Consider the following 55,698-nt stretch of genomic DNA (forward strand, 5'->3'; position numbering starts at 1 on the left):
CCATTGGAACTACCTGTTGATTCATACGCCTGTGGCCACGGGAGCGGCATTGAAGGCCGGGTTAAAGAGGTTTGATGCGCCAGATACCGAACGGCTGCTGCGAGGGATCAAGCCGCGTCCACTGATGTTTGCCGTACCAGGTCCAGCGATGCCCCGTCATCAGGTCTTCGCCAGCGGTGGGGGCGTCATCGGCCAGGCCCATCTCCCACAGGGGCAATTCAAAGTGCGCCTCTTGGGCGTTATGCGGATCGAGATTGATCACAACCAACACAAAATTGCTGCCATCGGCAGTGCGTTTGCCGAAATACAGCAGGTGATCATTCCAGGCGTTGTACAGCCTCAAGCCCAAGTGGCTATGCAAGGCCGGGTTTTGCCGACGAATCCGGTTGAGCTGGGCAATTTCAGCCACGATGTCGCCCGGCGCGTTGAGGTCGCAAGGCTCGGTCGGGGACTTCCCGCTGCCCGGACACTCGTTCTTGCCCGATAAGGCTTGGGCTTCGCACCGTTCAAACCCCGAGTACATGCCCCACAGGCCAGACCCCATCGTTGCCAGCGCGGCGCGAATAAGGAACCCCGTTCGGCCAGCCCCCTGAGCACACTGCGGATGGATGTCCGGGGTATTAACGAAAAAATGCGGGCGAAAGCATTCACGCCACGGGCTTTGGTTGAGTTCGGTGAAGTATTCGCACAGCTCGGCCTTGGTATGACGCCAGCACAAATAAGTGTCGCTCTGCGAATAGCCGACCTTGCCCAGCCGCGCCATCATCGCGGGGGTGGTGCACGCCTGCGCTAAAAAGATCACGTTGTTATGCAGCCCTCTGACCTCGGCGATCAACCACTGCCAGAACGGCAGGGGCTGGGTGTGCGGGTTGGCCACCCGAAACAGCGTGACCCCCTCATCGACCCAGCCCAGCACCCTTGCGCGCAATTCAAGCCAGAGCCCGGGGATCGCGTGCGGAGCATAGAAATCAACGTTGACGCTGTCCGGATATTTTCGCGACGGGTTCTGGGCATCACCGATCGTGCCGTCGGGGCGCCAGTTGAACCAGCCAGGGTGCTGCGTGAGCCAGGGGTGGTCTGGGGAGCATTGCACGGCGAAGTCCAGGGCAACTTCAAGCCCCTGAGCCGCAGCGGCCGCGACCATGCGGCGAAAATCATCCCGCGTACCCCATTGCGGGTGAATCGCCGCCTGCCTGCCCTCCTCGCTGCCATTGGCAGACGGGCTGCCCGGTTCATCAGGACCTGCTTGCAGCGTATTGTTCGGCCCTGCGGGGTGGTGCTGATCAATGCGATGAATGGCCGGCAAAACCACCACGTCAAAACCCATGTCGTGAATCATGGGCAAGCGGGCATGCACATCATTGAACGTGCCGTGACCGGCCGGGTCATCGGTGACTGAGCACGCAAACAGTTCGTACCAACTGGCAAACGCAGCCAAGTGCCGTTCCACCTCTACCGGGTACTCAGGGCTGAGGCTGACATAGGCGTGATATTGCGCCTGCGCCATCAACTGAGCGCTGCTTTCATGAAGGAACAAGGCCACTTGTTCGGTCTCAAGCAACCCTGAGAGTTCGCGCAGCAATACCTGCAACTGTTGCTGAAGCTCGTCCGTGCTGCGCTCGATCGCATGCTGCACCAGCACCCGCCCGTGTTGAAGCTCAAGACTCATCGGCACGCCCGCTTGATGTTTTTTATCCAGCTCATGGCAAAAACTGGCGAAGCGATCGACCCAGGCTTCAATACAAAACACATAGCGGCCAGGCTCGGGCACCTCGAAATGCCCGGCCCAGCTGTCGTTGCCCAGGCACTGCATGGTCGCGGTCCGCCATGTGTCGTGAGCGGCTTTGCGCCAGTGCAGCCTCACGGCCAGTTGATCGTGACCATCGACAAACACAGTACTGCTGACGTTGACCTGCTGGCCGACGGTCGCCTTGACCGCAAACTGACCGCCCTCCAGCACCGGGGATGTGCTCTCAATAGCGATGCGCGGCAGTAACAGCGCATGGGTCAACGGCAAAACAGCCGTGGAATCAGAATCCGGTAAATCAGCAGTCATCGAGCATCACTCCTCACGCCCTTGGACGCTCACGTGTGTCGTTTCACAGCACATTCCGGCGGTGGCACCGGTCACCTAGGTTGGGAGGCAACGACGGTTTAAAAGTTCAGACTGATTTGCACCACTCCGTTGGTCGCGGCGCGGGATTTTTTTGGCCGGTGTGAAGGTCAACCTCAAGAAGCCTGGCGCTTATTGCGCCTTGTTCATAACAACTACGAGGTCTTGGCGATGAGCATCCCTATCCCTGCCGAAACTCCCGACCCGAACATCGACGACCCGGTTTTACCGCCCGGCGAGCCGCAACCGGTCCCCGAAGAAGACCCGCCACTCAAACCCCCGGTTCCTCAGGGTGATCCACCCAGCGAAACACCGCCGATCAAAGCAAATCGGTCAATTTAGCCCGCAGCGGCCCCACTCCGCCGTGACCCTCACACAAGGAAACCGCCCATGAGCATTGAAATCGACACGCAGCACCAGACCTGTACGCTCACCTCTGCTGAAGGCTCACACCAGGCGCCACTGAGTCGCATTGAAGTGTTTAACGATGACCCGTCGCACCTGTCCCAAGCGTTAGTCGCAGGCAGGCGCATAGCCATAACCGAAGAAGAGGCCCAAGCGCTGGTGAGTGCGGGCGCCATCGACCAAAGAGACATGTTGCATGCCACCACGGACGGCTCACCGATTTGAATCAGACCTTTGCCTGAGTCCGTGAGCACCCGGCCAGGGGTGCTCACGGCGATGCTCAGTTGGTCACGTACAACGGGTATTCAGGACTTAATACCAGGCACGTTCGTTGCTGAACGTCACGCATCTGCACCTGGGTGCTTTCATCCATCAACAGCGCGATTTGCTCGTGCCCAGCCAGACCGGCCAGTTGCTCATAAAGCTGGATCAAAGGCTGCTGGCGCTCAATGTCACAAAATTCCAGGGTCTGCAAAATCTGTGATAACGCGTCCTCGATCAGGCCCTCGGGTGAATCGCCTCTGTGCATGGCCCTTTCCAGGGCCAGGCACAGTCCTGCGTATCGATCAATCCAGGCATCAATGCAAAAGACGTGCAAACCCGGTTTTTCTATACGGATTTGCCCATTCCAGACCCGGTCTCCCAGCGTGTGCATGTAGAGACTTTCGCCGTCACTGCTGTCCACATGCCGCCAACGAACAATCACCGCCAAGGGCCCGCTAGTCAGGCAAAAAACGCGACTGCTGATATTGAGCAACTGTCCTGCAACCACCTTGACCGGCTTATGGCCCTGGCCAATCACCGGCATCGTGCCTTCAATCACAATCAAAGGCAGCTCATGACTTAATGCTGGCTTTCCTCCATCTGAATCTGGCTCAAACCTCGCTCCAGCAGCCATTAAACGCCTCTCCCAACCAACTTATTTGAATGCGTACACACCTGTTTTAAAACTGGAGCTCCATTCTCAAGTGAGTCGCTTATTTCCTTGATCCCGATCAGGATCTTCCATGCTTGGATAAGTTACAAGCCAAGCCCCAACAATTCCGTGGTCATCACGGGGTGCAGCAAGTTGTCGCAGGCTCCTCAAAAAAGCATCTGATACGGTTTTTAATCGGATAGCTGAGTCTGTTATGCAAACAGTTCGCTGGTCATAGTGCACAGGCCTGATGGAGGCTGATGAGCGAAAGACCATGAGCGAACAAATACCTGTCCAGATACTTGAATCCTTTGAGGCTTCTCGACCTAGAGCCGCAAAACATAAAAACAAGTCCAGCGACAACCTAATCCACACCCGCAGTTTTACCGGGCTGTTCCGCACGCTTCGATTAGTCGGCGCAGGCTTTCTGTTCTTGCTGTTCTTCGGCACAGTCTGGCTTAACTGGGACGGTCGCCAAGCAGTTTTATGGGACTTGTCTGAAAGTAAGTTCCATATTTTTGGTGCCACATTCTGGCCACAGGATTTCATCCTGCTTTCGGCCTTGTTGATCATCGCAGCCTTCGGCCTGTTCGCAATCACGGTATTTGCGGGGCGGGTGTGGTGCGGTTATACGTGCCCACAAAGCACATGGACTTGGCTGTTTATGTGGTGCGAAAAAATAACAGAAGGCGACAGAAATCAGCGAATCAAGCTGCAAGCAGCCCCGTGGCGCTTGAACAAAATTGCGCGTCGCACCGCTAAACACGCGCTGTGGATGGCCATCAGTGTCATGACCGCGCTGACTTTTGTCGGCTACTTTACCCCGATCCGGCCCCTGGCAACGGAGCTGCTGACCTTGGAGATGGCTGGCGTCAGTTTGTTCTGGGTGCTGTTTTTCACCGGTGCCACATACATCAATGCCGGGTGGCTGCGCGAAGCCGTGTGCATGCACATGTGCCCTTATGCGCGGTTCCAGAGCGTGATGTTTGATAAAGACACCCTCGCCATCTCCTATGACGTGGCGCGTGGCGAAAGCCGTGGGCCGCGTAAACGCGGGATTGAGCCAAAACAGGCAGGGCTGGGTGACTGCATCGATTGCCATATGTGCGTGCAAGTGTGCCCAACCGGCATCGACATCCGCGACGGCTTGCAGATGGAGTGCATCGGCTGCGCGGCGTGTATCGACGCCTGTGATTCGGTGATGGACAAAATGGGCTATGCCCGTGGGCTGGTGCGCTATACCTCCGAGCATGAATTGCAAGGTGGTAAGACGCATCTGCTGCGTCCACGCCTGATCGGCTACGCCATCGTCCTGGTGGTGATGATCGGCGCACTGGTCTTTGCACTGAATCAGCGCAGCATGGTCTCAATGGATGTGATCAAGGACCGGGGCCTGTTTCGCGAAAACAGCCAGGGCCAGATCGAAAACATCTACAGCCTTAAAATCATCAACAAGACTCAGCAGGCGCAGCACTATCGGGTGTCACTCAAAGACGGCGAAGGCTATCAGTTGCAAGGTAAAACCGAACTGACGCTGGCCCCCGGTGAAATGACTGACGTACCCGTGTCCGTCGCATTGCTGGCAGATCGCCCGACCAGCAGTTCGCAAACCATCACGTTTGTGATCACGGATACGGACGAACCTGGCATCCGCGCGGTAGCCGATAGCCGCTTTGTGGCACCGCTCAATCGTTGACCCGAGTGCCGAGGATGTGTCCGCTCGCGCAGGGTTGCGCAATCGGACGCAGCCTTCGCCAGCCGCTACGGGTACAGTGCCCCTTCTGAATTTCCCTGAATAACGCCGGACCGAGCATTGCCTACATGAAACGCTACGAAAAATTTGCCGACGATATTGCTGAGCTGATCCGCTGCGGGGTGCTCGGCCCCGGACAACGCGTCCCCTCAGTGCGCTATGCCAGCCAAACCTACGGCGTCAGCCCTTCGACGGTTTTTCAAGCCTATTACCTGCTCGAACGCCGGGGCCTGATCCGTGCCAAACCGCGTTCGGGGTATTTCGTCAACGCGCACACGCCCAGCCCGTTCAGCGAACCGGTCTTTAGCAGCCACGTCACCGAGTCCACCGAGGTCGATGTCAGCGCGCTGGTGTTCTCCGTGCTGGACTCGATCAAAGACCCGCACACGGTGCCCTTCGGCTCAGCGTTCCCCAGCCCGACACTCTTTCCGTTGCAACGTCTGGCCCGCTCGATGGCCACCGCCAGCCGCGAGATGGACCCACGCATGGTGGTGACCGACATGTCGCCGGGCAACCCGCAACTCCGGCGCCAAATAGCCCTGCGCTATATGGTCGGCGGGCTGATGTTGCCAATGGAAGAACTGCTGATCACCAATGGCGCGCTGGAAGCCTTGAACCTGTGCTTGCAAGCTGTCACCGAGCCAGGGGACCTGGTGGCCATTGAAGCCCCGGCGTTTTATGCCTGCTTGCAAGTGCTTGAGCGGCTCAAACTCAAAGCGGTGGAAATCCCTGTGCACCCGCGTGATGGCATTGATCTGGGGGTGCTGGCGCAAACCCTTGAGCGGCACCCGATCAAAGCCGTGTGGTGCATGACCAACTTCCAGAACCCGATTGGCGCCAGCATGCCCGAAGCTAAAAAGCAGGCATTGGTCGAACTGCTGCGCACCCATCAAGTGCCGCTGATTGAAGACGACGTGTACGCCGAACTGTATTACGGCCAACACGCGCCGAAACCGGCCAAAGCCTTTGATACCGAAGGTCTGGTGATGCACTGCGGCTCGTTTGCCAAAAGCCTGGCACCGGGTTATCGCGTGGGTTGGGTGGCAGCGGGCCGGTACGCGCAAAAAGTGGAGCGCCTGAAACTGATGACGTCACTGTGCGCCTCGATGCCCGCGCAAGCCGCCATCGCCGATTACCTGCAACACGGCGGTTATGACCGTCACCTGCGCAAATTGCGCGATGCACTGGAAGGCCAGCAAAACGCCATGCTGGCCGCGATTGCACGCTACTTCCCGGCCCAAACCCGGGTCAGCCATCCCAGCGGCGGCTACTTTCTGTGGCTGGAGCTGCCTGAGCAAATGGACTCGCTCAAGCTGTTTCAAATGGCCTTGGCGCAAGGTATCAGCATCGCGCCAGGGCCGATTTTCTCGGCCACCCAGCGCTTTCGAAACTGCATCCGCCTCAACTACGGCAGCCCGTGGGATGAAGTGAGCGAAAAAGCCATGGAAACCTTGGGCAAAATCGTGCGCTCGTTTTAATCCCATACGCCAGACACGCCGTAGCAGCCGCCGAGGCTGTGTATTACCCCGGCATGCAGGTGAAGTCGGCTGTATGGGCGACTTCCTTGCCGGATGAGTCCATCAGCGTCGCACTGATTTCAGGCCCCAGGCTCGATTCGATCAGCTGGTAATGCTCCCCCGCCTTGAACGCCGGGTATTTCACATCGCCTTGGCAATCCACCTGATTCTGGTCGCCGGTCGCGCCTTCGTACAGGGTCACGTCCAGCCGATGGGCGCCTGGCGTGACTTCAAAATAACGGCCGTCACGGGTGTTTTTCCCGTCCACCCGTTCGGCCATCAGGTCGCTGGTGCCTTCTTCTTTCAGGCCGATCCAGGCTTGAGCCGGGTCTTGCTTGGGCATCGGCCCCGCGCAGGCCGATAGCAACAGAACCAGACTCAGGGAGGGAATCAAAAGCAGCGGTTTAACAGTCATCGCAGACGAGCCTCGCAAAGAGCATTCAAAAGGTGCGACAGGCTCAACCCCGACCCGTCGAATAGGTCGTAAGCTTGGCGGCCATCGCGTACCGCGCCAAATGAATGAAAGTGAAGGGATTTTCAGCCCTTACCTAAAGGATCCTTCACGTTACTGAAAGCTGATCGTTAGGTGCCAACAGCAAGACTGCCGGGGTTTGCAATTCCACTCCTCGGAGGTTCAGGCATGCTCGGGCTGGTAAAGACCGCACTGCACAAGCCCTACACGTTTATCGTGTTGGCGATTTTCATCTGCATCATTGGGCCGTTGGCCGCCGTGCGTACGCCCACGGATGTGTTCCCGGACATTGGCATTCCCGTGGTCGCTGTGGTGTGGCAGTACACCGGCCTGGCGCCCGCCGACATGGCGGGCCGGGTGATTTACACCTATGAGCGCTCGCTCAGCACCACGGTCAATGACATCGAGCACATCGAATCGCAGTCGTTGCCCGGCATGGGCATCGTGAAAATTTTCTTTCAGCCTGGGGTCGATATTCGTACCGCCAACGCGCAAGTGACAGCCGTGTCACAAACCGTACTCAAACAAATGCCGCCCGGCATTACGCCCCCGCTGATTCTCAATTACAGCGCCTCGACCGTCCCGATATTACAGTTGGCCTTCTCCAGCCCTACGCTCTCCGAAGCGCATATTCGCGATTTGGTGCAGAACAACATCCGCTTGCCCCTGAGCGCCCTGCCCGGCCTCGCCATGCCGACGCCGATGGGGGGCAAGCAGCGCCAGATCACCCTTGACCTTGATCCGCAAGCGCTGGCAGCCAAGGGGCTGTCGGCACAAGACGTGGGCAATGCGCTGGCGGCGCAAAACCAGATCATTCCGGTAGGGACCGTCAAGCTCGGCACCTATGAATACACGGTGATGCTCAACAACAGCCCCAAAGCCATCGACGAACTCAACGCGTTGCCGATCAAAACGGTAAATGGCGCACTGATCACCATTGGCCAAGTGGCGCACGTGCGTGATGGTTCGCCGCCACAAACCAATATCGTGCGCGTGGATGGTCATCGCGCCGTGCTGATGCCGGCCTTGAAAAACGGCAATATTTCGACACTTTCCATTGTCGATGGCATTCGCGCGATGTTGCCGCGCATCAATGAAACCCTACCGCCCTCGCTCAAGACCACGCTGTTGGGCGACGCTTCGGTGTTCGTTAAACAGTCGGTGGGCAGCGTGGCGCAAGAAGGCATCATTGCCGCGTTATTGACCAGCGCAATGATTCTGCTGTTTCTCGGCAGTTGGCGTTCGACGCTGATTATTGCGGTGTCGATCCCGTTGGCGGTGCTCTCGGCGATTGCCCTGCTGGCCCTCAGTGGCCAGACCCTGAACGTCATGACCCTCGGCGGGCTGGCATTGGCGGTGGGGATATTGGTCGATGATGCGACGGTGACTATCGAGAACATCAACTGGCATCTGGAGCAAGGCAAGTCGGTGCGCGATGCGATTCTCGATGGGGCCGCGCAGATTGTCGGCCCGGCGTTTGTGTCGCTGCTGTGTATCTGCATCGTGTTTGTGCCGATGTTCATGTTGCAGGGGATTGCCGGGTATCTGTTCCGGCCGATGGCCCTGGCGGTCATTTTCGCGATGGGCAGCTCTTTTATTCTGTCGCGCACGCTGGTGCCGACGCTGGCGATGTTTCTGCTCAAGCCCCATGCGCCGCAGCCAGGGGCGGGGCAGCACCCGGAAGACGGCTACATCAATCACCACGAAGGTGAGCAGCACAGCAAAAAGCATTCGGCACCGGTGCAGGCGCTGTTGAATTTCCAGCAAGGTTTCGAGCGCCGTTTTTCGGCGGTGCGTGATGCTTATTACGCTGTGCTGGAGCTGACACTGGCCCATCGCAAACGCTTTTTGCTGGGGTTCATGGCTTGTGTGCTGTCCTCGTTTGCGCTGCTGCCAAGCTTGGGTCAGGACTTTTTCCCCGCCACCGATGCGGGCGCATTGGCCTTGCATGTGCGCTTGCCGCTGGGTACGCGCATCGAAGAAAGCGCTGCCGCCTTCGACCGGATCGAATCGCGGATTCGCGAAATCATCCCGGCTGATCAACTGGACAGCATCATCGATAACATCGGGATTCCGTTGAGCGGTATCGACATGGCCTACAGCAGCAGCGGCACCATCGGCCCGCAGGATGGCGATATTCAGGTCACCCTCAAGGCCGATCACAGCCCGACAGCCGATTACGTGAAGCGCTTGCGTGAAGCCCTGCCCGAAAGCTTCCCCGGCAGCCAGTTCGCCTTTATCCCTGCGGATATCAGTAGCCAGATTCTTAACTTTGGCTCACCCGCCCCGCTTGACGTGAAAATTTCCGGGCGCGATGACGCCGCCAACCGGGCGTATGCGCTGGCGTTGCAGCGCCGCTTGCAACATGTGCCGGGAATTGCCGACCTGCGTATCCAACAGTCGGTGGGTTACCCGTCGTTGCAGGTCAATGTGGATCGTCAGCGCGCCAATGGCCTGGGCATTACCGAGCGTGATGTGACCAATAGCATGGTCGCGTCGCTGGCCGGCAGCTCTCAAGTTGCGCCAACCTTCTGGCTCAACCCGCAAAACGGCGTGTCTTACGGCGTAGTGGCAGCCACGCCGCAATATCGTCTGGACAGCATGCCTGCCCTGGAAGCACTACCGGTGACGGGCAGTAACGGCCAGTCACAAATTCTCGGCGGGCTGGCCACGATCAGCCGCGTGCAAAGCCCGGCGGTGATCACCCACTACAACATTCAGCCGACGCTGGACCTGTACGCCAACATTCAGGGCCGCGACCTGGGATCAGTGGCCGCTGATGTGCAAAAGGTCATTGATGGCGCCGCCGACCTGCGCCCCAAAGGCGCGATCATCAGTTTGCATGGGCAAATCGATGCCTTGCACGAGGCGTTCAGCGGCCTGAGCTTTGGTTTGCTTGGCGCTGTGGTGCTGATTTACCTGCTGATCGTGGTCAACTTCCAGTCCTGGGTCGACCCGTTTGTGATCATCACGGCGCTGCCTGCCGCCCTGGCCGGGATTGTGTGGATGCTGTTCTTGAGTGGCACCTCGCTGTCGGTCCCGGCCTTGACCGGTGCCATCTTGTGCATGGGGGTGGCCACGGCCAACTCGATTCTGGTGGTGAGCTTCTGTCGCGAACGTCTGGCCGAGCATGGCGACGCGCTCAAGGCCGCGCTTGAAGCGGGCTACACACGCTTTCGGCCGGTGTGCATGACCGCATTGGCAATGATGATCGGGATGTTGCCGCTGGCCCTCTCCGAAGAACAAAATGCCCCGCTCGGACGCGCCGTGATTGGCGGTCTGATGCTGGCCACCGTCGCCACCCTGCTGTTCGTGCCCGTGGTGTTCAGCCTGGTGCACGGGCGCAACGAACCCCGCGCTGCTGCTGGAGAAACACCCCATGTCTAATCAAACACCGTCACGCAAGCGCTTAATGGTACTGGGTATCGGCGGCCTCTCGCTGGCCGCCTTGCTGGTGGCTAACGGGCTGGCTGCTCGCAGCCGCCATGAACAGGCGGTGGTTCACTGGACTGAAGCGGCCGCGTTGCCCGTGGTAAGTGTGTTTGAACCGCTGCAAAACGCGCACGGCGACACGCTGCGTTTGCCCGCTCATTTGGAGGCGTGGAGCAAGGCGCCGATTCATGCACGGGTGAGCGGCTATCTGCAAAGCTGGCAAACCGACATTGGCAGCAAGGTGCAAGCCGGTCAGGTATTGGCCCTGATCGACAGCCCTGATCTGGACCAGCAACTGGCGCAGGCCCGCGCCCATAAGGCGCAGGAGCAAGCCAACGCCTCACTGGCGGCGACCACCGCCACACGCTGGCAAAACCTGTTGGCTTCGCACTCGGTGTCGCGTCAGGAGGCCGACGAGAAACTATCGAATGCCGCCGCGGCCAAAGCCAATGCGCAGGCAGCCCAGGCCGATTACGCACGTCTTTTGACACTGGAAGCCTACAAAACCATCCGTGCGCCTTTCGCTGGCACCATCACCGCGCGCAATACCGACATTGGCCAGTTGATCAAAGCTGACACCGACAGCGACACGCAGTTGTTTGACATCGCCGACACCCACCAACTGCGCCTTTACGTGCCGGTGCCGCAAAACTACGCCAGTGTGATCCGCCAGGGGATGCATGTGCAGCTCAGTGTCCCGGAGCACCCGGGCCAAACCTTCAGCGCCAGGTTGATCGGTAACTCAACCTCGATTGATCGGCGTTCGGGCACGCTGATGGCACAGTTTGTCGTGCTCAATCCTGATGATGCGCTGATGCCCGGCGATTACGCCGAAGCCGTGTTATCGATCCCGGCCGATACCCACGGCGTCAGTATTGCGGCCAGCGCCCTGATCTTTCGCGCCCAAGGCACTCAGGTCGCCCTCCTCGACAGCGCCCACCATGTGCATTTGCAAAGCATCCACATTGGCCTGGATTTAGGCGATCGGCTGGTCATTGATCAAGGGCTCAAACCTGCTGACACCGTCATCGACAACCCGCCTGACGCCCTGCGCGAGGGTGATGCGGTGAAACTCGCGGACACAGGAGCCTCCCATGCAGCCAAGGCTTAAATGTGCGTTATTGCTGCTGGTTACGGCGCTACAGGGCTGCTCGTTGGCACCGGCTTATACAGCCCCCTTAATCGACCTGCCCGCGCATTACCGCGAACACAACAGCGACGGCCCGTGGCACAGCGCGCAGCCCGCCGATCATGTGCCCGAGCAATGGTGGCAGGCGTACCAGGACCCGCGGTTGAACACACTGCAACAGCAACTACTCACGGCCAACCCGGACCTTGCAGCGGCGCTGGCGCACGTGGAGGCCTCACAGGCTTACGCCAGCCAGTTGCATGCCGGGTTGTTCCCGCAATTAACCGCCAGCGCTCAACCCCTTCGTCAGCGTCAATCAGACAACCGCCCACTACGCGGGACGACTCAACCCTCGGTGTACAACAGCATGACGGCCGGGTTTGCACTCAATGTTGATCTCGATCTGTGGGGCAAAATCCGCAATCAGGTGGCAGCAGGCGATGCTCAGGCGCAGGCCTCGGCTGATGATCTGGCGGTGGCGCGCCTGAGTCTCCAGCGCCAATTGGCCATCCTCTACGTCCAGCTCGACGGGTTGGATGCGCAACAGCAGATTCTGACCTGCTCTCTGGACGATTACCGCCAGGCCTTACAGCTGACCCGCGACCGCTATCAGGGCCAGATAGCGTCTGAACTTGATCTGACGCGCGCCCAAAGCCAACTGGCGCAGGCGCGGGCGCAACTGGACGATGTCCGTGGGCAGCGTAATCTGGCCGAACATGCGATCGGCGAACTGGTGGGCCAAGCCGCAAGCGACTTCCACCTGGCCGCCAGCGAAGGCAGCCTCAATATGCCCACGCAACCTGCCACTCTGCCCAGTACGTTGTTACAGCGCCGACCTGATATTGCGGCAACTGAGCGCCGGGTGTTTGCGGCCAATGCCGCGATTGGCGTGGCGAAAGCGGCCTGGTACCCGGATTTCAGCTTGAGCGGGCTGATCGGCGGGCAAACCCAAGGCAGCGGCAATATGTTGGCGGCGAGCAATCGCTTTTGGGCGTTGGGGCCTTTGATGAATCTGCCCATTTTTGACGGCGGCCGACTGGATGCACAGGAACGACAGGCCAAAGCTGAATTTGAGGAGGCCAGCGCTCATTACCGCAGCCAGGTGTTGCGCGCCGTGCGTGAAGTCGAAGACAGCTTGGCCCAGTTGCGCGACTTGCATCTGCAAAGCCTTGACGAACAAGCCGCTGCCCATGCCGCTCAACAGACTCAAAGCTTGGCCACCCACAGTTACGAGGCTGGCGCCGTGAATTATCTGGATGTAGTGACCGCACAAACGGCTGCATTGCAGGCACAACGCCAGGTACAAACACTGCGTACCCGGCAATTGCAGGCCAGCGTGCAGTTGCTGACATCGCTGGGCGGTGGGTGGGGAACCCTGTGACAGTGGAGGCTGCTCCCAGCGCTTGCACGCAAAAATAATGCTCCAACCCCCTCCAATAGCGCCGGTTGGCGCTACGCTTAGGCAGCTAACGCCGCTTTGACTGCTTAATGGGCCGGTTTGCCAGGGGGCAGTTCAATCACTGCGGCTTCAAGATTGTCGAGCTTGGTGGTTAGCCGCGTCAGCTTCTCTTGGGCCTGTTCTTGCGTGTTGAACGGGCCCAACAGCACATGCTGAACACCTTCATCCACATAAATATAAGAGCTGAAACCATGCTCAAGCAGTCTTGCCGTCAGGTCACTGAGCGCCTGAGTTTTACCCAATTTCACTTCAACCGCCCATTGGGCAATGGGCGCTTGAACCGTCGATGTTTCAGAAGCAGCTTTAGCCCGTTGAATTTTATCGTTAGACTCCTGACCGCAAGCCGTCAAGGCCAATATTGCTGTCATCACGATGACTTTACGCACTGCGTTTCCCCTATCTGTTTGAGTGGGTCGATTTTATCACTGGGGCAGCGGCCTTTGCTCTCCTTGAACAAATCCAATCCGCCCTTATCTAAGGCTCATACACGAGAGTTTCCCTCGCACAGGGAATTAACCCTGTGGCTATGACGTCTGTAATGAGCGGCGCATTTATATGCACTTAGCAGTATTCTGTAGCCATGACCGAAGCCGCACCGTCTCAGAGACGTGCCTTACAAAGCCATCAAGGAGAAAAAAATGCTGATACTCACCCGCAAAGTTGGTGAAAGCATAAACATCGGTGACGATATTACGATCACTATTTTAGGTGTCAGCGGCCAACAGGTCCGGATCGGCATCAATGCACCGAAAGATGTCGCCGTCCACCGTGAAGAAATCTACCAGCGCATTCAGGCCGGTTTGACAGCATCAGACAAGAACGACCAGTAATAAAACTCCGAGGTATCAGCCCTTGGAGTGAGCGTAAGGGCTGCTCAGCCAGCCCTCCTCTTATTGATTGTGCTTGCTGGCAAACACCCTAACCCCCCAGTTCCCCCTCCCCTGCGACAAACTGAACCGCCGATCGACTTGACGGTTTCAATGTCTGCGACCACGCTCATTGCTCGCAGCGTCTGTACTCAACCTGACTCGCTGTGTAACAAGGTGTTAATTATGCAGTCACGCCTTGAGGCCAACTTTTGTGTTCAGCCCTTTGCGGGCTTGAACTGTACAGTCAAGGGATGAAAGACATGTCTGATTTGATCGTAGTGGGATTTGACGATACCGAGAAAGCTGACCGCGCCTTGACCAAGATGGTGTCACTGAGCAAAGAGCATTTGGTCGAACTGGAAGACGCCGTCATTGTTGTACGTAACGAAGAAGGCAAGGTTCATATCAAGCAGAGCGTCAATCTGACCGCACTGGGCGCGACCTCGGGCCTGGTTACAGGGGGGCTTTGGGGGGCGCTGGTGGGACTGTTGTTTCTCAACCCGCTGGCAGGCTTTGCCATCGGCGGTGCCTTGGGTGCTGGCACCGGCGCACTGTCAGGATCGTTGAGCGATTACGGGATTGACGACGACTTCATCAAGTCGCTGAGCGAAACCATCCCGAACAACTCCTCGGCTTTGTTCGTGTTATTGCGTAAATTTCAGCCAGAAAAAGTCTTGAAAGAACTTGAAGACTCAAACTTCAAAGGCAAAGTATTGCGCACCTCCCTGTCGCCCGAGCAAGAACAAAAGCTTCAGGATGCACTGTCCAAAACTGACCTGAACAAATCGGTTTAAGCCTGCCCTGTAAGGGCTTGCAGAGCACACGACAGTCGACCGCCTTCGGGGCGGTCGAGCTTTTTAGCAACACCTCAATCCGTTGGATTGTTGTCTGCAAAAGATTTTTTCAGCAGCTTTTTGATCGTTTCATCCGGCATGCCAAGGTATTGCTGGTCAAACGCCTCGGCATTCTCTGCGCGGACTGACAATAGACCCCACGCGTGTTTTGCGTCAGGGCTGAACACCACATTGAGTTGGTTGTCTGCGCAGTCATGAGGTTTGCACATCTGGCCAACCGTGTAGGTTTTACCGTCCACCACTACCTTTTCAACCGGTGCCGCCGTACCCTGCCCCGTGCTCACCCAATCGGGATATGCCAACATGCCTGCATAAGCTTTTTTGTAAGGCGCCTGGGTCGTCAAGTCCGGTAACCGGCTTTCAGCAGACACACCAGCCACGAAACCCGCCAGCGCCAAACCCAACACCACGCGGCTTAATAATTGACTCATCGAGAACGCTCCTTTTGATAAAAAACACCACTTCTTGATGATTGCGATCGGCTCAGCCGAGCCTCAGTTCAATCGCACGGCAGTACCCGTTGCAAATACCACCAACATGCCACCACGCCCTGACGGCATGCTGATTTCAAAATTCACCCCAACGACGGCATCCGCGCGCAACGCACCCGCCCGCTCACGAATTTCAGCCGTCACCTCGGCACGTGCCTCTTTAAGCGCGCGCTCCAGCGTTTGCGAGCGCCCACCAAAGAAGTCGCGCATGCCGGTGAAAAAATCCCGCACAAAATTAATGCCGTGAACCGACTCGGCACTGACCACACCCAGATAGTCAGTAATCTGGCGACCTTCAATACGGTTGGTCGTGGTAATAATCATTAAAACTTCCTTATGACACTCGAGGTCAAACACCTGCCCTCACTGAGCAGCAGGTTACCTCAGACAGAGCCGCGGCGATTGAGTTCACCTGTGTCCAATTGCACCGCTCTGCTCTTATGAGTCTGCGGTGTTACTGTAGTGCCCGGCCGGTGATTAGCGACCTTTAAGTCAGGATCTCCACCCATCGCCGCAAGAATTCGAACCTCTTGCACTTAAGATGCACCCGGCTGATATGAATGTTCTCGCTGCATCAAGTAATTTTTCGACCCGCTCAAGGAAGTCATCCATGGTCCAAAGACACGTCATCAATGCTTCGGTCAGCCCCAAAGGCAGCCTGGAGACTTTATCGCAACGTGAAGTGCAACAACTGAGTGAAGTCGGCTCAGGCAGCAGTTACACACTGTTCCGTCAATGCGTGCTGGCCATCCTCAATACCGGGGCCCACGTCGACAATGCCAAAACCATCCTTGAAGCCTACAAAGACTTCGACGTACGCATCCATCAACAAGACCGGGGGGTACGCCTTGAGTTGCTCAATGCGCCCGCCGATGCGTTTGTTGATGGTGAAATGATCGCCAGCACACGTGAAATGCTGTTCAGCGCCTTGCGCGACATTGTTTACACCCAAAGTGGGCTGGACAGCCCGCGCATGGACCTGAGCCACTCAGCCGGCATCACCGACTACGTGTTCCACCTGCTGCGCAATGCGCGCACCTTACGCCCTGGGGTCGAGCCCAAAATCGTGGTGTGCTGGGGTGGTCACTCGATCAACACCGAAGAGTACAAGTACACCAAAAAGGTCGGACACGAGCTGGGGTTGCGCCTTCTCGACATCTGCACCGGTTGCGGGCCAGGCGTCATGAAGGGGCCGATGAAAGGCGCAACGATTTCCCACGCCAAGCAACGCTTAACTGGCGGGCGCTACTTGGGGCTGACCGAGCCTGGCATCATTGCCGCTGAAGCCCCAAACCCTATCGTCAACGAGCTGGTGATTTTGCCTGACATCGAAAAACGCCTTGAAGCGTTTGTACGGGTCGGTCACGGCATCATCATCTTTCCTGGCGGCGCAGGTACGGCCGAAGAGTTTCTGTATTTGCTCGGAATCTTGATGCACCCGGACAACCGCGACATACCGTTCCCGGTGATTTTGACTGGCCCTAAAGAAGCCGAGCCGTACCTGCAACAACTGCATGAATTTGTCGGCGCGACGCTGGGGGCAACCGCACAGACGCATTACCAGATCATCATCGACAATCCGGCCGAAGTGGCCCGCCATATGACCACAGGGCTCAAGGCCGTCAAACAGTTCCGTCGCGAACGCAATGACGCCTTCCACTTCAATTGGCTGTTGAAAATTGACGAAGGTTTTCAGCGCCCGTTCGATCCCACGCACGCCAACATGGCCAGCCTGCAACTGCGCCGCGACTTGCCGCCCCACGAACTGGCGATTAATTTGCGTCAAGCGTTCTCCGGGATTGTGGCCGGTAACGTAAAAGAGAAAGGCATTCATCTGATCGAGCAGCACGGTCCCTACGAGATCCACGGCGACGCCGCCGTGATGAAACCGCTGGATAAACTGCTACAAGCGTTTGTCGAACAACACCGCATGAAGCTGCCAGGTGGCGCAGCGTATGTACCGTGTTATCGGGTGGTGAGCTAACCCTCAGCCCCTGCGGGCTTGCCAGGTAAGAGGCGTACTACATACAGCGCCTCCACTGCCTGGCTGGCCATTCACACTCACTTCATGGGGGTGAAGTTTTTTACCGCCTCAAGCCAGGCAGGGTCCAGACGAGTCTGTTCGGTTTCAATGCCCAACGCTTGCAACCGCGTTTTATGCAAATCGATCTCCTTGACCATCTGGCTCAACGCACTGGAATTAGCGTCCAGTTGGTACATTTGGGTAATTCCCAAGTGATAAAACCGTAACAGCTTCAGGGCGCTGACATCCCCTGCCATTACGCCGGCCGTCACGTAATGCATGACATTGGTTACCCGCATCAAGCTGCGCTTGAGCTGCCAGCCGTACACCGCCTGCGCCATCCACGGCTGTGACCAAAACACATAGCGCACCAGCACGATGGTCACGATCAATGCCGCAATCACCCCCGCCAGGTTCAAGCGAAAATTATCCCCTCCAGGCTCACCCGCCACCATCACCGCCACACCGGACACCAACAGCGCCAGCAACGCAAAAATCAGCGCGATATACAGCGTACTGCGTCGGGTTTGCTGACGATAAACGTCCGGGTTCATCGGTTTTATTTCAAACATCACGGCTATATGGCTCCTGCAAAGTGAGTGAGATGCCCGGCATTATGGCCTGATAAAGGCACTTTGCCTTCAACCTCTCGCACGTATCCGCGCCAATGTCTCAATTTGCTCCGTCTTCGCCCGATAACGCCTGCTAAGCAGTGCCTAACAAGCCCAGCGCCTGCTGATACAACGCGACGCGCTGCGCGTGACCATTGAGCCCGCCATTAACCGCTTTGGTCACCTGCTCGAAATCATCACCGTCTGCCAGAACGTTTATATTGCGCGAATGCCAATACCACCCCGCCGACTCAACGGCCCAGCGCCATTGCTCCAATAAGTGTGGCGTTGCGATCAGTCGCTCATCGCAAAACAAACCCAGGCTGCACTGTCGATAATTCAGTTTGCCGGTCATTTGAATCAGCCCTCTGCCGCGATACAGCCAGCCCTCTCCTGAGGCTTCGGTGCCATTACCCAGACGGTCGCTGTAGACCCTGTTGGCAATGGCTTCAGGCCTGCGGTGCAGCTTTTGCGCTTCACTGTTGGGGACTCGACGTGCACGACCACCCTCCATGACAGTGATGTACTGACCGGCTGAATTCTTTTCAGCGAATCGCGAGCCCCATGTAGCGGCGAGACCTGCCGCACTGTAGTTGAGATTCTCTAGAAGCAGTGTAAAACCGGCACTTTCATGACCCACCTGCGCTAGAAAAGCCGCTAAACGACGAGGAGTACTGATCAAGCGCTGAGCCGTCACTGCTTGTACAGCGGGTAAATATTCATCTATGAACGGCATACTTTTCGGGAACAACTGCAACATGACTTCACGGGTCAACATAAGACCACCTTTTAATTATTTAAATTAAAAGTGAAGCACTCTATGCCTTTTAGCAGGCGCACATGAACCATTATTAGACATCCCCTACTTACTTCTTGGACATTACTGACAGTCGCCCCTAACGCCCCTGGACAAATTTCCTTCCAGACGTATAAAAACTTAAGCCTTAACATGCCTCGCGTGCCCACTCAGCGTGTGTCAATTAAACGCAGCCATCCCCAAGAAGGGACTGGATAATGGCCAGTCCACAGCTTGATACAATATGTATCGATGTGCACTTCATTAATACGTCAGGCCAGTCCCTTGACTTTATTTCATCTCGACACAATGCTTTTGCAGGTTCATTTACACCCAGGCTAAGTGACAGCGACCTTGAGGTTCGCGTAGATGCCGTCCAATTTCAGGCAGCCCCGCACTTGCGAGGCGACATATTAATCGACGATGACGTCAAGAAATCAATGTTCGAAGCCCGCTCTTCTTACGCCCTGAATGAACACATCATCCATTTCGAAACGCGCTTTTCTTACGCCTATGAAAACGGCTGTACGACCAATCACCCAAAATAAATTAATACTGGGACCCCGGTATTAAGTGCCCCCCATCATCGAACAGGCGATGCAGTTCAAGCATCACCCGGCGCACACCGAACAACCCATACAGTTACAAGGTCGACTTCTTGATCGAATACATACCGTTGGCCTCAGCGGGCAATAGGTATAACACGCAGAGGCTTTACAGACTTGAATGAAAAACTTGAATAAATCTCTTTGACTGCGGGTAATGCTTGCAGCACTTCCCGAGTAAACTCCCCGAATGACTCAAGGTCCTTGGCCACTACTTCCAATAAAAAATCATAACGGCCCGAGACGTTGTGACACGCAATAATTTCCGGAATACCCAGTAAGCACTGTTCAAAATGTCTGGCCATGTCCTGCGAATGCGAAGCCATCATCACACTGACAAACGCTGTGACACCGTAGCCCAATTCCTTGGGTGAAAGAATCGCTTGATAACCCGTAATCAGGCCTTGCTCTTCAAGATGCTTCACGCGTCTCCAGCAAGGTGATGTCGTCAGTGAAACCCTCTCTGCCAGCTCCGCCACGGTTAAGCGTGCATTACTTTGCAGGGCGGCGAGTAAGGCCTTGTCGGTTCTATCCAGGGCGCTGGGCATGCTTTGCCTCTAAACATCATCGTGGCTGGCTTTTGTTCCAATAATGCTCAAATCGCTACGTCAATTTGGAATTTATACCGTTGAATTTGAGCATAGCATTGTAGGAAATATCGGAGAGTCCAGCATGAACGACAAAAAAAATGAGTTCGGCTTTTCTACAAGAGCGATCCATCACGGTTACAACGCGCTTGAGAATAACGGTGCCCTGATACCTCACATTTATCTCACTTCCACCTTCGCCTTTGCGTCCACCGAATATGGTGCCGCCTGTTTTGCCGGGCAAGAAAGCGGGCATTTTTATACGCGCATCTCCAACCCTACGCTGGCCCTGCTCGAATCGCGGTTGGCCACACTGGAAAATGGCGAGGCAGGCGTAGCGTTCAGCTCAGGGATGGGCGCTATTGCCACTACGTTCTGGACATTACTCAGGCCCGGTGACGAACTGATCGTGAGCCGCACACTGTATGGCTGCACGTTCGCCCTGCTGCATCACGGCATTGGTGAGTTCGGGATCAACGTCAAACACGTCGATATGGCAAACCTGGTGGAACTTGAAGCTGCAATCACCCCATCAACCCGCATGATCTATTTTGAAACACCCGCCAATCCGAATATGCAACTGGTGGATATCGCTGCGGTATCAAGCCTTGCACACAGCCATCCCGACATCACCGTCGTCATCGACAATACATACTGCACGCCGTACTTGCAGCGCCCACTGGAAATGGGGGCCGATATTGTCGTGCACTCGGCCACCAAATACCTGAGCGGGCACAGCGACATCACCGCCGGCATTGTCGTCGCACGCCAAGAGCTGGCTAATCGCATTCACCTGCAAGGGTTAAAGGACCTGACCGGTGCGGTGCTGTCACCCCACGATGCTTATCTACTGATGCGCGGACTCAAGACCCTGGCATTGCGCATGGATCGCCATTGCAGCAGTGCTCAACTGATTGCGCAGTATCTGGAGAACCACCCGGCTGTCGAGTCAGTGTTTTACCCCGGCCTACCTTCATTCGCGCAATATGCATTGGCCTCGCGCCAAATGAAAAAACCCGGCGGGATGATTGCTTTCGAACTCAAGGGGGGGTTAGAGGCTGGCCGCCGCTTCATGAATGCGCTACAGCTGATCAGCCGCGCTGTCAGCTTGGGCGGTGCTGAATCGCTGGCGCAGCACCCCGCGAGCATGACGCACTCGGCTTACACGCAAGAAGAACGCGCCCGGCACGACATTTCTGAAGGTTTGGTGCGATTGGCAATCGGTCTGGAGGATGTTGAGGACTTACTGGCTGATATTGATCAGGCCATGGAGCGTTGTACATAAAGCGGCTCAGGTCTTAAAACAGAAAAGGCCGCTGTGTAAACAGCTGGCCTCTTGTCTTCTGGTCATCAACCCGGGGGAATGGTCGCGAGAATACCGATACCAATGGTTAACACCAGAAAACCGCCCAAAAACCAACCCATCTTAGCCATATCAGTGCCTACCGTAAGTGTGTCGTAAACCAGAAACCGAGCAAGAACTGACGACCTGCCTGCATCGTTCAAGGTCCAAAGCTCATTTGACCTATCAGGACTGGGTGTAATTTTCTGCCGATTGTGAGCTGCAATACAGGCGCAGGTAAGCCATAAAAATACGGATCAGATTGATCTCTGTACTACCCGGGCGCGTCTGGGAGCACAAAATGGCCCGGTGAGGCCGTACGTTGATACTCCGCCACCACGCTTCTGGCCAAGTTCACCACTGCCTCGTTTAACTCCAGGCCAGCCCCCGCGCGCCAACTGACATACACCGCAAAGCCGGGCGCAGGCTTTATCGGTAACGCGATCATAGCTGCGCTTTGCAGTTCCCGACTCACCAGCACAGGGGGCAACACGCCTATCCCGAAGCCATCGGCAACCAGCTTGATGATGGCTGCCACCGAGTTGATGCAACTGATACGTGGTGCCGAGATGCCCTGCTGATGCAAATAATTGAGCACATCCTGATGCGGCCGTGACAGCCGGGAAAAGGTCAACAATCGCTCTTGGCAGAGATCCCCCAAACCTTCATAAGGACGGTCCAACGCAGTGCCCTTTGCCACCACCCAACTCAAGGGGTAGCTGGCAAGGTGCACATTACGCACGCCATCCGCGCGTAATAAATCTGTCTGGAAAATCAGATCCAACTGTCCTTTGAGCAGCTGCTCACTCAGATTCAGAGCCGTATCAGCGGTTAACTCCACTTCAACGAGCGGATAGTCCTGACTCAGGGCATTGATGAGTTCACTCAACCAACTGTGAATTACCGTGTCCATCACACCGATGCGTAATCGCCCCGAATACGTATCCGCTTTACCTAATGACTGAAGCAGGCGCTGTTGGGTCGCGAGCATTTCTTCGGCATAACTCAGCACGTTATGTCCCTCGCGCGTCAGGCTTACGCCTCGCGAATCACGCTGGAACAACTGCACCCCCAGTTCGCTTTCAAGCACTGATATCCGGCTGGAGATAGCCGCCTGAGTGCTTGAAAGCTTCTCCGCTGTCAGTCGAAAACTGCCTAGCCGCGCCACCCACACAAATGTCAGAAGAAATCGCATATTCATGCAGGCTTATCCGTTCACTCTAAACAAGGCCGCCACTGTAAACCCTTGTAACAAGCTCAAGCCAGCGTGAAGAAGTGAGTGTTTCAGCAAACTTTATTGTTCAGGGGTGACAACTTTTTTTGACTGGACGCCGTATTTAAAGCAACCAAAGATATCGCCCAATGACGTTCTGATACCGAGCGTCAACAATAAAAAAAACGCTGAGTCCGGCAGCGTATCAATGTTGCGAAAGTGAGCCAGACCGCTTTCGCCTTGCTCGCGTCCAGCCTGCCCTGGCGCTGCGGCAACCAGTCAAGGGATTCACCCCCCATGCAAACCGTCGTCAATCTATGGCCCTTATTGGGCGTGCTTGTCATCGTCGTAGGCTTCGTACTGCGCTTCAATCCATTATTAGTCGTAAGCTTGGCGGCGATAGTGACCGGCCTGGCTGCAAATTTCCCTCTTGAAAAAATCATCTCCCTGATGGGCGAAGGTTTTCTTGAGACCCGCGCCCTACAATTGATTCTGCTACTCCCCCTGGCTGTGATTGGCTTGCTGGAGCGTCATGGACTGCGCTTGCACGCACAAAACTGGATCGCCAAATTTCAACGGGCCACCGTTGGCCGCTTGCTGATCATGTACCTGTTCGTGCGCGAGACGACGGCAGCCGTGGGCCTCACCAGCCTGGGCGGCCACCCGCAAATGGTGCGCCCGCTGTTGGCGCCTATGGCAGAAGGTGCCGCAGAAAACACATTCGGCAAACTGCCAGAAGCGTTACGCCATAAAGTGCTGGCGATGTGTGCTGCCACCGATAACGTGGGTCTGTTCTTTGGCGAAGACGTATTTGTAGCGTTTGGCGCAATTGCGTTGATGCACACCTTCCTACTGGGTGCAGGGCTGGACGTAGAACCCTTGCACATCGCCTTCTGGGGAATCCCCACTGCCATTTGCGCGTTTATCGTGCATGCCCTGCGCCTTTATCGCTTCGATTTAATGCTCACGCGCAAGATGACTGACCTCCAAACGCACCCCGCGCCTATGTCGCAGGAGGCCGTGCAATGATCATTTCCATTGAGTATTTCTACTGGCTGGCAGGCGTACTGCTGCTGATTACTGCTGGCATGATTGCCTCTGACCGAACCCACCCAAAACGCTGGACCAGCAGTCTTTTTTGGTTGCTATTTGCCATCGCTTTTTTGATGGGTGATCGCTTGTCGCCATTTGTGATCGGGGTTGGCGTACTGGTCATGGCGGTCATCGCAGGTATTGGCGGCGTAGGTCGCGGCACCCACGCGGAACTGCACGTCAAGGCAGCCCGGGCGAGCGCAGGCCGCTTAGGCCACAAATTGTTCATCCCGGCCTTGTCGATTCCATTGGTCACAGTGATCGGCTCAGTACTGCTAAAAAACATGCAGATTGCGGGCGTTCCGCTGCTGGACCCAAAAAACACGACGTTCGTTTCCTTGGGCCTCGGTTGCATCGTCGCGCTGATTCTCGCTTGCCTCCTGACCCGCGATACGCCCCTGCAAAGCCTGCGCGAATCCCGTCGTCTGACCGAAGCGCTCGGCTGGACCATGGTGCTGCCGCAAATGTTGGCCATGTTGGGCCTGTTATTTAACGACGCGGGTGTGGGCACTGCCGTCGCACATGTCGCAACTTCCTACATCAACATGGATTACCGTCTGATTGCCGTGATGGTGTACGTCCTGGGCATGGCGCTGTTCACTGTCATCATGGGTAATGGTTTTGCAGCATTCCCGGTGATGACCGGCGGCGTCGGCGTACCGGTATTAGTCGGCATCTACGATGCCAACCCCGCTGTCATGGCTGCGATCGGTATGTTCTCTGGCTACTGCGGCACACTGATGACGCCGATGGCGGCCAACTTCAATGTCGTGCCGGTGGCCCTGCTTGAACTGCCGGACAAATACGCCGTGATCAAGGCGCAAATGCCTACGGCTTTGCTGATGCTGGTGGTTAATATCGTCCTGCTTTATCTGCTGATGTGAGGCGTTTATGCGTACCGTGCTGCTGACAGGTTTTGAACCGTTCGATCAAGACACCCTCAATCCATCCTGGGAAGCCGTACGCCTGCTGGATGAGACGCTGATAAACGACGACGTCCGTATTATTGCCCGTCAGTTGCCCTGCGTGTTTTCGCAGGCACCTGCACACTTGCACGCATTGATTGAGAGGTTTACTCCGCAAATGGTCATTGCCGTGGGGCTGGGGCCGGGCCGCTCTGATATTGCTCTGGAGCGGGTGGCCATTAACCTGATCGACGCCAGAATCCCCGACAACCTGGGTGAGCAGCCAGTCGATATCCCCGTCGCGGCTGAAGGCCCCACAGCCTACTTCAGCACACTGCCGATCAAAGCGATGGTCGCTGCACTCAGGGCAGCCGGCATTCCAGCCACGGTTTCGCATACAGCCGGTACATTCGTCTGCAATCAGGTGTTTTACAGCCTGCAACATTCGCTGGCAGGTTCAACGGTGCGAAGTGGTTTCATGCATGTCCCGCTGCTCACTGAGCAAGTAGCCTTGGCGGCATCAGCGCAATCTTCAATGAGCCTGGACACCTTGGTAAAAGCCCTGCGCGTGGCGGTATCGGCCGCACTGAATACTCTGCACGATGTGCGAGAAACAGGCGGCCAACTGTGCTGACTGAAAGCCCACGCGGATAGCAGACCAAGACTCATCAACGAATCAAGGCAACCCGTCTTGATTCTTCGCCTGAAAATATGAAAGGCGCCGCCGGCTCAAAGTGGCTGGACACTTCACCGGAATAAACCGTGCTCTGATTAGGCCCAAGATCAAGCTTTTTCACTTTGCCTGTTGCCTGGCTCAAATCCAGCTTTTTAAGGTCTACCCAAAATGTATTCGGCGTGATGGCAGACTCAAAAAAATACAGGCTCTGCTTATGGTCAATGACAGACCGCCAGCGTGTGGACGAAATGTTGGGCTCGCCGGGGGTTGTCAGGCCATAGGGTACCGATACGTTGCGTATCACGCTAAATACACTGGCCAGGGATAATTGCGGGGTTTGGGATTTAGGCACGGCATTGACATAAAAAGAGGCGCGAGCGAAACGATCAGGCGAGCGATTCGTGCCAGGGAGCATTTCTGTACCATTAATCCCCTGCCAATAAGCATTCATCTCCAATTGCTTTTCAAACACAGGCGAGTTGGTCATGACCTGATAAGCACGGTCATGGTGGATCACTTGCTTACCCTCTATGTACTCGATAATCGCACTGTCGCCTGAGGCATCAGACATTGAAAGATGCAAGGTTGCCAAACGCTCCTCGTTAGGCACGTTGATAGGCATCACATTGAAGGGTTCACTTTTGAGTGCCGTTACCGCTTCTGCAACCGTTTTGAAATTATCCAACACGTATTGAGCCCACGCAGAGACACTCAGCCTGGCTTTATTTTTATCGAAAGCGGGATATTGCGATTCGACCAACCATAACAGGTTGGCCGACAGTCCCGCTTCATTGACCCCGTCCGTCGTAGAAATGTCATAGCCCGACGCTATAACGCTGCCGTATTTGGACGTCCATGTGACTGAGTTAGCCCCCGCTGCACCATGACGCTGCATGCCCTTGGGGAAGACCCACAGATTGGTTTCCACATCATTTGCCCAGTCCATCGAGCGTGCGGTTATTACCTGTTGGTTGTCCCCCAGGTACACCAAACGTGTGCAAGCATGAGTTACCGGCAGTGCTGAGCAGAAACCGGCCAACATCAAAACAAGTCCTTGAGTCGTGCGCAATAGTTTCATTCCGTTGAATTCCTTAGCCATACAAATATCGATTTGTCAGCGCCACAACCGAACCCGGCTTGGCCCACACGATGGTCAAATTCGAACTGACCCTGAATGACGACACTATAAAAAAAGCGACGCCGTAAAAGTAATACCATTTGTTTCGACCATTAAAAACATCGGTTATTTCGACCTGCAAAATAACTAAAATCTGTCCTCTCAGCTAAATTAATGCGCAAAGCGCCTCCCAAGGTACTTAGGCGACATTATCAACCCGCGAACAAGCTTGGATTCTAGCCACCCCCCTTTAAAAATCAATACCGCCTATCGAATCCTAACTATTTCAAAAAAAAGACATATCACCTTTACAGGCTAAAAAAACGAGCTACGTTATTGTTTGCCAAGGAATGGCGTGCGGCTCGCTATTGGGCCTTGGCACTCAAGCCTACTAACAAGGATGCTATGACATGGGAATGAATAACAGTGTTAAAAAGCTCTTGGAACAGAGCAAGCAGAATGAAAAACGTCTTGAAGAAATAAAAAAAGAACTCGAAGCTCAACAAACTGAAGCCGGAAAAACTCTGAGAGAAGAGCAAAAAAGTTTTTACGTCAACAACCAGAGAGAGTGGAAGTTCTCAGATTATGTGTACGGTGCAAACTCTGACTTTCAAACCTCAGCCACGTGGAGCCTTGATAATCTCAACGCTATCATCCAACAGATTACCAGTGCCGTGGTAGGCATCCTGGGTCCTGTGGGTAAGCTGCCAGAAGGTGTCGAAACATCCCCTGACGTGGAAAGCATCAACAAGGAGGGTGGCATCACGGATGATATGCGCTTATTGGTTGCATCCAATTGCCTGAACCTGCTGACCGGCATCGTTAACTCGTTCGGCAAATCAAGTAAAGTACAAGTCAGCACAGCCACTAGTTCGATACCGATTGGTCAAGGATTAAGAATATTTGCCTCAGTGTCATGTAACGTGACCCAAGAGCGAGGCTTTTTCAATAACCAGGTCATGAGCAGTTATCGTTACGGCTACGTAGTGAGCTATTCATTGGATGAATTTCTTCAGCAAGCCGAACAAACGCTGGTTGCACAGTACGAAATGACACTCAATGCACTTAATATTGCAGCCAAGGACAACTACAACAGCTTTGTAAAAAAAGAAATCGACCTGCGCCAATACAAGGAGACGGCGGACTTTATTGAAGAAATGACAATCGAAATCATTGAAAAAATAAAAGTGCTCAATCAAAGAGAACGCGCCTCAGACAGAACGCAAACGGTCTATGCAGATCAGATCAAGTTCCTCAAGCACTGCCTGATTGAATACGGGTTTGACGCTGAGGTTTCAACACACATCACCGCGCAAATCAAAAAGCTGTCTCATTTATCAGCGGCTTAAATTACATACACCTGAAGCCGTGCTGCATACCACCCTGACTGCATGGTGCAGTCAGGGTATCTAGCCTGGCGGGGTTATTTAAATTCAGCTTGCACAAAACCAATCACTCATGGCGGCTAGCCTTTTTTAATCCAGTCATAAACGCGCTTCGCAAACGACAAGAAATCCCATGCCAACGCAGCACCCACCACAACCCCGGCAAGGCCTATTTTGAATGCCGTTTGCTGCCAATGAACGGATCGGTCGAAAATCAAATAGGCGAGCCTGTAAAAACTCACATCATGAAATGATTCATAAGTGACTACAAATGCGACTAAACAGAGCGCCGAAGAAAAACAAAAAACGACAAAACCTAATCTGCTTGCAGGACTTTCAAATTTTTTAACGCTCATGCGCGGCGTATCCGTGGCGGGTAGGCGCGCATTCAACCAATCCCGGCCTGCAAAAAGCAAGCACAAGTACGCTGCGCGCCGCCAACTAAACACCCTCCGACAACCTTCTCAGCCCACTTCCTGAACCTGTAAATCAGCCTATCGCCTGATGATGACGAAGCACTGTCGAAAAAAGGATTGGACACTTTGAGGTGGGAGCTGACTTGGCGCTTTAAGGTGAAAGTTTTCCCAAACACAGACAACAAAAAAGGGCCCACCTTTCGGTGAGCCCTTCTAGACCGCCCAGCAGAGCGGATTTTGTTTGGTAGGCGCGATTGGACTCGAACCAACGACCCCTACCATGTCAAGGTGATCAAATACGGTCGCTAAACGCATGATTTCTTTAGGCTTTTTTCGATTCAATCACAGCCTAAATTCGCTGAATCCGCCTATATAAATCAATAACCTAGCGTTGTATTTTCATACAGTCGTCAGGCTTAACTCTGAGGTATTACGGCTGCAGGTAAGAGGCGGATTTGCATTCCGATATGAAATTCAAGCGGGCCGTGGCCTGTAGCTCTTCTTCCGGCGTCTTGCCGACAAATTCATCCCATCTGTATCACAAAATCATCTGAATGTTGTCGGCACACGCCTGCCCTGAATGGCCCTATGAGAACACATGAGTCGTGGTGCTCTCACAGGGGGAGGTCACGCTACCACCAAAACTGCGAGGCAATGTCGATGTGTTAGCGGGCGATCCGGTACTTATCGTGGCGCAGCTTGCGCCTCAAGGTCTGAAGCATCTCTATATAGACGGAGGTCAGACCATCCAGTCTTTCCTCGCTGCGGGATTGATCAACGAGATCACTGTCACGCGTATTCCAGTTTTGTTGGGCCAAGGAATTCCATTGTTCAGCCAGTTGGGTGAGGAGCGTAATTTATGTCTGATTGACTCATCAGCGTGTGATAACGGATTTGTACAAAGTCGTTATCAAGTGCTCGCATAGGCTTGCTGATTGCGGTCTTTCGTTTAGATCCTCGGTAAATGGCTGATGTGTTGAATATGACTCTGGGGCAGCTTCTGACCGTTTTCCGCCGATCACGGCAGGCCGCAGTCGGCCAGAAGTGGACGTGAGACAAACACTGTTTAAGCCGAAGTTGTTAATTCGATCTCACTATCATCACTTCAAATTACTTTGAAAAAAGCTCGCCAGTTTGTCAAAAGGAATGAGGTCTACGCGATCATAAAGGTCAACATGGCCAGCGCCAGGAATGATGACGAGCTCCTTGGGTTGACCCGCAAGTTTGTAAGCTTCTTCGCTGAACTCTCTGGAGTGGGCATCGGCTCCGACAATGAATAGCATCGGACGAGGTGAAATCGTCTCAATGTCATTGAACGGGTAGAAGTTCATGAATTTGATGTTGCTGGTCAACGTCGGGTGTGTGGTCAACGCTTTGGACGAGCTCGCTGGCGTGTATTCGCCTCGTGGCGTGCGATAGAAATCATAGAACTCTCGCTGGATCGGGTGAGTATTTTCGTCCAGTTGGTGCACCGTGCCACTGGTGTAGAGGGTTTCACCGCCCGTGAATTCTACATACCGCTGCTGTGCGGCCTGCGTGATGATCTCTTTGCGTTGCTCAAGCGTCTGTCCATGCTTCAAGCCATTACGATTGGCTGCGCCCATGTCGTACATGCTGACCGTTGCGATGGCTTTCATACGTGGATCGATCTTAGCCGCGCTGATAACAAAGCTGCCGCTCCCGCAAATTCCGAGTGCGCCTATCCGCTCTTTATCGATAAAAGGCCGGGTGCCGAGAAAGTCCATCGCTGCGCTGAAGTCCTCGGCATAAATATCCGGCGATACTGCATTGCGTGGCAGCCCCTCGCTTTCGCCCCAGAATGAAAGATCTAGGGATAGTGTTACGAAGCCGTTTTCTGCCATTTTCGTGGCGTACAAATTAGCGCTTTGCTCCTTGACTGCACCCATCGGGTGGCCAACAACAATCGCAGGGCTTTTGGTGTTGGCGTCGAGGTTTTTGGGGATAAAGAGGTTACCTGACACGTTCATTTGGTACTGGTTTTTGAAATTGACCTTTTGCACGGTCACTTTGTCGCTGGTATAGAAGTTATCTGCGTCGTTGGACATATCGGCTCCTATTGCTGAGAGTGAACTGACAAAAAGCGTTAATAAAACAATAAGCTTTTTCATTGGAATCCTTATCGATGCAGAGTAGTCAGTTTTGGGAGAACGTCACTTTCACGGTATGTCGGCCTACCACTTGTGCCAGGTTCGTGTTGTCTTCCACACGTCCAAGGCGGGTGTATGGGTAAGTCGATTTAAAGGTCGAATAGAAAACAACTAGCGTGTCCGCGCCATACAGCATCAGATCACCCGTATGGATTTTCCCCGGTTTGGTCGCATTAGTGGGCAGGGCTTCAGGCAGGCTGGCGTATTTTTCATTACTGTTGAGGTCGCTCATCTCCAGCGTCAGTGGCAGGAGCATGGCAAACGCACGAGCGGCTGCGTTGTCGGCCAAGGTGATGGCGAAGCGTTGTTCGCCGACGGTCATCCACATGGGAGATTTCTCCGTGATCGATGACGCCGACGCGGCATCATTCATTAGGATGTAACTGCCAAGCACGAGTGCTGAATACAGCACGCTAGGCCAACGAAATGGCCGCATGCCCCTGCCTTCGCGCTGCTCGGCATTTGCGGCGGAGTGAATGCTCCCGGTCATAACCCGTCTCCAGGATCGTTGCGTGGTTCAAGCGGTTCGAGAGGGGGTCGCGTGTGACGTTAGTACGGTCACCGCTGCACCCAGCAGCAGCACGATTGCACTAGCGACAAACGTGCTCTGATAGCCGTGACTATCGAACAGCATTCCACCCACGGTTGAGCCCAGAGCAATGGACAGTTGAATCACGGCGACCATCAGGCCGCCGCCAGCCTCGGCATTATTTGGCATGGCCTGTGCGATCCAACTCCACCAGCCCACCGGGGCCGCAGTCGCCAACAGCCCCCAAAAGCCCAGCAGCGCAGCAACAACGATGATCGAATGGCCAAAAGGGATCAGTGCCAGAGCGATCAAGGCCATCAAGACCGGAATGACTATCAATGTCTGGAACAGGCTGCGCCTCAGAACGCGGCCGATGATCAGGGTACCGATAAAGCCTGCCGCACCGATCACCAGCAAGATCAACGACAACGTGGATACATCGACGCGCGTTACCGTTTCAAGGAAGGGCCGCAGGTAGGTAAATAGCGCAAACTGCCCCATGAAGAAGGCTCCGCAACCGACCATGCCCAGCGCCACTGGTCGATTCTTGAACAGTTTGAACACATTTCCGGCGCCTGGTTTACGCGGTTCCACCGGCATGGGCGGCAGGCTGATGAGCATCCAGACGAGAGCAATCGCCGCGACGGGTACCACACAGAAAAAAGCCCCGCGCCAGCCAATAATGGAGCCCAGATAACTGCCCAGCGGTGCGGCAATTACGATAGCCAGCGCGTTACCGCCGTTGAAGATGGCCAACGCCTTCGGCACCTGCGGGGCGGGTACCAAGCGCATGGCCGTCGCCGCGGACATCGTCCAGAAACCGCCAATGACCACACCGATGAGCGCACGGCCGACCATGTACGTTTGATAGTCGGGTGCCAGCCCGACGATCAAGCCCGAGACAGCCATCAACCCGGCCAGTGCCAACAACAGCAGCTTGCGATCGAGGGTTCTGGCAAGCCACGAGATCGACAGGCTGGTCAGTAAGGCAAATGCCCCGGAAATCGTAATGCCTTGGCCGGCCATCCCTTCGCTAACCTGAAGATCAACGGCCATCGGTGTCAGCAGGCTGACAGGCATGAATTCAGAAGCGATCAGGGCGAAAACACACAGTGTCATTGCAAAGACACCGCTCCAGTAGGCAGGAGCCTCGTTGTTGGTTGAAACAGTGGCCATCGGGACCTTGCGGTTAATCGTATTCATACCGGCAATGGTGACGAACGAATACTCACGCGACTAGCTAATGAATACTTAACAGGGCTATAAGCTCAGCTAATTAATAGCTGTGAAAGGTGCTGCATACCATGGTCAGAGGAAACCTCAACGATCTGCTTTCATTCGTAACAGTGGCGCGCGAAGGCAGCTTCACCCGTGCCGCCGGGGTACTGGGCGTTACCCAGTCGGCACTGAGCCAAGCCATCAGTGGTCTGGAAGCGCGCCTGCAAATCAGGCTACTGACGCGCACCACCCGCAGCGTCTCGCCGACTGTCGCGGGCGAGCGGCTGTTACAAGCGATCGGTAATCGCTTCGATGAGATCGAGGCGGAACTGGAAAACCTGACGCTAATGCGCGACAAGCCTGCGGGCACCGTACGTATCACCTGCGGCGATCATGTTCTGCGCACCACGTTACTGCCCAAGCTCACTGCCCTGCTCCACGAATACCCGGACATCAACGTTGAGTTCGACGTGAGTTACGGATTCAGGGACATTGTGGCGGATCGTTTTGATGCAGGCGTGCGCCTGGGTGACACGATCGACAAAGACATGATCGCAGTCCCGATAGGCCCGCCATTGCGGATGGCTGCTGTCGCTGTGCCAGGCTACTTTGCCAGCCGTGGTATTCCCGAAAACCCGCGCGACCTGATGAACCATCGCTGTATCAACCAGCGTATGCAGACATCTGGCGGGCTCTATGTGTGGGACTTTGAGCAGCGAGGCAAGCAGGTAAACGTGCGCGTAGACGGCCAACTCATTTTCAACACGTCGAGCCATATCGTGGATGCGGCCTTGACCGGGCTAGGCATTGCGTACCTGCCAGAAGAGGAGTTTGAGCCGCACCTGCGCGAAGGGAGGCTGGAGCGGGTACTGGAAGATTGGTGCCCACCGTTCTCTGGCTACTATTTGTATTACCCCAGCCGTCGACAACCATCACCCGCCTTTACACTGGTTACCAATGCATTGCGCAAAGCTGGGTAGAGGGGACGGACTTCTGGTGTATAGGAATAGTCCCTGATTTCCTAGACGCTTTTGACTGGCTGCTTTTGGCCGAAAGCTGCCTCTCACGAAGGTCTGAAATCGGCCAGAAGCTGCCTTTCATCTGTCCAGAGAAGACGCTCAACGTATCCTGCTGAAAGTGAGCATTGAAAAGGAGTTCGCATGAAAACTGATTGGCAACAAATTGGAGAAATGATGAGTCCTGTCATCGATAGCTGTGAGCAGATCTAAACGGCAGGATTCAATGAAAAACATCGTCCTGAATTGATCTCTCTCTGCCAAGAATAATCGTCCTTATCGCTGGTATAGAGCAAGTTACCTAGATGGAAGCATATCGCTCGCCGACGCGCTGGACAGAGGACCGGCTGATCGCTGACGTCAACTCGTCGTACACTCAGCTAGCTCAAGTAAAAACGTCGGCTCTGTAAGGGATATGACAAGCTGACAGTACTTTCAAGGCCATGGTTACTCCGGTCTGCTGTGAAAATTTTCTCCAAACCGACTTGTCAGACAAATAACCGTAGCCTTGTGCTACTTTTAACTGAACTCTTCGTAAAGGACTACACAATGAACAAATCCGCCATTCTATGGAAGAAATATGGCGTTGCCGCCATGATCGGCTTACTTATTACGCCCAACGTCGCGCAAGCTTGTACGTCGTTGCTGTATCAAGATGACAATGGCGCCTCGTACGCTGGGCGCACGATGGAGTTGCCGATGCCGCTGCCTTATGAGGTGAGCTATTACCCATCAGGCAGTTCTTTTAATTCGATGGTGAAAAAGCAGCCGGAGTTAAAGTATCAGTCGAAATACGCGTTTATCTCGCTGACGGTACCTGATCCTATCAGCGCCGATTTAAAAGTCGTGGAGGGCCTTAACGAAGCTGGCATGAGCTTTAGCTTGTTAGCATTTGCCAGCACAGAAGGGCCACGTGACATGCTAGATAAAACCCAGGCTGTGTTGGCTGCCATCGACTTGGGAGCATGGACGTTGTCCAACTTTAAATCAGTGGCAGAGGTGAAAGCTGCGCTGAGCAAACAGCCTGTGTTGGTCACAGCGCTTCTGCCTTTGGGGTTGATGAAAACCCCTTTCCACTACACTTTGCATGATGCAACCGGTGCATCCATCGTGATTGAGTTTGCAAACGGCAAACAAAACATCATCGACAACCCGTTAGGGGTGATGACCAATGGGCCTGAGTTCCAGTGGCACCAAACTAACCTGAATAACTACACCTTCTTAAGTAACAAAGATCACTCAACCTTGACCTTGAATGGTGTTCGCTTACAGCAGCCTGACTCAGGCATTGCCACGGTAGCATTACCGGCATCAAACACTTCAGTAGGGCGTTTTGTACGTGCGGTGTACTACTCACAGTTTGCTGAAAAATCCAAAACACCCGCTGAAGCAGTGCTGACATTGGCCCACATCATGAATAATTTTGACCGCCCTCGCGGCATTAGCATTGATGATCGCTTCACGGAAAGCGTCGAGAACATTGCCGCGCCCGGGGTGACCGGCGATGAGCTCTACACCACTGAATATACCTCGTGGACGGCGTTGTCTGACTTGAAACAACTCAAGTTCTACATTCGCAGCTATGGCTCTATTAACTACGTTGACTTTGACCTAGCCCAACTGCAGAACTTGACGGTGAAGAAGTCTATTCCGTTGAAAAACTTTACTGATATTGCAGCCAATGGCACCCAAGCCTTTGAGTAATTGCTAAGCGTAGAGCCTGCCTGTTTTGTGGCGCTTCTCCTCACGATTCAGGCAGCCTTCAGGATGATTTAGAAAAAATCGAGCTGTCAGCCGGCGTTGAGTATTTTTGCCTCGAACAGCCCTACCTGAATAGCCCCAGGTTTTGTGGATACCTTCGAGAGGCTGCTTATAGCCGGTTAGCGACGGCCTGACTTCGACCGTCGCTATGCATGATCAAACCTCAGTCTGTTCCGCCATCTCCAGGGCGTCATCGACCTCAATCCCCATAATCGAACAGTGCTCTCCAGCTTCGTATGGCCGAGCAGCAACTGAACCGCCCGTACCGTAGGTTCTTCGTTCAGCGATAGATAAGTGATGCCTTCGTACGTCTCATTGTGTGAGTGCCATACATGGCTGGATCAAGGCCTACGGCTTTCACCCCGCCTTTGACGATACGAGCGTATTGACGAGTGGATAGATGGTCTGAGGTAGGTAGCCGACTAGAAAAAAGGCAGTCCTCGCTGCGTTTTTTGCTGCATCACCATGGCTCGTGATGATACGTGCTCGCCATGGGCGACATCGCGCACGCGGAGCTTGGTTAAGTCGCAGGCTCGAAGCTTACTGTCGATGGCCAGATCGAAGAGAGCAGATCCCGGGTTCTTTCCGCAATTTGAAGCCTTACTCGGATGGCCCAGATACCTCTCAGTCGGCGTGGGGCTTTCTGCCCGACTAGTTTTCCTTTGTTCCAGGGCTGACGGCCGCAGGTAGCGATGATGTTCATGACAAGTCCTCCGCGTGTGGAAAGACAAGGAGGGCTAATCAGAGCGACGGTCGCTAACCGGCCAAAAGCGGTCGGTCGGATCAGGTCCAGTTTGGCCGTAAAAAAAGCGGTTGATCGACAAACCTCACCTGGAGCCTTAGGCTCAACTACAACACAAATCTTAAAACAAGCAGCGACTGTCGCCGGTAAAAGAAAAGTCGCTTGCCCCAAGGTATTCCAAGGAGTGGTATGGGCATTTTGGATCGGTTGTTTGGTGGGCGCTTTACCATGCCTCCACCCGAGGAAACTAACCTCAGCGCTTCAGCGATCATGAAAGAATTACGGCCCGGCCCACCCGATCCCGCACAGAAAAAGGCACTCGAGACTTTTGCCCTGGCGCTGTTGGCGGTGGTTCCAGAAAAAGAAGGCGCCAGACTTGTCAGGCGCGTCATGCGCAGATACGCGATGGGAGATGACGCATGCAGTGCTTTCACAGATGGATTGTTGGAGGGTTCAAAGGCGCAAAAACTTGAACACCTCGTTTTAATGAGCCTGGATTGGAAAGGTTTTGATGTGTTTGAATATCAAGTTCCTTATCTGGTTAGCGCCAACCAATTGAAAGAGCCCTACGTCTACGTGCGAAACGGTGCCTCATCAATGCCAGAGGTGCTTGATGAATTCGACCGATGGTTGGTTCGGTTTGGTAAACGTTATCTTCACTTGGACACCGGTGGTGATAATTACGATGGTTTTATTGTTGACGCTGACCGGGTGGAAGAGACCATTGAGTTGGCCAGCCGTGCGGGCATTAAAGTCAGTCTCGAGAACTTCTGACTTTGAGCAGTGCATAAGCGAAAATGGGCGGTGTGACGACCGTGGTGTCAGTGTTTACCAAAGGCCGCTGCAGGACGTGTTCAGCCGGTCGCAATCGGTAGTTTCCATACCGCAGCCGTCAGCCGTCAGCCGTCGATCAATGTCGAGGAATCTGACCGCTCAAATAGCCAATGCTCGAAAGAAACACGTTGGTATCTCGATTTGAGCGCAGACGAACGACGCGGCATGTTGATGGCGCCGTCGCCACCAGCTGCTGCATATTCACACGCGCTGTTTTTTTCGTCCGCCACATAAATTTCAAGAACTCTGGCAGATTCGCCAGCAGTTCGGGGCAGTTGTCCGGTAAATCGGGCCGAGAGCTGCCGCGCTGGAGCAGTGTTCTTAGCAGCACGCGCCAAAATCGAAGCGTCGCCGAACGATCAATCCATATCAAAAGATCTGCGCGCCCTACCCGATTCTCCCAAGTAACGGAATGGCCGCCTTCGAATATCCAGCGATCACGAGCCTCGACCTCGGAACAAAGGCGTGTTTTCTCGTCCCGGCTTCGTTCAACCCACCCTGGCTGCCAGTGGATAGTGTCTATATGAACGACAGGTAAGCCCGTGCGCAGACCAAGCTCACGCGCCAAAGTGCTTTTGCCCGACCCAGGTTGACCAATAATCATCACCCGCTGCATCTAAGCTCCTTCTCGCCATACGCGCTATTTTTTGGGGGGGCGATTCTACGTCAACCTCCAACTCCGTCAACTGGCAGCAAGCCAAGACTTGATTGTCGCGACGGTCCGCTTTGGGTCGAAAGCAGTCTTCCCTGCAAACTGCTATCGGTTCCATCTCTATGTAGTGGTCAACTAATCACGGACACGACGTTAAGCTTTTTCTCGGCCTGAGCGGGCGTTAGCCCGCCATTGAATTGATGAGGCCGTATCCAGTGGTAGCGATGCATCAAGTCATGGCTGATGTCCCGTTGAGCCTACTGAACTGACATGTAGCCCACCGAGGGTATCCACTCGGTTTTCAAACGCCGAAAGACGCGCTCCATCGGCGAGTTGTCTTAACAATTACCTCGTCGACTCATGCTCTGGCATATGCGGTACCGCTAAAGGCGCTGGCGAAACTGACGACTACCCTATTGCGACCCCTGGTCGGAATAAAACAGCAGACCTTGAGTTTTCCCTCGTTGCTCAAAGGCCATATCCAGCGCCTTGATAACCAAGTCTGCATCCGGTTTTCGTGATAGAGCCAGCCCCTTACTCGGCGTGCATAGAGATCCATAACCACCGCGAGGTAATGCCATCTTCCTTGCACCTAGATGTAGGTGATATCACCACACCAGACCTTATTAGGCTCGGGAACGTCGAACTCTCGATTCAACGTGTTCGGAATATCAGGCCGTTCGACTGTCGCTTTTTTGTAGACGTGCGAGCCCGGCTGCTTACTGATTAACCCCAGTTCCCGCATCAAACCACGCACCTTGAAACGACCGATGTGCTAGCCATCTTCCCGCATCATCGACACGAGGCGGAGGCGGAGGCGGAGGCGGAAAAAGTTCGCTGGTTGAGTTGCAGCGCTCGCCGGAGGTTGAGGCTGGTGCGCTGAGGGTTGCGGCCTTATTGATCAGCTATTACGGCACCGAGAATGTGAGCGAAGCCAACGAGCCAGCACCGACCATCACCACCCGCGACCGCCTGGCACTGGTCACTGTGACCATAAAGGGTACACCTTACGTGATCGTCGACATCTGCCTGCGGATGTTGCAACCGGCCGAACTGTACAAGGCCCAAGGCTTTACAAGCGACTACATCATCGCCCACGGCGACGGCAAGCCCTTCACTAAGACACAGCAAGTGCACATGTGCGGGAACAGCGTCAGCCCACTGCCGATGGCTGCACTTGCCCGGGCGAATGATCCAGCGCAATCGAACGGCAGGCGGTTGCAGCATGACTGCGCTACGCCGAACAGCCCGTTTAAACGGTGGCCCCATGCAGCCGCTGGATCTGCAAACAGTCTGCAACCAATGCAATAAGTCGCGCGCCCACGGCAACCACACCAAATGCAGCAAGTTGCGCCAAGCCGAAGCGGCGGAGCGGCGGAGCGGCGCGCACGGAGTATATATTTGGGCTTACAAACAAATAACTTGCTAGAAACTTCCGATCATAATTAGCACTAGCCATCCTACATTCGTAGGATAAGATGCAGCTCCATCCCATTATCGATATTATAGTCGCCTATTGTAAGACCATCCTCTAACTGTTTGCCTTTATAAATTAAGCGCTGTGTTTCCAGCGGAATGCCTTCCCGAGATAAAACTGCTTCTTTAACGGCATCAATTGTTGTTTCTTGACCTTCAAAATCAAAATTCAATCTTTTACCAGTCGGCGTTACAATAGTCAGATTTATAGTCATTACTTTCACCCGATAATGAAGTCGTCTATTCAAATATCCTTAAAGGTTTTTATTTTTTCTGCAACTGTAAGAAATGACAGTTTTCAAGAGCAATTAGAAATAACCCCCGCACCACCACCTCCAAAGTAAGCCGCTATAGCGGCAAGGAAGAAGTCATGCCTGAACAAAAGCCAATCATCATGTACGACTCGCCGGAAGCGGCCAGCCTTAAAACCGTGACCGGCTGGGTTTATGAGGACGGTCGACTCTTCGGTCAAGACGAAAACCTAGCCCGGTTCTGCGGTGCTACACATCGCAGTTGTAAGAATCACCCTGATCACCCGGTGCATCAGGTTCGTGGCTACTGACCGATGACGGTGCCTTGCTGGCCCTACTACTCACCGGCGACACCGCCTCGCGCTTTGACAACCTGCTGGAGCGCTTTGATAAGGAATGGGTGCCCTCTCGCGGCTATGCCGATCGCACTCTGCGAGAAATCCAGTTCAAGCTCGCACGTTACCGCGAAGACATGGGCGGGCTACTGGTGCAGATTTTGCCTTCGCGGTGGCCAAAGGTTTGTGCGAGCGCAATTCGGCAGAGCTGACGCTGGATGGGCTGAGCACGATTCTGAACTACAGCGGCACCCTGCCCTGGCTCAAACGTGCCATCCGCCTCGGGCTGCTGAGCCTGCAACGGCGGGAGGATATTGTGACGTGGCCGAAAACAGCGGTGGACCTCGAACGAAACACCCTCAAGGTATCCCCCGGGAGGACGCAGAACTATGGCACGCCAATTCACCTTGAAATCGTCATGGGACAAGCACTGCGCGAGGTTGTGTTGGTTTGATGGGGCATGCGGATGTGAAAATGACTGAGCATTATCAGTCCGGGCATGGGCCGGGTGCGGTGATTTATCAAAAGGTCAAAGCCGACCTGAAACTGTAGCGCGGTGGTGGTTTGCCCAAAGTTTTCCCAAACGAGAACAACAAAAAAGGGCCCACCTTTCGGTGAGCCCTTCTAGACCGCCCAGCAGAGCGGATTTTGTTTGGTAGGCGCGATTGGACTCGAACCAACGACCCCCACCATGTCAAGAGCCACCATGCTAAGCGCTAGGCCACGCGGCATAAGGTCTTAAGAGAACGCCCATTCACATTATGAGGCGTCAAGCATGGCTAACATACGTTCACTACCTTCAGGGAACTGGAACGCTCAGGTGAGACTGAAGGGACAAGCACCACAATCTAAAACATTCCCCACTCAAGTACTCGCTCAAGCGTGGGCTGACCAGCTAGAGGCTGTCACCAAGACGCACCAATCCCATACGCTGTACACCTTGGGCATGACTTATTGCGAAACCATGCTCAAGGGTAAGGGTAGCTATGACCATGCGCTAAAGATCGTTGAGCAGCTCTTTACTGCCTTCCCTCAATCAATTCATGACATCACCCCTCAGCTAGTCAATGACTTCAAGCTGAAGCGTCTACAAACGGTCAAGCCTGCTACCTGTCGTATACAGCTAGCGTTCATGTCTCGTTTCTTCAGGTTCGCTAAACGTGGCCTGCTTATTGATATACATAATCCCGTAAGTGATATAGCTCTGCCCAAACCAGACAAGTCGAGTGACAAGGTCGTCAGTGCTTGCGAGCTGAGACTACTACTCAATGAACTCTCACCCACTATGGCTCTGATAGTGGAGCTTGCCTATGAGACAGCTATGAGACGCTCAGAAATACTTAAGCTCACTACTCAATGTCTCCACTTGGGTGATCGTATTGCAGATGTAATAGACGGTAAGAACGGGACTAGATCTGTGCCCCTCACCGTAAGGGCCATAGAGCTATTGAGAGAGGCTCAGAGGCTGTCAATGGCAGAGAGAGCACACAGAGGCAGACTGTTCCTTGTGACACCTCATAGCGTCTCACAGGCCGTCAGACTGGCAAGAAACAAAGCAGGCCTTGATAGCACCGTTAAGCTCCACCAATTAAGGCACACCCGTATTACCAATGTAGCGAAGAAGGGATTCAATAACGCTCAGATAATGATTGTCTCAGGACACAGAGACACTAGATCAGTGGCTAGGTACTCCCACCTTAGCGTCAAGGATGTACTACATCTAATTGACTAGCCCTCTGTGAGCTTGCTGGGGAGGCATTAGCATCAACCCCTCTAGCTTACACCATGACAAGGGATGACTCCTTGTGCGAGCTTGTAGAGCCTTACAGCCATTATATGAGAGGGGTTGCTACAACACAACTAACCTTATTAAGTTAGTTTAATTTGCTTTGTCTCCGAAAGCTTTTAAAACAAATATATACCACTAGAGACATTTCTCTATCCCTACTTTATTTTCAACTCATTAAAAGCCTTTTCCTTAAAAAACAGATATTACTAGTATAAGAGATATTTCTCTACTCACTTAAACCTTCAACCTCTAGACATAGCCCCCTATTTCATTGCTTAAATAAACACAAGACACCTCTCTTATAAAGCCTAATGGGATGTACAAGAGAACAGGATTTTATTGTGAAAATATTAAGCACTGACAACAGGGGACAAATACGACAGGAACCTAATTGTCACACAAACCAACAACCCAAGGAAATAAAATGACAATTACACTAGACGACATCATCACCCTGCAACACAACAAACTCAACACACTTTCTCGAAAGCTAATCTACCTTATGATCCAAGGCAATGCCAAGATCGAAGGTTGGGCCACTATCTCTCGCAATGACTTCTCTAAAGCCACCACACTACCCAGCCGCTCAGTTGACACTATTCTGAAATACCTAGTTAGCATTGCGCTAATTGAGCGCCGTAAGTCTGGAGAAAAACACTCTTCCCCTTATCAATATCGCATCATCAAACCATAACCACATAGGATAATAAAAATGAAAGTACTAAATCGCAATGACCTGCAAGACTTAGCTAATGCAACAGGCTGTAGCCTTGAGGAAGTAATGTATACTGCCCAACAGTCTGGGTGGCAATACTCTGACTCACCCACTAAGCCCCTACGTGGTCTTGACAGCGCTTCTGATGCTTACGCAATGATGAAGCTAGCGAAAGAACAAGCAATCTCCCACCTGTATCAGAATGATCCTCTAGTGCGCGAGAGCCTCAATGCACAAGCTGCTGTTGAGCAAGCCCGTAATGAACTCACCACAGTTAAGCCTAGCAACCTCAACTACGACGCTAACGGCAACCTGCAAGGAATTAAGCATAGTGTTGTTAGTGGCACCCTTGCTACTGGCAAGCATCAAACAGAAACCATGAAAGCTATTAGAGATGACATCTACAAACGTTTTGGAGTAACAGAATGAACATGCACTTTATGTCTGAAGGTGAGCGCCAATACATTGAGAAGCGTAAGGCTGCATTGGCTGCAACTGCTGAATGGATTGATAGCAAGAACTCTGAGCTTGTAGGAGAGATTAAAATCTACAAGGGTGTTGAGTATCAGATGGAACCTAGGGGCACCTATGTGTGCCTCAACCAATCAGCATCAAGTAGTTTAAGTGGCTCATTCACATCAGCATTTGCCCTACATAAAATTATAGATGACCTTAAGACCACCAACAAACCAAAAGAATCTAAATGAACACAGCTTTAAGCTGGCTTATTACAGCCGCAATATTATACACAACCTACTCCATACTATTAAAAATCGCAACACTAATCATACTTACCTAACAAGGAACCCAGATGGTATCGCAAGAAGACTTTGTGTTGATACCGGATATCAACCCTACCACTCCATTCCTACAACCGACTGCCGTTAGGCGCAGAGTAGCTAAACTACTGATAGCAGCCAAAGACAATAATCAAAGCCTCCTCAAGCTAGCTATAGAAAACCGCCTAACCATTCAACAGGCTTATTACATCTCCCACTACAATAGCGAAGATATTGACACTTATAAAAAATACCACAAAGGACAGTATGAACTCTAAGACACTATTTATTGCCGAGGCACTCCCCGGTAGTGGCAAGTCTACAAAGTTTATTCAATCCCTCCCCGAGCTAATACTTGACAGTCACATTGTGTATGCAATGCCTACTAACGCGCTTATTAAAGAGTTAGCTTTAGACATCAAGCTAAAAGCGGGCATCTCTCCCACAGTTATTACTTCAGACACTACAAGTCATGTCACAGTAAGCGTAGAGAGAGCCCTAGCAGCTCGCTCACAGCCTTTGGTTATGCTCACCCATGAAGCCCTAAGACGTATAGATGCTCGCCTCTTAGCGGGCTGGGAGCTTGTTGTGGATGAGGTGCCTAGTGTTTCTGACTGCAAGAGCCATCAGTTCGACTGCATCAGCTATCTTGGGAGTATCGGTAACTACCTTACCGTTTCCCCCGAAAAGAAAGCAGAGATTAAGCCTGAGAGTATTGCCCTTGTTGAGAATATGATTAAAGCCAAGGACAGTAGCGCACTCAGCGAGTCAGCCCTAGACGTATTGAAAGCTATGCTCACACCCAAATGTAGTGTTGAGGTGGAAGCTCAGAACACTAAAGGCAAGCGTCTTGTACGCATTGTGCGCTATAAAGATTTCCTACCTGCCTTCTCGTACGCTAACAGCGTCCACATCCTAGCTAACAATGTGCGTGATACCCTTCTGGGTATCCATGCCAAGTATCAAGGATGGGGATTTGAGCCTTCTCTTTTCACCCCTGAGTTCGATGGTTATGGTAAGCGGGTTGAGCTACACCCTTTCCTTACTGGCAAGTACTCTAAAACACAAAGCATGATGCAACGTAATGGTAAGCCTGCTGACACTTGGGATGATGGTGTACAGTTAGCTGATTGGTTGCGCTGTATCACCGCTATGGTTGGTGACGAGAAAGGTCTAGCCTTTGCACACCAATGGATGAACCATAATTTCAATGACAACATCACCAAGCTACCTATTGATAGCAGGGGCATAAATGGCTATCAAGATAGACACATTGCTATATGCCTTCAGCATGGAAACGTAAGCCCTGATGATGGATTAAGCTTTCACACTCTAGGTGAGATGTTAGGTGTTCCTGTTGCTGAAGTACGAAAGGCAATTGAGTTTGAGCGCTTCTATGAAAGCACCCTACAAGCTGTAGCCAGGACTTCACTAAGAGACAGAAGCAGCACAGAGCCAGTCACATTATTTGTTCAGAGTATGGACATGGCTGTGTACCTTCAAAGTAAGCTAGGCCGCTTAGCTACTATCAACACTGAATTAAGCATGACTCCCTGGGAGAAGGAGCAATCAGAGAAGAAGAAAGACAAAGCACTTCTTCAAGCAGAGGTGATTATGATGTTTCAGATTGAAGGAGTGGATCGACAAGCAATCGCCGAAAGACTTAATGTTCCTTACCATCAGGTGAGACGCTGGACTGCAAGACTTAAAAAAGTAGCATAATGTGCAGCGTCATCAGATATTTTGTGCACTTTTCCTTAAAGACTCCTTAAGAGAAAGTGCACAATTTATACAATACTAAGACCATTACTTCTTAGATACCTCTAAGGAGAGATAGTCTTATTAAATACTTTTAGTTTATTTCTACCAGACCTAAGCAACAAGTATTTAAAAGCAAAAGCAACGTCAGCATAGCTGACAAAGAGCACGCACTCAAAGAGAGGATCAAAGGCGGGACTGCTTACCAGCTAATCGCTCTTGATCTTTCTTTAATGCGTATGCCACTACGTGGCGTGCTCTTGCTTCTGCTATCACGCAGTGACTCCTACTGAAAGTCCATTACTACCAATCTAACAAATCAAGAGCACATATGAAAACCATAGACAGCCATAAGAAAAGCTACATCGAATCATTCTCACATTCAAATCTAGCAGACAAGCTAGGCATTAGCCTTACATCACTTGACTCTCAAGCAGAGTCGTTAGGCTGGAAGGATGAGCACCGCTTGTATTGGTTTGATAAGTCAGTGGAGATTCAAAAACAAGAATTAGTTAACGGGAATGTATCAGCCGTTAAGGAAATGCTAAAGCTAACTGGGGCTATCAGACCTGTTGGCAGACCTCGTAAGCTAGATGTAGAGCGTCACATAGCCATAGAAGCCAAGGTAGCTGAAGAATGGGCTACAGATGTACGAAGGATGAGTATTGTTTAGGATAATTATTTAGTTAATGAGAAGGAGCGTATTGACTCTAAGCTCTACCCACCACATTAATATAGGAATTTCACACGTAGCTATAGCAGGTTATTTTCTAGGGGATTCCTAGATGCCCTTCTCGGGTGCTCAATGCGTTACCACACTGGCCGTTCTTCACAGAGGCTAGCGCCTTCTATGCCTGATAGTTCAGCTACCAGTAACCTGCCCTTCTAACAAAGCCAGAAGGGGTAAGCCTGCGTATAAAGCCACGCCTTGCTGGGGAGTTCTACCAACCATCCTCCCATTGTCTGCTTAGCTTTCATGTTACAACTACACCACTTAAGGTTCCGCCATAACGCTATTCACTTCGCAGCGCCTCCTAATGAGACATACAGTTCAGCTTACACCTAGCCCGTTTGCTATGAAGCTCTTTATACAGCGCAACTCATCAAAAATCAAGATTGACTGCTATCCATCAAACTCATCACACAAGCCCTAGCATGGTCAATATGCGCCTGTTGTCCGAATTTGTTCTCGATAATCCTTAACCCAGCAATTAGAAACTTACACGAGTCCTGAGCTACAGCCTCTACTGCATGCCCTTCAGATTTCAGGTGAGAGAGCATTAGCATGTGCATATTGCAACCACCCTCCTCCATCGCCCCATGATAGAGACTGCGGTGCATACCAATAAAATCAGCAACTTGATTCCCAAATGCCTTCCCCCGCCAAGCTGCATATATCCCACCGAGCATAGCAACCACCTTAAACTAACCACTGGATGATTAATTTGTAGCAGAAATTCAGGAGTTCCATTGCATAAGAAGGAGCCTACCCCATACCCCCCCTGCTCTCCCCCTCGGCTGGCTCGCACAGATTCTCAAACAGCAACCCTCAATTTGTGCGTAGAAACAAACACAAGGGGGTGGTCTATAGAGCGTCAGCCGATAGGCGCTCAGGACACAGCAGGCACGTAGCTCAGCTGGTTAGCAGCCTGCCCTTGTGAGGCACGAACAACGGGCAAGGGAGTGAGTTTACGAACGCACCACCACCTAGACAAGAAAGTGCTCAAGCCTTATGTATCAATAGGTTAGGTATAGCCATTCACAATTCAGAGTGTGAACAGAGGCAGGCATGTATTCACGTTCACATTGCCTTGTGTGAACGAAGCCTATAATTTGTGAACGTTTTCTTAGACAACAAAAAAGGGCCCACCTTTCGGTGAGCCCTTCTAGACCGCCCAGCAGAGCGGATTTTGTTTGGTAGGCGCGATTGGACTCGAACCAACGACCCCCACCATGTCAAGGTTGACCGTTGATCCAGTGTAAGCTATTGAAATATATAGAGTTATAGGGCGAGTTGAGTTTAGTAGAACTGGGGCATCGACCCTATAAGAATCAATAACTTAGCACTGTATTTTGCTACAGCTTTACTGCACCCCCTTTCACGCTATTCAGTCGATGTGACGGAGCCTCCTCGTGATAGCCTGGTTTGCATCAAAGGGGGATAGATGTTCAGTACTCTACCGATATTGCTTAGCCGCCTAGCAAGCTGGACTTACGACGCGCCAGTAAACACGGGACTCCAGCAACTGACGCTCGCTGCAACGATGCCCAACACTGCCGGACACCGAGTAACAATGTCACTCGGAAAGTCACTGAGGCTTTACCCCTTCCACAAAAGCCTCTATCCGCTTCCATCTCCCTGAAACTCAAGTCACCCGCCACAGTTGATCGACCTTAGTTGTGTAACTGCGGCTCATCATTTCCCGCCTCATTCCCCAGTCCGGATTACTCGGAACGCTCGCCGCCCTCAATGTCCCCCTCCCCCAACGCCCATTGATTTCATCCAGCACGGCCATCACCCGCGTAGCTTCCGCTGGTTGATTCACGGCGAACAAATCATCTGAAAACTCCCCAGGCTGTCGCAGGTCCAGCAGCAAAACTTCTGCCTTGCTGTATTTGAATCCTTCACGAAAAACATGATCCAAAGCTTCCACCGCCGCCTTGGTCAGTAATCGCACATCGTCGGTGGGATACGGCAGCGTCACCACAACGCCTTTGGCATATTTGGCTTCATCGGGATTGAACATACCGGTGCGAATGCTAACCCTGACTTTTTTACAGTATGACTTCTGCGCCCTGAGCTTTTCCGAGGCGCGCATCATGTAGGTGGCCACCGCCTCTTTGATCGGCGCCAGTTCTGTCAGGCGCTTGCCAAACATCCGGCTGCAGCAGATTTCCTGTTTCGGCGGGTCCGGCTCATCCAGTTCCAGGCACGGCGTACCCGAAAGCTCCCGGGCGGTTTTCTCAATCACCACGCTAAATTTCTTACGCAGGGTCCAGGGGTCGGCCTTAGCCAAGTGCATCGCGGTGGTGATGCCCATGCCTTCAAGGTGCGCGGTCATGCGTCTACCGACACCCCACACCTCTGACACGGCCGTATTGCGCAACACCCAGTCCCGTTCGAAATCGCCGCAGAGATTCACCACGCCACCGGTGTGGACCTGTAAGCGTTTAGCCGTATGGTTGGCCAACTTGGCCAAGGTTTTGGTATGAGCGATTCCAACGCCCACAGGAATGCCCGTACATTGCAATATGCGGCTGCGCAACTGCCGTCCCATCGCCGAAGCGTCTGCGATCCCGGTCAAGTCAGCGAACGACTCGTCGATGCTGTAGACCTCCACACCCGGGACCATGGACTCGATAAGGGTCATCACCCGCTCGCTCATGTCGCCGTAGAGGGCATAGTTGGACGAGAACGCCACAATGCCGAGCTTTGCCAAGCGATCCTTGATCTGAAAATAGGGCTCGCCCATTTTTATATGCGGCTTTGCGTCGTAGCTGCGTGCAATCACACACCCATCGTTGTTGCTCAATACCACGATCGGGACTTTGGCCAAGTCAGGTCGAAATACGCGCTCACAACTGGCGTAAAAGCTGTTGCAGTCGATCAACGCGAAAACAGGATTAACCTTAGTGAGCATGGCTGCGCACGGTATAGGTGATTACGCCCCATATCGACAGATCATCCCCCTCCATTACATGAAGATCCGGGTAACGGGGGTTCTCAGACTGGAGAATGACGCTCTTTCCCCGGATGCACAGACGCTTGCAGATGGGATCATTATTGAGCAAGGCCACCACGACTTGACCGTTGAGAGGTTCAACACCACGGTCAACCACTGCCAAATCGCCGGGATAGATGCCTGCACCTTGCATGCTGTCGCCATCGATCGTGACCAGGTATACATGCGGCGCGCGAATATTCAGCAACTGATCCATGGAGATCTCCTTCTCAATATGGTCCGCTGCCGGAGAGGGAAAACCAGCCGGAACCTTGAACGTGCAAAGCGGCAGGCGAATGCCACCTTCAGAGATTGGACCCAGGGATGTGAAGCTCATGACGCGCGCCTTTAGTTAGCTGTATGTGCATACAGTTAACTGTGTGGGACGTTGCCGGTCAATTTGTATGTAGGACATTTCGACAGATGGATTGCGCCCGCTATAGCTTAGGCACGCGGTTGACCGCTTCAGCTAAAGCCATCAACACGTCTGAAACGTGGTTTACAGCCTGGTCCAATTCGTCGAAGGCCTGGTGAATGGTTTGATGCTCATCCACCGTCTGCCCTCCCCTCAAAGAATGACGCCCCAGACTTTCGTCCTGCTCCAGCACCTGAATGCTCTCGCGCAGTTGTTCGACCTGTCGGGCAATGACTGCAAAGTGATCCTGCTTGGAACTTCCCATGACGTGGCCACCTCACAATAAACAGTACTGTTTAGAGACTACGCTCTGGCCAGGCGTTCCATTGGCTGAGGGTCAACACCATGTGCGGACGATTCGTTCAATATCAGGGCATTGCCGATTATCTGGAAGTACTGGGTTCAGACAGGCCAATCCTGAGCGGTTACGATAACCAGCCTATTGCACGCTACAACGTTGCCCCCGGGACCCGCGTAAATATCCTCCATGGGGATAACCAAGGTTTGCGAATAGACCCCGTCCACTGGGGCTGGGCACCGTTCTGGGCCAAAGGCAAACGCCCTGACCCGATCAATGCCCGAGTCGAAACTGTGACCACTGGCAAATTTTTCAAGCAGTTATGGCCAAATAGCCGTGCTCTGGTCATGGCAGACGGTTGGTATGAATGGGTAAAAGACCCGAACAATTCAAAAAAGAAACAGCCCTACTTCATCAGACTCAAAAGCCAGGCGCCAATGTTCTTTGCGGCTTTGGCGCAAGTCCATGTAGGGCTGGAGCCGCATGAAGGCGACGGTTTTGTGATCATCACTGCAGCGAGTGATCAGGGGATGGTTGACATACATGATCGGCGGCCGGTGGTGTTTACGCCGGGCAATGCTCAGGCTTGGCTGGAATCAGGAGCGGGTGAGGAACAGGCGGGTAAGCTTGCTGTGGAATGCAGCCAGCCTACGGAGGATTTTGAGTGGCACCCCGTGGATGTTGCGGTGGGGAATGTCAAAAACCAAGGGCCGGGCTTGATTGAGCGGTAGCTTTCGCCTGAAAGCGGTCGTTTCCAAGCGGCGGTTTGCGGCCAAAAGGCGCCGATCGGGTCAGGTGACTTCCGACCCGGTTCCGTCATTCAGAACTGGCTAATTGTCAAAAGTCAGACAATTGAGCGCGTCAATGAAATCAGGGGCGATTCAAATTTCCTATCCAGCGATACGGTTTAGCTGTTTGTACTCATCCCAATCGATACCAAGCGCTGCTGCGATCTTGCGGTGTTGATCCAAGCGCCATTCATTAGCTTGTTCCGGTGATTCAGCTAACAAGCGAATCACGAACTCATCAATCTCAAGTCCACGGCTTCGGGCAGCTTCAGCGAAAATCACGAGGCGTTGCTGTTCACGGTACTCATCAACGGTCACGCCGCATGCCTCGATAACGGCTGGTTTGACAGACTCAATCTGAGTGAGAGCACGAGGATTTTCAGCGAAGAATTTTTCGCGGGCAGCTGTGTAGCGGTTTTCAATGTTCATTGATTCAATTTTCCTGCTTGATCCTAGGACGCGAATAACTTCTCTCTCCTAACGCATCATCACTGCTTCGTGGCTGATACGGTATAAATGTACTCGGCACCGTTATCCAAATCCTTGTATTCGCGCTTCTCTCCGCTAGCGAGTATGTCCGTAGCGGCATGCTTGAAGCCTCCGGTCCTAGGCTGATCGATAGTGAAGTTCCCGACCTTCACCGTTTCCATTTTCTCCAGCTCTACGTAATCCACATTGAATCTCAGACTGATACGACCATCACTGGTGATATGCGGTGTGATGGATGCCTTGGTACCCAAAGCCAAGTCCGCCATGTTGGTCTTACCCTTGGTGACTGAATCTCTATACTTGATGAGACTGATATTGCTGTGTGGTTGGGTGTGTCCATCAGTGGTAGAACCGGCAAAATTATCGACAACCACACCGTTACGAGTCAGCTTAGTGCTTACGAAGATTGAATCGGCAGCCGAGGCGCTGGCTGCAAAGGTGGTCACTATTGCAAACAAAATTGCTTTCATATGCTTTCCTACTCGAATTCCAGTAGCCCTTGCTGACGCGCCAGATCGACGGCATAAACAAAGATTTGATCCAAAACCGTCGAACGCGAACCACGATCTACCGGCCATTGTTGATCCCTGACACTACTGCGCGCGATCACAATTGGTACTGGAAGCCCTTGGGAGCAGAAATAGAGATCGAATCGCCCCTTGCTACCAAGATATGTGCAATCGCCAGGGTGTTTTGGGTGCTGAGGTTGAGACATATCGTTTTCCGTGGACTCAGGAGGATTATTTGGACCTGATCAAGGTTTCCAAATTCGGCATGACATTGGCGTCGAGGTGATCCTGCATTCGCTGGCTAAGATGATGCTCGGTGGGAATAGCAATGCCCTCATGGATTGCCCATCCCCGCAAAACGCCTAGGAATACCATGCTTACGGTGTGACCATTCTCCATATACTGGAGCAGGAAAGCCTTTAGCCTCCCTCGTCCTTCATTGGAATGCAGATCAAAACCGCCCGGCACATCATGTAACCGATGCGCAATGATGTTGCGATGTTGTAGGAAGCGATCCAACACGTCGTCGAAGGTGGGGTGCAGATCAACACGCTCCCGCAGTGCTTTGAGCAGTCGTCCCAAAGTGGCTTTTGAATGTCTCTCAAGCAGGAGCTGAAGCTGTTCCACAGTTTGCAGTGGCTCGCCGTGCAGAGGGAAAGTAAGGCAACTACTCAACAGGTGCTCAACACCCTGCCCGGCGATCACCGCAAGACCCAGAGTCTTTAATACATCGTCCTGTATAGGCTTGTAGCCAGATTGTGATTCATCATTCATGTACAGGGATAGCCTTGGAGTCCGCAATTTTTTGAATCACCTGCGATACCCAGGCCGCCCGCCCACTTTTGACAGCGGCCTTTTGATGCACCTAGGGCAATTTTTCCTAGAGTTAGCCGTTCGATGACCATGATTTGGAGGTTCCACGGAATGGAACCTCCAAATCATTACCGACAATCTGCTCTGATTTCACCTGGTTGATGGGCTGATTTCCAATAACTTTCCCAGCGACTTGTCCGAACAGCTCGAGCGTCCCATGGTTCACCACGTTGCGTGCCACCTGCCCATGCACTACCGCTTTGCCGCCTGCTTCAATTACCAACCCTCCGGCGAGCTGCCCACGAGCGATTAGAATTCCGCCTGATTTCACATAGGTTGTGCCGGTGATCTGGCCGGTGGTCTGTTGATGATCGGTCACAATCAAATCGTCTTTGAGCTGCATAACCAGTCCTTAACTGACAGACGCGAAAACCGCATCCTTCTACGTCCTCGGCCCCGGCTATTTGACGGCCAGGGCTTGGGTACAGCGGGCGATTTCCTAGAAGTCATCGCACATAATTAAGCGTAGGTGCCAGCACTCTCGCTACGAGTGTTCCTTGAGCATCCTCTCCCAGAATTTCGATATAAGAGGGACGTACTACGTCACCGGCTACCAAAGGCACAGGCCGTATGAAAGAAACTGTGATCCTTTCAGAATTTTTCCCTATACCCGTTTCAGCAACTGCAAAGCACGCATTGTCGTTACAGCAACGTACGCGAAATGCTAGGTCGAGGTTGAATATCCCGTCGAGCAGGCCTGATTGCAGAATTGGTGCTTTCATAGATCGCCCAGCAACTTGATTAGCGGCGTACAGCCGGTAATAGGCCTCTCCAAACGATCCCATGGGCCGCTTATGTACCTTGCTTGCAACCCGTTGTTCGTATTGCGCGACTCTCTTCCGCTCAGCATTTTGGTACGCCGTCCGCTCCTGCTGATCGACATACTCCTGCTTGGTGTATTCGTCGTCACGCTGCTTGAGGTATCCCGGCCCCATGTGTTCCAAGTATTCAATCTTCGCGACTGCATCACCCATGTCACCTGACACTTCTTCAGCGCTCCAGGGGTGGCGATCAGTAAACGCGTTGATTCGAGCGCTGTCTTTCAAAAACTGCCGTTCACTGTCCAGCACTTTAATTGGTGGACTTGCTTGGCAAGCACCCAAAGCCACCAGTACCAGACCTATCAGAATTCTCTTACTCATCGTTTCACTCGACTTTCCATGTCTCGCGTTCTTTTCCTTGGATTTTGTATTAGCAGTCTGGGTCTAAAAACCCATAGCAACGTGTAATCGCTAGAGCGGGACTACCGCGAAACAAAACCCCGACCTAAGTCGAGGTTTTTTTACGTTTGCGCTTACTCGCCACGGATAGCGTGCAGCGCAGCTTTGATCAGGATAAATACCCGATGCAGTGCCAGAGCTAGTTGCACGGCCACGAAAAAAAACTTCATGTCGTCACTCCTTGTGAGGCCAGCCTCTTTCTATGACCCTTATCGGATTCACGGGTGATAGTCGGGAATAGTGTCAACGCATCCCACGAGGTGGCGTAATTTAGTAGCCCCTTCCGAATCAATCCCACGGTTCCACCCGTGTCAGAAAGCCATGTCCCAAGTACCGGCCGGATAAGGTCTCATTCCCCTTGGTGTGCCAACAGTATATAGGTTCTCCAGAGGGAACTTCAGCCAGAACCTTTAGAGTAAATGCGACGAAATGCCCTAATTTGCGTTCGTCCCCCGTACGGACTGGGCTGCGCGAGATTCACTTTAATTGAATACTGCGAATGGGACAGAAAGCTGCGACGGATGACGCGCCAATTGTTATTAGTTCGTCGGCACAACTGATCGACTGCTGGTTCTTGCCGACATGGACTATGAGCCGTAGACTTGTTCTGTCAACGCATCCCACGAGGGTGTTGAATGCTGGCCCAACTGGCATTCACGAAAAACCGCCTCCCTAAAGGCGGTTTTTTTTGCCTGCGATTTACTAGGTGTGACCGGTCACAGATCGACCGCGAAGCACCGCTCGCCCACCGCCGTCAGGCTGGCCCACGTCCGTATCACCTCACGCTGTGAACGCACCGGAATCAGTCGGGAGTGTGGCCCGCCGAGGCGCACCGAAAACGTCCACTTTTCCCACCAGGCACAGCGGCCCACCACAAACTCCCTGACCGCGTTCTGTTGGATCAGGTGCTGCAACGCGTCTTCGTGAATCCCGTCGTCAATCATTTATCGAGTATGACCGGCAAATGGCGGAGCACCGCTGCCAGCTCACGCCAAGGATATTGCGCCACTTCCGCAGCGGCGATGCAATCCGCAAGATGGGCAAAAGGTATATCGGCCTCGTGAACGCTTTGGCAGACATTGCAAATATGGCATGTCACTCCTTCAGACTCTAAAAGCCATTGAATATGCCAACACGTTAGCCCGAGCTCTAAGCCGTAGTGAGCAGTGGAACCGTCACGGCTGCTCATTCTGGAACCACGCCAGACGGGCCGCCCAAGGTGGCCGCCTCACACACGAATGTCGCCACCTGTTGCGGGGTTAACGCCCCGGCGCTGGCCACGGTGTTCAACCAGACAGCGAGCCGGGTCACGCTGCGTGCCTGCTGCTGGCCGACTTCCTGCAGGTGGTCCAGCAGTTGCGTCTCTAGGTTCTGGGGCGAGGTGGCCAGCACTTGCGGCTGCAGCTCCAGGGCGATGCGCTTTAGCAGTGCGGCAGTGTCCGGGGACAGCGTGCGTAGATCGCGCAAGGCGCGCTCATAAGACGGCGTGACGGGTAACGGCATGGCGGTAGCGTCCTGTTTCGAGTGAATGGCCCGCAGTGCGTAAAACCATTGGCGGGGGGTGTGGTGTACCAGCGTAGGGGGGTGTGATTTCCATTATTCGTGGAGCTGGTTGTGAACGGGATGACTTGTCGACCTGGTCGGAAGCAGCCAGCAAGCCCATGGGCGCGGTAGCCACTTTTCCTATCTATCTAGAGAGCGTTCCGACCACCCGCGAGGAAAGTAATATGCTCGTATGAAGGCTCCAAAGATCGATACACACCATGTTCCTCAGCGTATTGACGAAGGTGCCGATTGCAGCCCAAATCCCAACTGGCCACCTCAATATTCCAGCCCATTTTCACGGCTCTTTTCAGTGCCGGAATGAAGCCTTCGCCATCCAAATGACCATTGCCGTCGCCCGTCAAAAGCAGGATTGTTCCAGGTGCGTCTGCGTCAATCAGGCGTTTCAGCATTGAGTATTGTATAGCTTGATCGACCGCTACCTCGCCGCCTCCGATAGCCCCTCGTTCTTGTACCTCGACCTTTACTCCAAGGTTGTCAAAATAGCTCCATAACACGTCATTGTTCGGTGGTAGCGATCCCCCAACAAACGCAAATTCCATTTGCCGACCGTCGACAACACTCATCAGCAATTTCTTAAAATGAACTCGAAACTCACGCTCGTGGCCAGGCTCTTTGAGGCTGCAATAGTTTTTCCCAACAAGCCAGATGTTGGAGTTATCCCAAAAAACGTTCAACGACATTTGCTCATTCCCTCGATCATCGAACGCGAACGCCGCGCCCTGGTACTGCAAAGGCCCGCACAGAGCGGGCTTGTAGGTGCAGCAACTTTTCCTATGTTGTCACACAGGTGTAGGGACAAAGGTGTTGATACGGTCGTAGTATCTATTTTTGAACCCGATAGGCTCTCCATGAAGCTTGTCCGAGACGGCATTCGTCTCGCGGTAAAACTGGACAAAGGTTGCATCAAGACCTGGGAGGGTTGGGTCGATGACCATTCTGGAGAAATGGTTAATCACGGCGATTGCCATGCCGTAATCAAAGCATGCAAAAAATCCTTGGCGAATCCCTACCAAATCGGTACGCAGGTAGTCGTAGCTGAACTTAATTTGGTTATCCTCCACGCTCACTGACATATTGTTTGTCAACGCGATCGGGTTTGGGTGAGCGCCATAATCAATTGCTGCGTCGTATAGGCTCATGAGCAGTTCTGTGTAGGGGGTATCACCAGAGTGCTGATCATGCTTCTGAATGCTTGTGCGAAATCTAGTCATCGCTCGTGTGAACGCCTGCTTGCTTTCGTTGAAACATTCTGTTGTAACGTGGCGGTTCCTCCACTTGTCAATGAGCCCTTCTTCAGTGTTGAACAGATAGCCGTAAACAGCAGATTCCATAGCTGTGCGCATGAGTGGAAACATCGCAGAGAAGTGACCTGACCGAGCTAAGTCACAAGCAGCCAGATAGAGAGAGTGAGCATGTACGGCCGCTGAGAGCGCCTCTACTGAACCTAGATTTTCGGTGGATGCGAGGATTAGGTGATCGCATTTCCTGACATGAGCAATGGCTTCAGCAAAGTCCTCCTGGATGAGCGCTGCCAAACTGAGTCGCGCTGTTGCGTACTGGTCGTAGTCGAAAGGTGTGTCGCTGATGCTCATTCTGTTTTCCTGCTCGATCTTGGGG

The 55,698-nt window shown here is 53.4% G+C and carries 60 protein-coding genes and 4 pseudogenes (1 of these 64 only partly in view); 32 read left to right on the forward strand and 32 right to left on the reverse strand.

Features of this window, described 5'->3' with window-relative positions:
• A pseudogene (gene treS, locus TU86_RS14670) lies at positions 1-4 on the reverse strand (maltose alpha-D-glucosyltransferase) (its annotated part extends 1,680 nt beyond the left edge of the window); the annotation flags it as partial.
• Between the two features lie 57 nt (positions 5-61).
• Positions 62-2,056: a maltotransferase domain-containing protein gene (locus TU86_RS14675; protein ID WP_048365030.1), complete on the reverse strand. Its 1,995-nt coding sequence runs from the start codon at positions 2,054-2,056 to the stop codon at positions 62-64.
• Between the two features lie 228 nt (positions 2,057-2,284).
• Between TU86_RS14675 and TU86_RS23085 the strand changes: the two genes are divergently transcribed.
• Both TU86_RS23085 and TU86_RS14685 read left to right on the forward strand, forming a co-directional pair.
• Positions 2,285-2,455 carry a hypothetical protein gene (locus tag TU86_RS23085; RefSeq protein WP_167337969.1) on the forward strand — a complete coding sequence of 57 codons (171 nt, stop codon included), beginning with the start codon at positions 2,285-2,287 and terminating at the stop codon, positions 2,453-2,455.
• Between the two features lie 48 nt (positions 2,456-2,503).
• Positions 2,504-2,743 carry a DUF3203 family protein gene (locus TU86_RS14685; protein ID WP_048365032.1) on the forward strand — a complete coding sequence of 80 codons (240 nt, stop codon included), beginning with the start codon at positions 2,504-2,506 and terminating at the stop codon, positions 2,741-2,743.
• 55 nt (positions 2,744-2,798) lie between these two features.
• Here TU86_RS14685 and TU86_RS14690 read toward each other — a convergent pair whose 3' ends face one another.
• Positions 2,799-3,341 (reverse strand): maltotransferase domain-containing protein, encoded by a 543-nt coding sequence (locus tag TU86_RS14690; protein WP_239658791.1) that lies wholly within the window; start codon positions 3,339-3,341, stop codon positions 2,799-2,801.
• A gap of 367 nt (positions 3,342-3,708) precedes the next feature.
• Between TU86_RS14690 and ccoG the strand changes: the two genes are divergently transcribed.
• Together ccoG and mapR are read left to right on the forward strand one after the other, a co-directional pair.
• Entirely contained in the window at positions 3,709-5,130 is a 1,422-nt protein-coding gene (gene ccoG / locus TU86_RS14695) for a cytochrome c oxidase accessory protein CcoG (RefSeq protein WP_048365034.1), read from the forward strand.
• A gap of 125 nt (positions 5,131-5,255) precedes the next feature.
• Positions 5,256-6,665 carry a GntR family transcriptional regulator MpaR gene (gene mapR / locus TU86_RS14700; RefSeq protein WP_048365035.1) on the forward strand — a complete coding sequence of 470 codons (1,410 nt, stop codon included), beginning with the start codon at positions 5,256-5,258 and terminating at the stop codon, positions 6,663-6,665.
• A 43-nt stretch (positions 6,666-6,708) separates the two neighbouring features.
• On the opposite strand, the gene TU86_RS14705 is transcribed toward mapR, so the two are convergent.
• A complete protein-coding gene (locus TU86_RS14705) occupies positions 6,709-7,119 on the reverse strand; it encodes a PA0061/PA0062 family lipoprotein (protein ID WP_048365036.1) in 411 nt (136 codons plus the stop codon).
• A 225-nt stretch (positions 7,120-7,344) separates the two neighbouring features.
• Between TU86_RS14705 and TU86_RS14710 the strand changes: the two genes are divergently transcribed.
• From TU86_RS14710 to TU86_RS14720, 3 genes are read left to right on the forward strand one after another with little or no spacing between them, the layout of a single operon-like run.
• Positions 7,345-10,563, forward strand: a complete 3,219-nt coding sequence (locus TU86_RS14710; protein WP_048365037.1) for an efflux RND transporter permease subunit — start codon at positions 7,345-7,347, stop codon at positions 10,561-10,563.
• On the forward strand, positions 10,556-11,719 hold the full coding sequence (locus tag TU86_RS14715; RefSeq protein WP_048365038.1) for an efflux RND transporter periplasmic adaptor subunit: 1,164 nt from the start codon (positions 10,556-10,558) through the stop codon (positions 11,717-11,719). Before TU86_RS14710 ends, TU86_RS14715 begins: the two co-directional genes overlap by 8 nt.
• A complete protein-coding gene (locus TU86_RS14720; protein WP_048365039.1) occupies positions 11,703-13,118 on the forward strand; it encodes an efflux transporter outer membrane subunit in 1,416 nt (471 codons plus the stop codon). Before TU86_RS14715 ends, TU86_RS14720 begins: the two co-directional genes overlap by 17 nt.
• Before the next feature lie 104 nt (positions 13,119-13,222).
• On the opposite strand, the gene TU86_RS14725 is transcribed toward TU86_RS14720, so the two are convergent.
• A complete protein-coding gene (locus TU86_RS14725) occupies positions 13,223-13,582 on the reverse strand; it encodes a hypothetical protein (RefSeq protein ID WP_048365040.1) in 360 nt (119 codons plus the stop codon).
• A gap of 252 nt (positions 13,583-13,834) precedes the next feature.
• Here TU86_RS14725 and csrA point away from each other — a divergent pair, with 252 nt between their 5' ends.
• Complete coding sequence (csrA, locus tag TU86_RS14730; RefSeq protein ID WP_048365041.1) at positions 13,835-14,026, forward strand: carbon storage regulator CsrA; 192 nt, start codon at positions 13,835-13,837, stop codon at positions 14,024-14,026.
• Between the two features lie 299 nt (positions 14,027-14,325).
• Positions 14,326-14,859: a DUF1269 domain-containing protein gene (locus TU86_RS14735; protein WP_048365114.1), complete on the forward strand. Its 534-nt coding sequence runs from the start codon at positions 14,326-14,328 to the stop codon at positions 14,857-14,859.
• A 74-nt stretch (positions 14,860-14,933) separates the two neighbouring features.
• On the opposite strand, the gene TU86_RS14740 is transcribed toward TU86_RS14735, so the two are convergent.
• Together TU86_RS14740 and TU86_RS14745 are read right to left on the reverse strand one after the other, a co-directional pair.
• Positions 14,934-15,350 carry an Ivy family c-type lysozyme inhibitor gene (locus TU86_RS14740; RefSeq protein ID WP_048365042.1) on the reverse strand — a complete coding sequence of 139 codons (417 nt, stop codon included), beginning with the start codon at positions 15,348-15,350 and terminating at the stop codon, positions 14,934-14,936.
• Positions 15,351-15,413: 63 nt separating this feature from the next.
• A complete protein-coding gene (locus tag TU86_RS14745; RefSeq protein WP_048365043.1) occupies positions 15,414-15,734 on the reverse strand; it encodes a YbjQ family protein in 321 nt (106 codons plus the stop codon).
• 286 nt (positions 15,735-16,020) lie between these two features.
• On the opposite strand from TU86_RS14745, the gene ppnN reads away from it, so the two are divergent.
• Positions 16,021-17,394: a nucleotide 5'-monophosphate nucleosidase PpnN gene (gene ppnN / locus TU86_RS14750; protein WP_048365044.1), complete on the forward strand. Its 1,374-nt coding sequence runs from the start codon at positions 16,021-16,023 to the stop codon at positions 17,392-17,394.
• Between the two features lie 77 nt (positions 17,395-17,471).
• On the opposite strand, the gene TU86_RS14755 is transcribed toward ppnN, so the two are convergent.
• Both TU86_RS14755 and TU86_RS14760 read right to left on the reverse strand, forming a co-directional pair.
• Positions 17,472-18,005, reverse strand: coding sequence for a DUF3087 family protein (locus TU86_RS14755; RefSeq protein ID WP_048365045.1), 534 nt, complete (start codon positions 18,003-18,005; stop codon positions 17,472-17,474).
• Between the two features lie 133 nt (positions 18,006-18,138).
• Positions 18,139-18,822, reverse strand: coding sequence for a glycoside hydrolase family 19 protein (locus TU86_RS14760; RefSeq protein WP_048365046.1), 684 nt, complete (start codon positions 18,820-18,822; stop codon positions 18,139-18,141).
• Positions 18,823-19,058: 236 nt separating this feature from the next.
• On the opposite strand from TU86_RS14760, the gene TU86_RS14765 reads away from it, so the two are divergent.
• A complete protein-coding gene (locus TU86_RS14765; RefSeq protein WP_048365047.1) occupies positions 19,059-19,388 on the forward strand; it encodes a hypothetical protein in 330 nt (109 codons plus the stop codon).
• Positions 19,389-19,522: 134 nt separating this feature from the next.
• Here the strand turns inward: TU86_RS14765 and TU86_RS14770 are convergent, their stop codons facing one another.
• Positions 19,523-19,993 (reverse strand): Lrp/AsnC family transcriptional regulator, encoded by a 471-nt coding sequence (locus TU86_RS14770; protein WP_048365048.1) that lies wholly within the window; start codon positions 19,991-19,993, stop codon positions 19,523-19,525.
• Between the two features lie 124 nt (positions 19,994-20,117).
• Between TU86_RS14770 and TU86_RS14775 the strand changes: the two genes are divergently transcribed.
• Positions 20,118-21,317: a methionine gamma-lyase gene (locus TU86_RS14775; protein ID WP_048365049.1), complete on the forward strand. Its 1,200-nt coding sequence runs from the start codon at positions 20,118-20,120 to the stop codon at positions 21,315-21,317.
• Between the two features lie 331 nt (positions 21,318-21,648).
• Here TU86_RS14775 and TU86_RS14780 read toward each other — a convergent pair whose 3' ends face one another.
• A complete protein-coding gene (locus TU86_RS14780; RefSeq protein ID WP_048365050.1) occupies positions 21,649-22,575 on the reverse strand; it encodes a LysR family transcriptional regulator in 927 nt (308 codons plus the stop codon).
• A gap of 309 nt (positions 22,576-22,884) precedes the next feature.
• On the opposite strand from TU86_RS14780, the gene TU86_RS14785 reads away from it, so the two are divergent.
• From TU86_RS14785 to pcp, 3 genes are read left to right on the forward strand one after another with little or no spacing between them, the layout of a single operon-like run.
• Complete coding sequence (locus TU86_RS14785) at positions 22,885-23,616, forward strand: DUF969 domain-containing protein (protein ID WP_048365051.1); 732 nt, start codon at positions 22,885-22,887, stop codon at positions 23,614-23,616.
• Entirely contained in the window at positions 23,613-24,563 is a 951-nt protein-coding gene (locus TU86_RS14790) for a DUF979 domain-containing protein (RefSeq protein ID WP_048365052.1), read from the forward strand. Before TU86_RS14785 ends, TU86_RS14790 begins: the two co-directional genes overlap by 4 nt.
• Before the next feature lie 7 nt (positions 24,564-24,570).
• Positions 24,571-25,218 (forward strand): pyroglutamyl-peptidase I, encoded by a 648-nt coding sequence (gene pcp / locus TU86_RS14795; RefSeq protein ID WP_048365053.1) that lies wholly within the window; start codon positions 24,571-24,573, stop codon positions 25,216-25,218.
• Positions 25,219-25,252: 34 nt separating this feature from the next.
• Here pcp and TU86_RS14800 read toward each other — a convergent pair whose 3' ends face one another.
• On the reverse strand, positions 25,253-26,338 hold the full coding sequence (locus tag TU86_RS14800) for a linear amide C-N hydrolase (RefSeq protein ID WP_048365054.1): 1,086 nt from the start codon (positions 26,336-26,338) through the stop codon (positions 25,253-25,255).
• Between the two features lie 449 nt (positions 26,339-26,787).
• Between TU86_RS14800 and TU86_RS14805 the strand changes: the two genes are divergently transcribed.
• The gene (locus TU86_RS14805) at positions 26,788-27,726 is read left to right on the forward strand and encodes a hypothetical protein (protein WP_157395911.1); all 939 of its coding nucleotides are present in this window, start codon (positions 26,788-26,790) and stop codon (positions 27,724-27,726) included.
• A 116-nt stretch (positions 27,727-27,842) separates the two neighbouring features.
• On the opposite strand, the gene TU86_RS22920 is transcribed toward TU86_RS14805, so the two are convergent.
• The gene (locus TU86_RS22920) at positions 27,843-28,118 is read right to left on the reverse strand and encodes a hypothetical protein (RefSeq protein WP_048401787.1); all 276 of its coding nucleotides are present in this window, start codon (positions 28,116-28,118) and stop codon (positions 27,843-27,845) included.
• Between the two features lie 668 nt (positions 28,119-28,786).
• Here TU86_RS22920 and TU86_RS14810 point away from each other — a divergent pair.
• Positions 28,787-29,104 carry a dihydrofolate reductase family protein gene (locus TU86_RS14810; protein WP_053076035.1) on the forward strand — a complete coding sequence of 106 codons (318 nt, stop codon included), beginning with the start codon at positions 28,787-28,789 and terminating at the stop codon, positions 29,102-29,104.
• 174 nt (positions 29,105-29,278) lie between these two features.
• On the opposite strand, the gene TU86_RS14815 is transcribed toward TU86_RS14810, so the two are convergent.
• Genes TU86_RS14815 through TU86_RS14825 form a run of 3 tightly spaced genes read right to left on the reverse strand, consistent with a single transcriptional unit; the run spans position 29,279 to position 32,051 of the window.
• Positions 29,279-30,307: an alpha/beta hydrolase gene (locus tag TU86_RS14815; RefSeq protein WP_048365056.1), complete on the reverse strand. Its 1,029-nt coding sequence runs from the start codon at positions 30,305-30,307 to the stop codon at positions 29,279-29,281.
• Between the two features lie 25 nt (positions 30,308-30,332).
• On the reverse strand, positions 30,333-30,836 hold the full coding sequence (locus tag TU86_RS14820) for a cyclophilin-like fold protein (RefSeq protein WP_082152895.1): 504 nt from the start codon (positions 30,834-30,836) through the stop codon (positions 30,333-30,335).
• A gap of 27 nt (positions 30,837-30,863) precedes the next feature.
• Positions 30,864-32,051: an MFS transporter gene (locus TU86_RS14825; RefSeq protein WP_048365057.1), complete on the reverse strand. Its 1,188-nt coding sequence runs from the start codon at positions 32,049-32,051 to the stop codon at positions 30,864-30,866.
• 128 nt (positions 32,052-32,179) lie between these two features.
• Here TU86_RS14825 and TU86_RS14830 point away from each other — a divergent pair, with 128 nt between their 5' ends.
• Both TU86_RS14830 and TU86_RS14835 read left to right on the forward strand, forming a co-directional pair.
• Complete coding sequence (locus TU86_RS14830) at positions 32,180-33,073, forward strand: LysR family transcriptional regulator (RefSeq protein ID WP_048365058.1); 894 nt, start codon at positions 32,180-32,182, stop codon at positions 33,071-33,073.
• A 585-nt stretch (positions 33,074-33,658) separates the two neighbouring features.
• The gene (locus TU86_RS14835; protein WP_082149393.1) at positions 33,659-34,813 is read left to right on the forward strand and encodes a linear amide C-N hydrolase; all 1,155 of its coding nucleotides are present in this window, start codon (positions 33,659-33,661) and stop codon (positions 34,811-34,813) included.
• Positions 34,814-35,026: 213 nt separating this feature from the next.
• Here the strand turns inward: TU86_RS14835 and TU86_RS23310 are convergent.
• Positions 35,027-35,573, reverse strand: a pseudogene (locus tag TU86_RS23310) (tyrosine-type recombinase/integrase).
• Between the two features lie 228 nt (positions 35,574-35,801).
• Between TU86_RS23310 and TU86_RS14840 the strand changes: the two are divergent.
• The gene (locus TU86_RS14840; RefSeq protein WP_048365059.1) at positions 35,802-36,386 is read left to right on the forward strand and encodes a DUF6630 family protein; all 585 of its coding nucleotides are present in this window, start codon (positions 35,802-35,804) and stop codon (positions 36,384-36,386) included.
• Between the two features lie 136 nt (positions 36,387-36,522).
• Here the strand turns inward: TU86_RS14840 and TU86_RS14845 are convergent, their stop codons facing one another.
• Positions 36,523-37,062 (reverse strand): P-loop NTPase family protein, encoded by a 540-nt coding sequence (locus TU86_RS14845; protein WP_048365060.1) that lies wholly within the window; start codon positions 37,060-37,062, stop codon positions 36,523-36,525.
• Between the two features lie 167 nt (positions 37,063-37,229).
• A pseudogene (locus tag TU86_RS14850) lies at positions 37,230-37,903 on the reverse strand (IS3 family transposase); the annotation flags it as partial.
• An 11-nt stretch (positions 37,904-37,914) separates the two neighbouring features.
• On the opposite strand from TU86_RS14850, the pseudogene TU86_RS14855 reads away from it, so the two are divergent.
• Positions 37,915-38,409 (forward strand): annotated as a pseudogene (locus TU86_RS14855) (hypothetical protein); the annotation flags it as partial.
• 149 nt (positions 38,410-38,558) lie between these two features.
• Here the strand turns inward: TU86_RS14855 and TU86_RS14860 are convergent.
• A complete protein-coding gene (locus TU86_RS14860) occupies positions 38,559-38,789 on the reverse strand; it encodes a ubiquitin-like domain-containing protein (protein WP_048365062.1) in 231 nt (76 codons plus the stop codon).
• A 155-nt stretch (positions 38,790-38,944) separates the two neighbouring features.
• On the opposite strand from TU86_RS14860, the gene TU86_RS14865 reads away from it, so the two are divergent.
• From TU86_RS14865 to TU86_RS14910, 10 genes are all read left to right on the forward strand, one after another.
• Complete coding sequence (locus TU86_RS14865; protein ID WP_048365063.1) at positions 38,945-39,136, forward strand: hypothetical protein; 192 nt, start codon at positions 38,945-38,947, stop codon at positions 39,134-39,136.
• Positions 39,137-39,150: 14 nt separating this feature from the next.
• The gene (locus TU86_RS23315; protein WP_239658788.1) at positions 39,151-39,372 is read left to right on the forward strand and encodes a hypothetical protein; all 222 of its coding nucleotides are present in this window, start codon (positions 39,151-39,153) and stop codon (positions 39,370-39,372) included.
• Positions 39,333-39,614, forward strand: a complete 282-nt coding sequence (locus tag TU86_RS23320; RefSeq protein WP_048365064.1) for a hypothetical protein — start codon at positions 39,333-39,335, stop codon at positions 39,612-39,614. Before TU86_RS23315 ends, TU86_RS23320 begins: the two co-directional genes overlap by 40 nt.
• Positions 39,615-39,935: 321 nt before the next feature.
• The gene (locus TU86_RS14880; RefSeq protein WP_048365065.1) at positions 39,936-40,892 is read left to right on the forward strand and encodes a tyrosine-type recombinase/integrase; all 957 of its coding nucleotides are present in this window, start codon (positions 39,936-39,938) and stop codon (positions 40,890-40,892) included.
• Positions 40,893-41,373: 481 nt separating this feature from the next.
• The gene (locus TU86_RS14885; protein WP_048365066.1) at positions 41,374-41,643 is read left to right on the forward strand and encodes a hypothetical protein; all 270 of its coding nucleotides are present in this window, start codon (positions 41,374-41,376) and stop codon (positions 41,641-41,643) included.
• An 18-nt stretch (positions 41,644-41,661) separates the two neighbouring features.
• Entirely contained in the window at positions 41,662-42,093 is a 432-nt protein-coding gene (locus TU86_RS14890; RefSeq protein WP_048365067.1) for a hypothetical protein, read from the forward strand.
• Entirely contained in the window at positions 42,090-42,371 is a 282-nt protein-coding gene (locus TU86_RS14895; RefSeq protein ID WP_048365068.1) for a hypothetical protein, read from the forward strand. Before TU86_RS14890 ends, TU86_RS14895 begins: the two co-directional genes overlap by 4 nt.
• A gap of 104 nt (positions 42,372-42,475) precedes the next feature.
• Positions 42,476-42,721: a hypothetical protein gene (locus TU86_RS14900; RefSeq protein ID WP_048365069.1), complete on the forward strand. Its 246-nt coding sequence runs from the start codon at positions 42,476-42,478 to the stop codon at positions 42,719-42,721.
• 100 nt (positions 42,722-42,821) lie between these two features.
• Complete coding sequence (locus tag TU86_RS14905) at positions 42,822-44,165, forward strand: hypothetical protein (RefSeq protein ID WP_239658789.1); 1,344 nt, start codon at positions 42,822-42,824, stop codon at positions 44,163-44,165.
• A 367-nt stretch (positions 44,166-44,532) separates the two neighbouring features.
• A complete protein-coding gene (locus TU86_RS14910; protein WP_048365071.1) occupies positions 44,533-44,874 on the forward strand; it encodes a hypothetical protein in 342 nt (113 codons plus the stop codon).
• Between the two features lie 1,693 nt (positions 44,875-46,567).
• Here the strand turns inward: TU86_RS14910 and umuC are convergent.
• The 3 genes from umuC to TU86_RS14930 all read right to left on the reverse strand — a co-directional run bounded on the left by umuC (position 46,568) and on the right by TU86_RS14930 (position 48,603).
• On the reverse strand, positions 46,568-47,842 hold the full coding sequence (gene umuC, locus TU86_RS14920; protein ID WP_048365073.1) for a translesion error-prone DNA polymerase V subunit UmuC: 1,275 nt from the start codon (positions 47,840-47,842) through the stop codon (positions 46,568-46,570).
• Positions 47,832-48,260 carry a LexA family protein gene (locus TU86_RS22550; protein WP_048401585.1) on the reverse strand — a complete coding sequence of 143 codons (429 nt, stop codon included), beginning with the start codon at positions 48,258-48,260 and terminating at the stop codon, positions 47,832-47,834. Before TU86_RS22550 ends, umuC begins: the two co-directional genes overlap by 11 nt.
• Before the next feature lie 100 nt (positions 48,261-48,360).
• A complete protein-coding gene (locus tag TU86_RS14930; RefSeq protein ID WP_048365075.1) occupies positions 48,361-48,603 on the reverse strand; it encodes a hypothetical protein in 243 nt (80 codons plus the stop codon).
• A gap of 80 nt (positions 48,604-48,683) precedes the next feature.
• On the opposite strand from TU86_RS14930, the gene TU86_RS14935 reads away from it, so the two are divergent.
• A complete protein-coding gene (locus tag TU86_RS14935) occupies positions 48,684-49,367 on the forward strand; it encodes an SOS response-associated peptidase family protein (RefSeq protein WP_048365076.1) in 684 nt (227 codons plus the stop codon).
• 159 nt (positions 49,368-49,526) lie between these two features.
• On the opposite strand, the gene TU86_RS14940 is transcribed toward TU86_RS14935, so the two are convergent.
• The 9 genes from TU86_RS14940 to TU86_RS14980 all read right to left on the reverse strand — a co-directional run bounded on the left by TU86_RS14940 (position 49,527) and on the right by TU86_RS14980 (position 55,673).
• Positions 49,527-49,853 (reverse strand): DUF6388 family protein, encoded by a 327-nt coding sequence (locus tag TU86_RS14940; protein ID WP_053076036.1) that lies wholly within the window; start codon positions 49,851-49,853, stop codon positions 49,527-49,529.
• Positions 49,854-49,912: 59 nt separating this feature from the next.
• Complete coding sequence (locus TU86_RS14945) at positions 49,913-50,383, reverse strand: hypothetical protein (protein ID WP_193387782.1); 471 nt, start codon at positions 50,381-50,383, stop codon at positions 49,913-49,915.
• A gap of 270 nt (positions 50,384-50,653) precedes the next feature.
• Entirely contained in the window at positions 50,654-51,196 is a 543-nt protein-coding gene (locus TU86_RS14950; protein ID WP_048365077.1) for a hypothetical protein, read from the reverse strand.
• Positions 51,197-51,308: 112 nt separating this feature from the next.
• Complete coding sequence (locus TU86_RS14955; RefSeq protein WP_048365078.1) at positions 51,309-51,638, reverse strand: hypothetical protein; 330 nt, start codon at positions 51,636-51,638, stop codon at positions 51,309-51,311.
• A 103-nt stretch (positions 51,639-51,741) separates the two neighbouring features.
• Positions 51,742-52,437 carry a hypothetical protein gene (locus TU86_RS14960; RefSeq protein WP_048365079.1) on the reverse strand — a complete coding sequence of 232 codons (696 nt, stop codon included), beginning with the start codon at positions 52,435-52,437 and terminating at the stop codon, positions 51,742-51,744.
• Positions 52,438-53,231: 794 nt separating this feature from the next.
• Positions 53,232-53,459: a hypothetical protein gene (locus TU86_RS14965; RefSeq protein ID WP_048365080.1), complete on the reverse strand. Its 228-nt coding sequence runs from the start codon at positions 53,457-53,459 to the stop codon at positions 53,232-53,234.
• Positions 53,460-53,700: 241 nt separating this feature from the next.
• The gene (locus TU86_RS14970) at positions 53,701-54,018 is read right to left on the reverse strand and encodes a hypothetical protein (RefSeq protein ID WP_048365081.1); all 318 of its coding nucleotides are present in this window, start codon (positions 54,016-54,018) and stop codon (positions 53,701-53,703) included.
• 188 nt (positions 54,019-54,206) lie between these two features.
• On the reverse strand, positions 54,207-54,761 hold the full coding sequence (locus TU86_RS14975) for an NYN domain-containing protein (protein WP_048365082.1): 555 nt from the start codon (positions 54,759-54,761) through the stop codon (positions 54,207-54,209).
• A gap of 99 nt (positions 54,762-54,860) precedes the next feature.
• On the reverse strand, positions 54,861-55,673 hold the full coding sequence (locus tag TU86_RS14980) for a hypothetical protein (RefSeq protein WP_048365083.1): 813 nt from the start codon (positions 55,671-55,673) through the stop codon (positions 54,861-54,863).
• Positions 55,674-55,698: the final 25 nt, after the last annotated feature.

It is taken from the genome of Pseudomonas weihenstephanensis (genome assembly GCF_001043055.1).
GTDB lineage: Bacteria > Pseudomonadota > Gammaproteobacteria > Pseudomonadales > Pseudomonadaceae > Aquipseudomonas > Aquipseudomonas weihenstephanensis.

Coding starts and splice junctions, on each gene's coding strand:
- TU86_RS14675 (WP_048365030.1), bottom strand. CDS start 2,056: ATGACTGCTGATTTACCGGATTCTGATTCCACGGCTGTTTTGCCGTTG.
- TU86_RS23085 (WP_167337969.1), top strand. CDS start 2,285: ATGAGCATCCCTATCCCTGCCGAAACTCCCGACCCGAACATCGACGAC.
- TU86_RS14685 (WP_048365032.1), top strand. CDS start 2,504: ATGAGCATTGAAATCGACACGCAGCACCAGACCTGTACGCTCACCTCT.
- ccoG (WP_048365034.1), top strand. CDS start 3,709: ATGAGCGAACAAATACCTGTCCAGATACTTGAATCCTTTGAGGCTTCT.
- mapR (WP_048365035.1), top strand. CDS start 5,256: ATGAAACGCTACGAAAAATTTGCCGACGATATTGCTGAGCTGATCCGC.
- TU86_RS14705 (WP_048365036.1), bottom strand. CDS start 7,119: ATGACTGTTAAACCGCTGCTTTTGATTCCCTCCCTGAGTCTGGTTCTG.
- TU86_RS14710 (WP_048365037.1), top strand. CDS start 7,345: ATGCTCGGGCTGGTAAAGACCGCACTGCACAAGCCCTACACGTTTATC.
- TU86_RS14715 (WP_048365038.1), top strand. CDS start 10,556: ATGTCTAATCAAACACCGTCACGCAAGCGCTTAATGGTACTGGGTATC.
- TU86_RS14720 (WP_048365039.1), top strand. CDS start 11,703: ATGCAGCCAAGGCTTAAATGTGCGTTATTGCTGCTGGTTACGGCGCTA.
- csrA (WP_048365041.1), top strand. CDS start 13,835: ATGCTGATACTCACCCGCAAAGTTGGTGAAAGCATAAACATCGGTGAC.
- TU86_RS14735 (WP_048365114.1), top strand. CDS start 14,326: ATGTCTGATTTGATCGTAGTGGGATTTGACGATACCGAGAAAGCTGAC.
- TU86_RS14740 (WP_048365042.1), bottom strand. CDS start 15,350: ATGAGTCAATTATTAAGCCGCGTGGTGTTGGGTTTGGCGCTGGCGGGT.
- TU86_RS14745 (WP_048365043.1), bottom strand. CDS start 15,734: ATGATTATTACCACGACCAACCGTATTGAAGGTCGCCAGATTACTGAC.
- ppnN (WP_048365044.1), top strand. CDS start 16,021: ATGGTCCAAAGACACGTCATCAATGCTTCGGTCAGCCCCAAAGGCAGC.
- TU86_RS14755 (WP_048365045.1), bottom strand. CDS start 18,005: ATGTTTGAAATAAAACCGATGAACCCGGACGTTTATCGTCAGCAAACC.
- TU86_RS14760 (WP_048365046.1), bottom strand. CDS start 18,822: ATGTTGACCCGTGAAGTCATGTTGCAGTTGTTCCCGAAAAGTATGCCG.
- TU86_RS14765 (WP_048365047.1), top strand. CDS start 19,059: ATGGCCAGTCCACAGCTTGATACAATATGTATCGATGTGCACTTCATT.
- TU86_RS14770 (WP_048365048.1), bottom strand. CDS start 19,993: ATGCCCAGCGCCCTGGATAGAACCGACAAGGCCTTACTCGCCGCCCTG.
- TU86_RS14775 (WP_048365049.1), top strand. CDS start 20,118: ATGAACGACAAAAAAAATGAGTTCGGCTTTTCTACAAGAGCGATCCAT.
- TU86_RS14780 (WP_048365050.1), bottom strand. CDS start 22,575: ATGAATATGCGATTTCTTCTGACATTTGTGTGGGTGGCGCGGCTAGGC.
- TU86_RS14785 (WP_048365051.1), top strand. CDS start 22,885: ATGCAAACCGTCGTCAATCTATGGCCCTTATTGGGCGTGCTTGTCATC.
- TU86_RS14790 (WP_048365052.1), top strand. CDS start 23,613: ATGATCATTTCCATTGAGTATTTCTACTGGCTGGCAGGCGTACTGCTG.
- pcp (WP_048365053.1), top strand. CDS start 24,571: ATGCGTACCGTGCTGCTGACAGGTTTTGAACCGTTCGATCAAGACACC.
- TU86_RS14800 (WP_048365054.1), bottom strand. CDS start 26,338: ATGAAACTATTGCGCACGACTCAAGGACTTGTTTTGATGTTGGCCGGT.
- TU86_RS14805 (WP_157395911.1), top strand. CDS start 26,788: ATGGGAATGAATAACAGTGTTAAAAAGCTCTTGGAACAGAGCAAGCAG.
- TU86_RS22920 (WP_048401787.1), bottom strand. CDS start 28,118: ATGAGCGTTAAAAAATTTGAAAGTCCTGCAAGCAGATTAGGTTTTGTC.
- TU86_RS14815 (WP_048365056.1), bottom strand. CDS start 30,307: ATGAAAAAGCTTATTGTTTTATTAACGCTTTTTGTCAGTTCACTCTCA.
- TU86_RS14820 (WP_082152895.1), bottom strand. CDS start 30,836: ATGACCGGGAGCATTCACTCCGCCGCAAATGCCGAGCAGCGCGAAGGC.
- TU86_RS14825 (WP_048365057.1), bottom strand. CDS start 32,051: ATGGCCACTGTTTCAACCAACAACGAGGCTCCTGCCTACTGGAGCGGT.
- TU86_RS14830 (WP_048365058.1), top strand. CDS start 32,180: ATGGTCAGAGGAAACCTCAACGATCTGCTTTCATTCGTAACAGTGGCG.
- TU86_RS14835 (WP_082149393.1), top strand. CDS start 33,659: ATGAACAAATCCGCCATTCTATGGAAGAAATATGGCGTTGCCGCCATG.
- TU86_RS14840 (WP_048365059.1), top strand. CDS start 35,802: ATGGGCATTTTGGATCGGTTGTTTGGTGGGCGCTTTACCATGCCTCCA.
- TU86_RS14845 (WP_048365060.1), bottom strand. CDS start 37,062: ATGCAGCGGGTGATGATTATTGGTCAACCTGGGTCGGGCAAAAGCACT.
- TU86_RS14860 (WP_048365062.1), bottom strand. CDS start 38,789: ATGACTATAAATCTGACTATTGTAACGCCGACTGGTAAAAGATTGAAT.
- TU86_RS14865 (WP_048365063.1), top strand. CDS start 38,945: ATGCCTGAACAAAAGCCAATCATCATGTACGACTCGCCGGAAGCGGCC.
- TU86_RS14880 (WP_048365065.1), top strand. CDS start 39,936: ATGGCTAACATACGTTCACTACCTTCAGGGAACTGGAACGCTCAGGTG.
- TU86_RS14885 (WP_048365066.1), top strand. CDS start 41,374: ATGACAATTACACTAGACGACATCATCACCCTGCAACACAACAAACTC.
- TU86_RS14890 (WP_048365067.1), top strand. CDS start 41,662: ATGAAAGTACTAAATCGCAATGACCTGCAAGACTTAGCTAATGCAACA.
- TU86_RS14895 (WP_048365068.1), top strand. CDS start 42,090: ATGAACATGCACTTTATGTCTGAAGGTGAGCGCCAATACATTGAGAAG.
- TU86_RS14900 (WP_048365069.1), top strand. CDS start 42,476: ATGGTATCGCAAGAAGACTTTGTGTTGATACCGGATATCAACCCTACC.
- TU86_RS14905 (WP_239658789.1), top strand. CDS start 42,822: ATGCCTACTAACGCGCTTATTAAAGAGTTAGCTTTAGACATCAAGCTA.
- TU86_RS14910 (WP_048365071.1), top strand. CDS start 44,533: ATGAAAACCATAGACAGCCATAAGAAAAGCTACATCGAATCATTCTCA.
- umuC (WP_048365073.1), bottom strand. CDS start 47,842: ATGCTCACTAAGGTTAATCCTGTTTTCGCGTTGATCGACTGCAACAGC.
- TU86_RS22550 (WP_048401585.1), bottom strand. CDS start 48,260: ATGAGCTTCACATCCCTGGGTCCAATCTCTGAAGGTGGCATTCGCCTG.
- TU86_RS14930 (WP_048365075.1), bottom strand. CDS start 48,603: ATGGGAAGTTCCAAGCAGGATCACTTTGCAGTCATTGCCCGACAGGTC.
- TU86_RS14935 (WP_048365076.1), top strand. CDS start 48,684: ATGTGCGGACGATTCGTTCAATATCAGGGCATTGCCGATTATCTGGAA.
- TU86_RS14940 (WP_053076036.1), bottom strand. CDS start 49,853: ATGAACATTGAAAACCGCTACACAGCTGCCCGCGAAAAATTCTTCGCT.
- TU86_RS14945 (WP_193387782.1), bottom strand. CDS start 50,383: ATGAAAGCAATTTTGTTTGCAATAGTGACCACCTTTGCAGCCAGCGCC.
- TU86_RS14950 (WP_048365077.1), bottom strand. CDS start 51,196: ATGAATGATGAATCACAATCTGGCTACAAGCCTATACAGGACGATGTA.
- TU86_RS14955 (WP_048365078.1), bottom strand. CDS start 51,638: ATGCAGCTCAAAGACGATTTGATTGTGACCGATCATCAACAGACCACC.
- TU86_RS14960 (WP_048365079.1), bottom strand. CDS start 52,437: ATGAGTAAGAGAATTCTGATAGGTCTGGTACTGGTGGCTTTGGGTGCT.
- TU86_RS14965 (WP_048365080.1), bottom strand. CDS start 53,459: ATGATTGACGACGGGATTCACGAAGACGCGTTGCAGCACCTGATCCAA.
- TU86_RS14970 (WP_048365081.1), bottom strand. CDS start 54,018: ATGCCGTTACCCGTCACGCCGTCTTATGAGCGCGCCTTGCGCGATCTA.
- TU86_RS14975 (WP_048365082.1), bottom strand. CDS start 54,761: ATGTCGTTGAACGTTTTTTGGGATAACTCCAACATCTGGCTTGTTGGG.
- TU86_RS14980 (WP_048365083.1), bottom strand. CDS start 55,673: ATGAGCATCAGCGACACACCTTTCGACTACGACCAGTACGCAACAGCG.